50 protein-coding genes, 2 tRNA genes and 1 pseudogene are annotated in these 57,671 nt (G+C 69.1%); 41 read left to right on the top strand and 12 right to left on the bottom strand.

All coding sequences use genetic code 11. The features are described from left to right. Window positions 1-132: 132 nt before the first annotated feature. The 3 genes from serA to leuA all read left to right on the top strand — a co-directional run bounded on the left by serA (window position 133) and on the right by leuA (window position 4,840). Window positions 133-1,722 (top strand): phosphoglycerate dehydrogenase, encoded by a 1,590-nt coding sequence (serA, locus tag KBI5_RS02695; protein WP_085014218.1) that lies wholly within the window; start codon window positions 133-135, stop codon window positions 1,720-1,722. A gap of 517 nt (window positions 1,723-2,239) precedes the next feature. Beyond that, window positions 2,240-2,857 (top strand): septum formation family protein, encoded by a 618-nt coding sequence (locus KBI5_RS02690; protein ID WP_232235001.1) that lies wholly within the window; start codon window positions 2,240-2,242, stop codon window positions 2,855-2,857. 249 nt (window positions 2,858-3,106) lie between these two features. Then, window positions 3,107-4,840, top strand: coding sequence for a 2-isopropylmalate synthase (gene leuA, locus KBI5_RS02685; RefSeq protein ID WP_011438011.1), 1,734 nt, complete (start codon window positions 3,107-3,109; stop codon window positions 4,838-4,840). Here leuA and KBI5_RS02680 read toward each other — a convergent pair. Next, window positions 4,837-5,031 carry a DUF1059 domain-containing protein gene (locus tag KBI5_RS02680; protein WP_035731278.1) on the bottom strand — a complete coding sequence of 65 codons (195 nt, stop codon included), beginning with the start codon at window positions 5,029-5,031 and terminating at the stop codon, window positions 4,837-4,839. The genes leuA and KBI5_RS02680 overlap by 4 nt on opposite strands. 98 nt (window positions 5,032-5,129) lie before the next feature. Continuing rightward, window positions 5,130-6,491: an EAL domain-containing protein gene (locus KBI5_RS02675; protein ID WP_085014217.1), complete on the bottom strand. Its 1,362-nt coding sequence runs from the start codon at window positions 6,489-6,491 to the stop codon at window positions 5,130-5,132. Between the two features lie 621 nt (window positions 6,492-7,112). On the opposite strand from KBI5_RS02675, the gene KBI5_RS02670 reads away from it, so the two are divergent. From KBI5_RS02670 to cimA, 5 genes are all read left to right on the top strand, one after another. Further along, window positions 7,113-8,141, top strand: coding sequence for a 3-isopropylmalate dehydrogenase (locus tag KBI5_RS02670; RefSeq protein ID WP_085014227.1), 1,029 nt, complete (start codon window positions 7,113-7,115; stop codon window positions 8,139-8,141). 242 nt (window positions 8,142-8,383) lie between these two features. Continuing rightward, entirely contained in the window at window positions 8,384-9,310 is a 927-nt protein-coding gene (gene ilvE, locus KBI5_RS02665) for a branched-chain-amino-acid transaminase (RefSeq protein WP_011438007.1), read from the top strand. A 191-nt stretch (window positions 9,311-9,501) separates the two neighbouring features. Beyond that, a complete protein-coding gene (locus KBI5_RS02660; RefSeq protein ID WP_023840243.1) occupies window positions 9,502-9,888 on the top strand; it encodes a CBS domain-containing protein in 387 nt (128 codons plus the stop codon). Window positions 9,889-9,998: 110 nt separating this feature from the next. Beyond that, a complete protein-coding gene (locus KBI5_RS02655; RefSeq protein WP_085014216.1) occupies window positions 9,999-10,676 on the top strand; it encodes a Crp/Fnr family transcriptional regulator in 678 nt (225 codons plus the stop codon). Window positions 10,677-10,911: 235 nt separating this feature from the next. After that, a complete protein-coding gene (gene cimA / locus KBI5_RS02650) occupies window positions 10,912-12,516 on the top strand; it encodes a citramalate synthase (protein ID WP_023840242.1) in 1,605 nt (534 codons plus the stop codon). Window positions 12,517-12,618: 102 nt separating this feature from the next. On the opposite strand, the gene KBI5_RS02645 is transcribed toward cimA, so the two are convergent. Then, a complete protein-coding gene (locus tag KBI5_RS02645) occupies window positions 12,619-12,882 on the bottom strand; it encodes a hypothetical protein (protein ID WP_011438003.1) in 264 nt (87 codons plus the stop codon). A gap of 326 nt (window positions 12,883-13,208) precedes the next feature. Here KBI5_RS02645 and KBI5_RS02640 point away from each other — a divergent pair, with 326 nt between their 5' ends. The 3 genes from KBI5_RS02640 (at window position 13,209) to KBI5_RS02630 (ending at window position 14,408) form a co-directional block, all read left to right on the top strand. After that, a complete protein-coding gene (locus tag KBI5_RS02640; RefSeq protein WP_035941105.1) occupies window positions 13,209-13,988 on the top strand; it encodes a fumarylacetoacetate hydrolase family protein in 780 nt (259 codons plus the stop codon). 168 nt (window positions 13,989-14,156) lie between these two features. Then, window positions 14,157-14,228, top strand: a tRNA-Gln gene (locus tag KBI5_RS02635). Window positions 14,229-14,335: 107 nt separating this feature from the next. After that, window positions 14,336-14,408: transfer RNA gene (locus tag KBI5_RS02630), tRNA-Glu, on the top strand. A 119-nt stretch (window positions 14,409-14,527) separates the two neighbouring features. On the opposite strand, the gene KBI5_RS02625 is transcribed toward KBI5_RS02630, so the two are convergent. Beyond that, window positions 14,528-14,803, bottom strand: a complete 276-nt coding sequence (locus KBI5_RS02625; protein ID WP_198537462.1) for a hypothetical protein — start codon at window positions 14,801-14,803, stop codon at window positions 14,528-14,530. A gap of 201 nt (window positions 14,804-15,004) precedes the next feature. Between KBI5_RS02625 and KBI5_RS02620 the strand changes: the two genes are divergently transcribed. Beyond that, window positions 15,005-16,579, top strand: a complete 1,575-nt coding sequence (locus KBI5_RS02620; protein ID WP_043590672.1) for an ATP-binding protein — start codon at window positions 15,005-15,007, stop codon at window positions 16,577-16,579. A 143-nt stretch (window positions 16,580-16,722) separates the two neighbouring features. On the opposite strand, the gene KBI5_RS02615 is transcribed toward KBI5_RS02620, so the two are convergent. Continuing rightward, complete coding sequence (locus tag KBI5_RS02615; protein WP_085014215.1) at window positions 16,723-18,870, bottom strand: serine/threonine-protein kinase; 2,148 nt, start codon at window positions 18,868-18,870, stop codon at window positions 16,723-16,725. Window positions 18,871-19,359: 489 nt separating this feature from the next. After that, entirely contained in the window at window positions 19,360-20,067 is a 708-nt protein-coding gene (locus KBI5_RS02610) for an IclR family transcriptional regulator C-terminal domain-containing protein (protein WP_011437998.1), read from the bottom strand. A 91-nt stretch (window positions 20,068-20,158) separates the two neighbouring features. Between KBI5_RS02610 and leuC the strand changes: the two genes are divergently transcribed. The 3 genes from leuC (at window position 20,159) to KBI5_RS02595 (ending at window position 23,029) form a co-directional block, all read left to right on the top strand. Then, window positions 20,159-21,556: a 3-isopropylmalate dehydratase large subunit gene (gene leuC / locus KBI5_RS02605; RefSeq protein WP_085014214.1), complete on the top strand. Its 1,398-nt coding sequence runs from the start codon at window positions 20,159-20,161 to the stop codon at window positions 21,554-21,556. 83 nt (window positions 21,557-21,639) lie between these two features. After that, window positions 21,640-22,227: a 3-isopropylmalate dehydratase small subunit gene (gene leuD / locus KBI5_RS02600; RefSeq protein ID WP_011437996.1), complete on the top strand. Its 588-nt coding sequence runs from the start codon at window positions 21,640-21,642 to the stop codon at window positions 22,225-22,227. A gap of 517 nt (window positions 22,228-22,744) precedes the next feature. Beyond that, a complete protein-coding gene (locus tag KBI5_RS02595; protein ID WP_011437995.1) occupies window positions 22,745-23,029 on the top strand; it encodes an HU family DNA-binding protein in 285 nt (94 codons plus the stop codon). A 21-nt stretch (window positions 23,030-23,050) separates the two neighbouring features. Here the strand turns inward: KBI5_RS02595 and KBI5_RS02590 are convergent, their stop codons facing one another. Then, window positions 23,051-25,252, bottom strand: a complete 2,202-nt coding sequence (locus KBI5_RS02590) for an RNA degradosome polyphosphate kinase (protein WP_035731292.1) — start codon at window positions 25,250-25,252, stop codon at window positions 23,051-23,053. 314 nt (window positions 25,253-25,566) lie between these two features. Between KBI5_RS02590 and KBI5_RS02585 the strand changes: the two genes are divergently transcribed. Further along, the gene (locus KBI5_RS02585; RefSeq protein ID WP_085014213.1) at window positions 25,567-28,026 is read left to right on the top strand and encodes an EAL domain-containing protein; all 2,460 of its coding nucleotides are present in this window, start codon (window positions 25,567-25,569) and stop codon (window positions 28,024-28,026) included. Window positions 28,027-28,061: 35 nt separating this feature from the next. On the opposite strand, the pseudogene cofC reads toward KBI5_RS02585, so the two are convergent. Next, a pseudogene (gene cofC / locus KBI5_RS02580) lies at window positions 28,062-28,745 on the bottom strand (2-phospho-L-lactate guanylyltransferase); the annotation flags it as partial. A gap of 329 nt (window positions 28,746-29,074) precedes the next feature. Between cofC and KBI5_RS02570 the strand changes: the two are divergent. Continuing rightward, window positions 29,075-30,085 (top strand): NAD(P)H-dependent glycerol-3-phosphate dehydrogenase, encoded by a 1,011-nt coding sequence (locus KBI5_RS02570; protein WP_011437990.1) that lies wholly within the window; start codon window positions 29,075-29,077, stop codon window positions 30,083-30,085. A 42-nt stretch (window positions 30,086-30,127) separates the two neighbouring features. Here KBI5_RS02570 and murA read toward each other — a convergent pair whose 3' ends face one another. Both murA and thiD read right to left on the bottom strand, forming a co-directional pair. Continuing rightward, window positions 30,128-31,549, bottom strand: a complete 1,422-nt coding sequence (murA, locus tag KBI5_RS02565) for a UDP-N-acetylglucosamine 1-carboxyvinyltransferase (protein WP_085014211.1) — start codon at window positions 31,547-31,549, stop codon at window positions 30,128-30,130. A 109-nt stretch (window positions 31,550-31,658) separates the two neighbouring features. After that, the gene (gene thiD / locus KBI5_RS02560; protein WP_011437988.1) at window positions 31,659-32,492 is read right to left on the bottom strand and encodes a bifunctional hydroxymethylpyrimidine kinase/phosphomethylpyrimidine kinase; all 834 of its coding nucleotides are present in this window, start codon (window positions 32,490-32,492) and stop codon (window positions 31,659-31,661) included. Window positions 32,493-32,739: 247 nt separating this feature from the next. Here thiD and KBI5_RS02555 point away from each other — a divergent pair, with 247 nt between their 5' ends. Together KBI5_RS02555 and KBI5_RS02550 are read left to right on the top strand one after the other, a co-directional pair. Then, window positions 32,740-32,973 (top strand): Lrp/AsnC ligand binding domain-containing protein, encoded by a 234-nt coding sequence (locus KBI5_RS02555; RefSeq protein WP_011437987.1) that lies wholly within the window; start codon window positions 32,740-32,742, stop codon window positions 32,971-32,973. Window positions 32,974-33,039: 66 nt separating this feature from the next. Then, window positions 33,040-33,654: a DUF3515 family protein gene (locus tag KBI5_RS02550; RefSeq protein ID WP_241882617.1), complete on the top strand. Its 615-nt coding sequence runs from the start codon at window positions 33,040-33,042 to the stop codon at window positions 33,652-33,654. 77 nt (window positions 33,655-33,731) lie between these two features. On the opposite strand, the gene KBI5_RS02545 is transcribed toward KBI5_RS02550, so the two are convergent. Both KBI5_RS02545 and rpmB read right to left on the bottom strand, forming a co-directional pair. Then, the gene (locus KBI5_RS02545; protein ID WP_023840234.1) at window positions 33,732-34,883 is read right to left on the bottom strand and encodes a D-alanine--D-alanine ligase family protein; all 1,152 of its coding nucleotides are present in this window, start codon (window positions 34,881-34,883) and stop codon (window positions 33,732-33,734) included. Between the two features lie 138 nt (window positions 34,884-35,021). After that, window positions 35,022-35,210 (bottom strand): 50S ribosomal protein L28, encoded by a 189-nt coding sequence (rpmB, locus tag KBI5_RS02540; protein ID WP_011437984.1) that lies wholly within the window; start codon window positions 35,208-35,210, stop codon window positions 35,022-35,024. Between the two features lie 252 nt (window positions 35,211-35,462). Here rpmB and recG point away from each other — a divergent pair, with 252 nt between their 5' ends. From recG to KBI5_RS02425, 22 genes are all read left to right on the top strand, one after another. Next, a complete protein-coding gene (recG, locus tag KBI5_RS02535; protein ID WP_085014210.1) occupies window positions 35,463-37,658 on the top strand; it encodes an ATP-dependent DNA helicase RecG in 2,196 nt (731 codons plus the stop codon). Between the two features lie 12 nt (window positions 37,659-37,670). Continuing rightward, complete coding sequence (rsmD, locus tag KBI5_RS02530; protein WP_085014209.1) at window positions 37,671-38,228, top strand: 16S rRNA (guanine(966)-N(2))-methyltransferase RsmD; 558 nt, start codon at window positions 37,671-37,673, stop codon at window positions 38,226-38,228. Next, complete coding sequence (gene coaD, locus KBI5_RS02525; RefSeq protein WP_011437981.1) at window positions 38,225-38,713, top strand: pantetheine-phosphate adenylyltransferase; 489 nt, start codon at window positions 38,225-38,227, stop codon at window positions 38,711-38,713. Before rsmD ends, coaD begins: the two co-directional genes overlap by 4 nt. Window positions 38,714-39,142: 429 nt before the next feature. Beyond that, the gene (locus tag KBI5_RS02520) at window positions 39,143-39,754 is read left to right on the top strand and encodes a DUF177 domain-containing protein (protein WP_011437980.1); all 612 of its coding nucleotides are present in this window, start codon (window positions 39,143-39,145) and stop codon (window positions 39,752-39,754) included. Continuing rightward, a complete protein-coding gene (gene rpmF / locus KBI5_RS02515; RefSeq protein WP_011437979.1) occupies window positions 39,754-39,924 on the top strand; it encodes a 50S ribosomal protein L32 in 171 nt (56 codons plus the stop codon). The genes KBI5_RS02520 and rpmF overlap by 1 nt, the downstream gene beginning before the upstream one ends. Window positions 39,925-39,930: 6 nt before the next feature. Beyond that, window positions 39,931-40,992, top strand: coding sequence for a phosphate--acyl-ACP acyltransferase (locus tag KBI5_RS02510; RefSeq protein ID WP_023840231.1), 1,062 nt, complete (start codon window positions 39,931-39,933; stop codon window positions 40,990-40,992). Then, window positions 40,989-41,801 carry a ribonuclease III gene (gene rnc / locus KBI5_RS02505; RefSeq protein WP_011437977.1) on the top strand — a complete coding sequence of 271 codons (813 nt, stop codon included), beginning with the start codon at window positions 40,989-40,991 and terminating at the stop codon, window positions 41,799-41,801. Before KBI5_RS02510 ends, rnc begins: the two co-directional genes overlap by 4 nt. 186 nt (window positions 41,802-41,987) lie before the next feature. Then, on the top strand, window positions 41,988-42,959 hold the full coding sequence (gene mutM / locus KBI5_RS02500) for a bifunctional DNA-formamidopyrimidine glycosylase/DNA-(apurinic or apyrimidinic site) lyase (protein ID WP_011437976.1): 972 nt from the start codon (window positions 41,988-41,990) through the stop codon (window positions 42,957-42,959). Between the two features lie 206 nt (window positions 42,960-43,165). Then, on the top strand, window positions 43,166-43,936 hold the full coding sequence (locus tag KBI5_RS02495) for a DUF2786 domain-containing protein (RefSeq protein ID WP_011437975.1): 771 nt from the start codon (window positions 43,166-43,168) through the stop codon (window positions 43,934-43,936). A gap of 407 nt (window positions 43,937-44,343) precedes the next feature. Next, complete coding sequence (locus KBI5_RS02485; protein ID WP_076805472.1) at window positions 44,344-44,655, top strand: acylphosphatase; 312 nt, start codon at window positions 44,344-44,346, stop codon at window positions 44,653-44,655. A gap of 213 nt (window positions 44,656-44,868) precedes the next feature. Next, window positions 44,869-45,066, top strand: coding sequence for a hypothetical protein (locus KBI5_RS28585; RefSeq protein ID WP_085014208.1), 198 nt, complete (start codon window positions 44,869-44,871; stop codon window positions 45,064-45,066). 347 nt (window positions 45,067-45,413) lie between these two features. Then, the gene (locus KBI5_RS02475; protein WP_085014207.1) at window positions 45,414-49,100 is read left to right on the top strand and encodes an AAA family ATPase; all 3,687 of its coding nucleotides are present in this window, start codon (window positions 45,414-45,416) and stop codon (window positions 49,098-49,100) included. A gap of 63 nt (window positions 49,101-49,163) precedes the next feature. After that, window positions 49,164-50,408 carry a signal recognition particle-docking protein FtsY gene (gene ftsY / locus KBI5_RS02470; RefSeq protein WP_043590661.1) on the top strand — a complete coding sequence of 415 codons (1,245 nt, stop codon included), beginning with the start codon at window positions 49,164-49,166 and terminating at the stop codon, window positions 50,406-50,408. A gap of 389 nt (window positions 50,409-50,797) precedes the next feature. Further along, on the top strand, window positions 50,798-52,351 hold the full coding sequence (gene ffh, locus KBI5_RS02465) for a signal recognition particle protein (RefSeq protein ID WP_085014206.1): 1,554 nt from the start codon (window positions 50,798-50,800) through the stop codon (window positions 52,349-52,351). Between the two features lie 248 nt (window positions 52,352-52,599). Then, complete coding sequence (gene rpsP, locus KBI5_RS02460; RefSeq protein ID WP_085014205.1) at window positions 52,600-53,046, top strand: 30S ribosomal protein S16; 447 nt, start codon at window positions 52,600-52,602, stop codon at window positions 53,044-53,046. After that, window positions 53,047-53,280 carry an RNA-binding protein gene (locus KBI5_RS02455; RefSeq protein ID WP_011437969.1) on the top strand — a complete coding sequence of 78 codons (234 nt, stop codon included), beginning with the start codon at window positions 53,047-53,049 and terminating at the stop codon, window positions 53,278-53,280. Window positions 53,281-53,327: 47 nt separating this feature from the next. Further along, entirely contained in the window at window positions 53,328-53,867 is a 540-nt protein-coding gene (rimM, locus tag KBI5_RS02450; RefSeq protein WP_011437968.1) for a ribosome maturation factor RimM, read from the top strand. A gap of 122 nt (window positions 53,868-53,989) precedes the next feature. Further along, entirely contained in the window at window positions 53,990-54,802 is an 813-nt protein-coding gene (gene trmD / locus KBI5_RS02445; RefSeq protein WP_085014204.1) for a tRNA (guanosine(37)-N1)-methyltransferase TrmD, read from the top strand. 220 nt (window positions 54,803-55,022) lie between these two features. Next, entirely contained in the window at window positions 55,023-55,379 is a 357-nt protein-coding gene (gene rplS / locus KBI5_RS02440) for a 50S ribosomal protein L19 (RefSeq protein ID WP_011437966.1), read from the top strand. A 184-nt stretch (window positions 55,380-55,563) separates the two neighbouring features. After that, the gene (gene lepB / locus KBI5_RS02435; RefSeq protein ID WP_085014203.1) at window positions 55,564-56,622 is read left to right on the top strand and encodes a signal peptidase I; all 1,059 of its coding nucleotides are present in this window, start codon (window positions 55,564-55,566) and stop codon (window positions 56,620-56,622) included. Further along, the gene (locus tag KBI5_RS02430) at window positions 56,619-57,341 is read left to right on the top strand and encodes a ribonuclease HII (RefSeq protein WP_011437964.1); all 723 of its coding nucleotides are present in this window, start codon (window positions 56,619-56,621) and stop codon (window positions 57,339-57,341) included. The genes lepB and KBI5_RS02430 overlap by 4 nt, the downstream gene beginning before the upstream one ends. Further along, entirely contained in the window at window positions 57,338-57,634 is a 297-nt protein-coding gene (locus KBI5_RS02425) for a DUF2469 domain-containing protein (protein WP_011437963.1), read from the top strand. Before KBI5_RS02430 ends, KBI5_RS02425 begins: the two co-directional genes overlap by 4 nt. Window positions 57,635-57,671 lie beyond the last annotated feature (37 nt).

The raw sequence follows: 57,671 nt of genomic DNA, 5'->3' as shown, positions 1-57,671 counted from the left end.
GGTAGGCTGGGCCCGCCGCCTCGTGCGGTGTCCGCAGTATCCACGTTCATCATCGCCAGGCCGAAGGCCACGTGATCACGCCTCGTTCCGCGTCGCCTCCCGGTCTGACCCGAGGTCGCTAGGAGAGGTCCAGTGCCTGTCGTACTCGTTGCCGAGGAGCTCTCACCGGCCGGGCTGGAGGTGCTGTCCGGGGACTTCGAGGTTCGTCACGTTGACGGTGCCGACCGGTCCGCGTTGCTGCCCGCCATCGCCGACGTCGATGCCGTGATCGTCCGGTCGGCCACCAAGATCGACGCCGAGGTGCTCGCCACCGCGGGAAAGCTCAAGGTCGTCGCCCGGGCCGGCATCGGGCTGGACAACGTCGACGTCGCCGCCGCCACCCAGCGCGGTGTCATGGTGGTCAACGCGCCGCAGTCGAACATCGTCAGTGCGGCCGAGCATGCGATCGCGCTGCTGCTCGCCGTCGCCCGGCGGGTTCCCGCGRCCAGCGAGGCACTGCGCGGCGGCGAGTGGAAGCGCTCGAAGTACGTCGGTGTCGAACTCGTGGAGAAGACGGCCGGCGTCGTCGGCCTCGGGCGGATCGGCGTGCTCGTGGCGCAGCGGCTCGCCGGCTTCGGGATGAAGGTCATCGCCTACGACCCGTACGTGTCGGTGGCCCGTGCCGCGCAGCACGGCGTGACCCTCGTCGACCTCGACGAGCTGCTTCGGCAGAGTGACGTGATCACGATCCATCTGCCCAAGACGCCGGAGACGCTCGGTCTGATCGGCACCGACGAGCTGGCCCGGACCAGGCCCGGTGTCATCATCGTCAACGCGGCGCGCGGCGGCCTCGTTGACGAGGCGGCGCTCGCCGAGGCGGTCCGCTCCGGTCAGGTCGGCGGTGCGGGCATCGACGTCTTCGCCAAGGAGCCCACGACGGCCTCCCCGCTGTTCGGGCTCGACAACGTCGTCGTCACCCCCCACCTTGGCGCGTCCACCCAGGAGGCGCAGGACAAGGCCGGGCTCGCCGTCGCCCGCTCGGTGCGGCTGGCGCTGCAGGGCGAGTTCGTGCCCGACGCGGTCAACGTGCAGGCCGGTGGCGTCGTGGCCGAGGACCTCCGGCCGGGTCTTCCGCTCGCGGAGAAACTCGGGCAGCTCTTCTCCGGCCTCGCGGGCAGCCTGGCCGCCGCGATCACTGTCGAGGTGCGTGGCGAGATCGCCGTGCACGACGTCTCGGTGTTGCAGCTCGCGGTGCTCAAGGGTGTGTTCACCGACGTGACCGAGGAGCAGGTCACCTACGTCAACGCGCCGCTGCTGGCCAAGGAGCGCGGGGTCGACGTGGCCTTGGAGACCGCCGAGGACAGCCCCGACTATCACAACCTCGTGACTGTGCGAGGAGTCCTCGCCGACGGCACGCCCGTGTCGGTGAGCGGCACGCTTGTCGGCTCGCGGCAGGTCGAGAAGATCACCGCGATCGACGGGTTCGAGGTCGACATCCGGCCCGAGGCGCATCTGGCGTTCTTCCGCTACGAGGACCGGCCGGGGATCGTCGGCGCGGTCGGTGCCCTGCTCGGCGAGGCGCACATCAACATCGCCAGTGCGCAGGTCAGCCGCCTGCAGGCCGGCGGCGAGGCGTTGATGTCGCTGTCGCTCGACGACGCGGTCGCCCCCGACATCCTGGCCGAGATCGCGAAGATCATCGGCGCTTCCTACGCCAGGGCCGTAAGCATCAGCAGCGACTGACCCCTTCCCCACACGGTGGCTTCGCCACCGTGTGGGGTCTCCGCAAAGGCACCTTCGGCGATTTTGCGGGGGGAGTCGTGGGGGCCTTCGGTGGTCCGGGGTGTTCCTCGGGTTGCCGTGGATTACCTGGGCTGGATGGGGTTTACCAGGGGTAGCTGCGGGCGATCTCAACGGTAGGCGATCGATTGGGTACGGGTAGCGGTGGCGTGGGGACGTGATCCAGGTGATCTTTCCGTGGAACGCGCGCCGTAGTCGTGGTGCCGGGTTTACCGTGGCTAGCATGGCGTCGCGGCATCAGGACCCGTTCGAGGGGCTTCGCCTGGATGAGCGATTCGTCCGCGGAGCCCGGTTTCTCGAACCGTCCGCGGCCGAGCGCAGCCGGCAGCACGGCCGGCCGGCTTCCAGTCGCTGTCAGGTCGTCCCAGCTTCCCGGGGTCTGCCCGGCTTTTTCCATCGGCTGGTGGCGCCGCCCAGACCACCGGGCCGCCCCCGCCAGATCGCGCGAATGGTCACGTTCATGGCCATCATCGTCGGGATGATCACCATCACCGTCGTCGCCCTGCGGCAGACGGCGAACCGGACCAGCCCGACCGCCGCACGGCTGGTGCCGACCACGTCGTCGGGGTCCTCCGCGGCCACCAAGCAGACCGCCGTACCGGCTGCCACCGGCACGCTGACCGGTCCCCCCGCCGGCTTTGGGATCAGGCCGGACCTGCTCGCGGCCCTGCGGCCGGGTGACTGCCTGAACTGGACCCCGTATCCGGCGGGCTCGCCCGCCTCGGTCGATCCGGTGGTGCCCGTCCGGGTGAGCTGCCGGGAGCCCCATATCGACGAGGTCACCCGGATGGTCGACCTGGCGGTGCTCTTCCATCGCTGGCCTGGCGCGTCGGTGGTCGCCGAGGTGACGGACGAGCGCTGTGCCGGAGCACTGCGCGAGTTCCCCGGAACCGTCGACAGCACTCCGCACCGCACCGTTGGCACGATCTACCCGTCCGAACCCAGCTGGCAGCTCGGTGCGCACGCGGCCGTGTGCACCGTGCGCACCGACGACCTGCGGCCCCGCAGCGGTCAGTTCCGTGTCCCCGGCGCCGTCGCGGCACCGGAGTTTCCTCGCGGTCGGCCGAACATCCGGTAATGTTGGTGCGCGATGCGTGCGCTGCTTCTCCTTAGCCGCCGCGGCGGGGCCTGATACCTGAGCTGGCTTCCCCGTCGCGGTGTTTTCGTGTGTCAGCGTCGGGATCCTCGCCATCCGGCGGTCCAGCGTCCAGGTGCGACCTGACGCTCCTCTGCTGATTCTCCGCGGATCCTCCGGCATCCAGTCACCCACGTCGCGAACCGTGTGATCACGGTCGCGGGGGACTCCTTCGAGGAAGCAGGAGCAGGAATGACCACGCAGCAGCCGTCCGGCATGCCGGTCGAGAAGTACCGTCCGTTCGTCCCCGTCTCACTTCCCGACCGGGCCTGGCCCGAGCGGACGATCACTCGCGCCCCGCAATGGTGCAGTGTCGATCTGCGCGACGGTAACCAGGCACTGATCGACCCGATGACCCCCGCCCGCAAGATGCAGATGTTCGAGCTGCTGGTGGCGATGGGGTACAAGGAGATCGAGGTCGGGTTCCCGGCGGCCAGCCAGACCGACTTCGACTTCATCCGGCAGCTGATCGAATCAGATCGCATCCCGGACGACGTCGTCATCCAGGTCCTGACGCAGGCGCGGGAGGACCTGATCGAGCGCACGGCCGCGTCGCTGGTCGGCGCGGACCGGGCGCTGATCCACCTGTACAACTCGACATCCACGTTGCAGCGGCGGGTGGTGTTCGGTCTTGATCGGGCGGGGGTGACCGAGATCGCGGTGCAGGGCGCTCGGTGGTGTGCCCAGTACGCCGAGAAACTACTGGACGGCACCGATGTGCGCTGGCAGTACAGCCCGGAGTCGTTCACCGGCACCGAACTCGACTACGCGGTGGAGGTGTGCGAGGCAGTCATGGACGTGTGGGCGCCGACCCCGCAGCGTCCGGTCGTGCTGAACCTGCCGGCGACGGTCGAGATGTCGACCCCGAACGTCTACGCCGACCAGATCGAATGGGTCGGGCGGAACCTGACCCGCCGGGATGCCGTCGTGCTGTCCCTGCACCCGCACAACGACCGGGGCTGCGCGGTCGCCGCGGCGGAACTGGGTGTGCTGGCCGGCGCCGACCGGGTCGAGGGCTGCCTGTTCGGCAATGGGGAACGGACCGGAAACGTCTGCCTGGTCACGCTGGGGATGAACCTGTTCTCGCAGGGGATCGACCCGATGATCGATTTCTCGGACATCGACGGGATCCGACGCGCGGTGGAGTACTGCAACCAACTGCCCGTCCATCCCCGTCATCCCTACGGYGGCGACCTCGTCTACACCGCCTTCTCCGGCTCCCATCAGGACGCCATCAAGAAGGGTTTCGAGGCCATGGAGCGCACCGGCCAGACCCGCTGGGAGGTGCCCTACCTGCCGATCGACCCGAAGGACGTCGGCCGCTCCTACGAGGCGGTGATCCGGGTGAACAGTCAGTCCGGCAAGGGAGGGGTGGCATACCTGCTGAAGTCCGAGCACTCCCTGGACCTGCCGCGCCGGCTGCAGATCGAGTTCTCCGGTGTCGTACAGCGCCACACCGACTCCGCGGGCGGCGAGGTGACGGCCGAGGAACTCTGGACGATTTTCCGCAGCGAGTACTTCCTGGACGGCGCGGAGGGGTCCGGCCCGCTCGAACTGCTGGGCTCCCGGACGACGGCGGCGTCGGGCGATCGGGACGAGGTCTCCGTCTCGGTCCGTTTCCAGGGGGCCGACACGGTGATCACGGGAACCGGCAACGGCCCCATTGACGCATTCGTCACGGCRCTCGCCAGCCGCGATCTGACCGTGCGGATTCTGGACTACAACGAGCACGCCCTGGGCTCGGGAGCGGATGCGCGAGCGGCCGCGTACCTCGAGGTGGCCGTCGACGACCGGATCTTCTGGGGAGTCGGGATCGACGCCAACATCGTGACGGCGTCCCTGCGGGCCGTGGTGAGTGCCGTGAACCGGGCTGCCCGGGACCGTTCGGTGCCCGCGCGGGCTGGTCGTGGTGGTGGCGCTGGTTAGTCGTGGTGGTCCGCCGGTTCCACGTCGTGGATATTCTGGCGGACCTCGTCCAGCATCGACTCCGGGATATCCGTCATACCATGATCAACTCTCGCGTGGGTGTCGACGGAACGGAGAAGATCGTCTTCGGTGGGGGCGATCATGCGCGTCTCGCAGTCGTGCATGATCGCACCACAGTAGAATTGCTTCATGCTCGGGTGCCGGACGATGATCTCTGCCGACGCGGAATGGCTCCTGGCCGCTGGGCTCGGCGACATGAGCGCCTGCGCGGTCCAATAGCGGTTTCGCCTCATGTGGACATTTCCGCGAGCCGTAGCATCAGACGCTCCATCCGTACCAGGCCGAGTGGGCGCCCCATCTCGGTCACGATTATCACGGGATCGAATCGGCTGGCCCGGGCCCGCGTCATGGCGCGACGCGCGACCTCGGTCACCGGCTCCTCGGGCCGCGCGAAGAGCGTCGTGGGAACACGGCGCGGTTCCGTGCCGCCGCCCGGGCCGCCGGACAGATGCAGGGYGACCGGTCGGCATCGGTTGGAGACGATGACGGTCGCTCGAGGCGTCCGGTCACCGTCCGGTCCGGCCGGATCATCGCCGGCCGCGAGACCGTCCCGGTTCCGGGCGGCGCTCATGGGACAGGACGGACAGTCCGCGGACATGGCGCACCGACCGGAGTCACCTATGCTGATCGTGACCTGTTCCATCAGGCTCTCGATGCTCGCGGCGTGGTTGCTGCGTTCCGAGAACTGGCGGATACGCCTAGCCACGGTTGGGTCGAGCTGCTGCCAGGCCCGGGAGGGACGCCCGAGCAGGAATCCCTGGCCGAGCGGAACCCCCAGCGCGACCAGCATTCCGAGCTCGTCGAACCGCTCGACCCCCTCCGCGATGACCCAGGCGTTGAGCCGGCTGGCGAAGGTGCCGACCAGCTCGGTGAGGGCGATCTTGACCTGGTCGTCGTCCACGTTGACTACGAGCGAGCGGTCCAGCTTGACGAAGTCGGGGYGGATCCGCGCCAGCTGCCGCAACCCGGCATAGCCCGAGCCGACGTCGTCCATCGCCACGAACGCACCGAGGTTGCGCAGTGCGCCCGCGGTGGTCGTCAGGCCGGTGGTGGCGTCGAGGTCGACTGCCTCGTTGAGTTCTAGGACCAGGCGCCGCAGGTCCGCGCGCTGCCAGATTGCCGTGACTTCTGGTGCGGTGAGCAGATGGGGCAGGACGTTGACCGCGAGGAAGCAGCGGTCGGGAAGCCGGTCACGCGCCTCCAGCGCGGCGGCGAGGACACGGGCCTCCAACTGGGCCGCGAGCCCGAGCCGGTCCGCCTCGGCGAAGACGAGGTCGGGCGGGTGGGCCGGGTGGCTGTGGAAGCGGGCGAGCGCCTCATACCCCGCGATGACCCCCCGTTGCAGATCCACGATCGGCTGGAAGAACAGCATGGGTTCGTCGGGGTCGGCGAGAATTCGGCGCAGGTCGGGCCGGTCGTCGCCACGCGTCCCACCGCCGTCGCCGTTCTTCAACCGGCCGAGGGGACCCGCCCCATCGGCCGCGGGCAGCGTCCTGCCCTCGGCCACGCCACCGGACGAAACAGCCGCGTCGCCGACATCGGGGCGGTCGCTGGACGGAGGTCCCGCGGGAGTCCGCTGCCGAGTAATCATGCGCCGTGCACCCCCTCGCATCGAAGCACGTCGCACCTGTCCTGTAAGTGAGTTTCTTACCATCCGGCCGCGATGCCGGGTGCGAGTACCGTCCGGAGTTGTGAATTCTGCGCTCTTTTGTGTGACCGGCGGGTAGCGGTCAGATTGCCGTTCATCGTCCTTCCCGTGTCCCCGACGCAAGATCGGCGATTTCTGGGCGCCGGAGGCGTCGTTCWTCGTTGATCCGTTGCCAAAACGGTCATTGCTCGCCAGGATTTTCGGGTGCCGACGCGAGGCGTGCGAGTAGTCCGAGTCGGCCGATGGAAATCAATCCAGCGACAACGAGGGTGAACTTTATTTGGCGAGGTGGTGCACTACGATTACTCAAGGTGATCGAATGCGGAGGTGTGAGGCGCCGTTCCGGCGCTGAGGTTGGACTGAGGTAATGGAATGGCTACTGTTAGCAGCCATTCGGGGGTGGTTCGCGGCCGTTCGGGAGCACGATGACGGCCGTCGGGGCGGCGGCCCGTCGTGAGCRGCCCCGTGCGGCCCCGACCGGCCCCGTGCCGGATCGGCGCCGGTCGGGTGGGCCAGGCCGGGTGGGACCGCTGCGGGGCCGCGGTCGGCCGCTACAGTCGGCCTATGAGGCTTGCGGTGATTGGCGGTGACGGGATCGGCCCCGAGGTGGTGGCGGAGGGGTTGCGGGTGCTGCGCGCGGTACATCCCAAGGTCGACACGACCGAATACGACCTGGGTGCCCGGCGCTGGCACGAGACCGGGGAGACGCTGCCCGACTCGGTGCTGGAGGAACTGCGCGGTCACGACGCGATCCTGCTCGGGGCGGTCGGTGATCCCGGCGTGCCCAGCGGTGTCCTCGAGCGTGGCCTGCTGCTGCGGCTGCGGTTCGAGTTCGACCATCACGTCAATCTCCGGCCGGTGCGGCTCTATCCGGGAGTCCGCTCGCCGCTGGCCGGAGATCCGGCCATCGACATGATCGTGGTGCGGGAGGGCACGGAGGGGCCGTACGCGGGCGCGGGGGGTGTGCTCCGGAAGGGGACGCCCCATGAGGTGGCGACCGAGGAGAGCCTCAACACCCGGTACGGCGTCGAGCGCGTCGTGCGCGACGCGTTCCGGCGGGCCGATCGACGCGAGCGTCGCCACCTGACTCTCGTGCACAAGAACAACGTGCTGACCAAGGCCGGCGACCTGTGGTCGCGCACCGTGGCCGAGGTGGCGCCCGAGTTCCCCGACGTGCGCGTCGACTACCAGCACGTGGACGCGGCCTCGATGTTCTTCGTGACCGATCCGGGTCGGTTCGACGTCGTCGTGACGGACAACATGTTCGGTGACATCCTCACCGACATCGGCGCGGCCATCACCGGCGGGATCGGCCTGGCCGCCAGTGGCAACCTCGATCCCTCCGGTGTCCACCCGAGCATGTTCGAGCCCGTGCACGGCAGCGCCCCGGATATCGCCGGCAGGCAACTCGCCGACCCGACGGCCACCGTCGCCTCGGTGGCGATGCTACTCGATCATCTCGGCCACGCCGAGGAGGCGGCGAAGGTCGAGGCCGCCGTCGCCTCCTCCCTGGCGGATCGTGCCGCCGCGGGAGCGGCCCAGCCGTCGACCCGGGAACGTGGCGAGGACCTTGCCGCGCGGGCTGCGGRCTGAGTTCTCGTCACGCCGGTCTTCTCGTCACCCCGCCACGCCGGTCTTCTCGTCACCCCGCCACGCCGCCGGTGGAGGCCGGATGGTTGATCGCCGCGGGGCCCTTCCGGTCCAGGTGCGTCGTGGTTATTCTCTACGGGAGCCGTAGATCCGGTAAGACGGCAGCCGACAGGGCCCCACCACGGCGAAGATCGGCGGATTCGTCATCTCCTGTTCGCTTCGTCGCACTTTGGCCTGGAGTCGCCGTGCCTATCACCCCAACCTCGAAGATCTGGATGAGTGGAGAGTTCGTCGACTGGGACGACGCCCGCATCCACGTGCTCAACCCGACCCTGCACTACGGGTGGGGTGTGTTCGAAGGCATCCGCTGCTACGAGACGGCCCAGGGGCCCGCCGTGTTCCGGCTGACGGACCACATCGCCCGTCTCTACCGCAGTGCCAAGATTTATGTGATGGAGCCGTCCTTCACGCCGGAGCAGGTCGTCGCGGCGACGAAGGAGACCATCGCGGTGAACGACATCGCCTCCTGCTACATCCGGCCGCTGATCCACCTCGGTTACGGTGAGATGGGGCTCAATCCGTTGCCCTCTCCTGTCGAGGTCATGATCGCGGTGTGGCCGTGGGGTGCCTACCTTGGCGAGGAGGCGGAGGAGAACGGCGTCCGCGCGATGATCTCCTCCTGGAAGCGGAACGACCCGAACATCACGCCGCCGGCGGCCAAGGCGTCCGGGCAGTACCTCAACTCGTCCCTGGCGAAGGTCGCGGCGGTCAAGGCCGGTTACGACGAGGCAATTCTGACCAGCCCCAACGGCCACATCGCCGACGGCACCGGGGAAAACGTCTTCATCGTCTCCGGACGCAAGGTCATCACTCCGCTCCTCACGGACGGTCCGCTCGGTGGCATCACCCGCGCCTCGATCATGAGGATCGCCGCCGACCAGGGGTACGAGGTGATCGAGCAGCACATCGTGCGCACCGACCTCTATCTGGCTGACGAGGCGTTCTTCACCGGCACGGCGGCCGAGATCGTGCCGATCGTCGAGGTGGACGACCGGCAGGTCGGGAGCGGGAAGCCGGGCCCCGTCACCCGGGAGCTGCTGGAGATCTTCCACCGCGCGACCCGAGGGGAACTGGACCGATACCAGGAGTGGAACGAGTTCGTCCAGCAATAACGCCGTGGCCGGCGTCGTCGCGGGCGTTCCACGTTGCCCCGCGTCCCGGCCAGGGCCGTGAGCCCGGCCCCGCGTGGCCGGGCTCACATAATGCCCATGCCGAAGCATCGTGTGCTCTGGTCAACACGGCAGGCAGGGCCTACCGTCGCGAGTAGCAGTTTTCACGAATGCACAAGCGTCGGGAGGGCGTCGTGCGGGTTTCGGAGGGTATGAGTTCCCTTGTTCTCATGATCGGCCCGGGGCACACGCTTCGCCAGGCGGCGAGGCTGATGGCGGCGCGCAAGGTCGGTGCCGCGGTCGTCCACGATGCGGACAGCGAGGGCTACGGGATCCTGACCGAACGGGACGTTCTGCGGTCGATCGCCGCGGCTCAGGATCCGGATGTCGAGATCGCGGGTGACCATCTCACCCGCGATGTCGTCTTCGCGGATCCGGAGTGGTCCTTGGACGAGGCGGCTGCCGCGATGCTGCGAGGTGGTTTTCGGCACCTTATCGTTACCTCGGGTGGTGGCGTAGCCGGAATCCTCTCCATGCGCGACGTGGTACGTTGCTGGAGTAGTCATCATGTTACGGTATGATGTCGACTGTGTCGTACGCCGGGAATGCTTGCGGTCTGCCGCCGCATCCGATCCCGTCGTCCGGGGTAGTTGGGGAACATGAGGCAGGCGGACGGCGCTACGGTCACCGCATGCACGACAACGAGGCGGTCGCCCTGCTCCGAGCGACCACGCTGCTGAAGGAACTGCAGGAGGAGGACCTGTTGCGGCTCGCCACACGAGCCGTCACGCGACGTTTCCGGCGTGGACAGGTTGTCTTCACGGAAGGCGAACCCGCTGACACCCTTCTGGTGGTCGCCTCCGGACGGTTGAAGGTGCTCACGAAGGCCGATGACGGCCGTGATCACGTTTTGAACATTGTCGGGCCACGGGAAACCCTGGGAGAACTCAACATCGTCGAAGGGGGGACCCGGTCCGCCGGCGTCGAGGCGCTCGAACCGAGTACCGCGCTGGTTCTCGACCGCACCGCGGTGTGGGAACTCGTGCGGGAACGACCGRCCGTCGCCGAGCAGCTCATCCGAGCACTGGTGGCGCACGTGCGACGCCTCACCGGAGCGAATGCCGACCTCGTCTTCCTCGATCTGCCGCGACGYGTGGCCAAGTTGCTCCTGCTGYGGATGCGGGAGGCAGGGCGTCCAGTGATCGAACTCGGCCTCACACAGACCGAGATCGCCTCGCTGCTCGGCGGTTCCCGCCAGTCGGTGAACCAGGCGTTGCGCGAGTTCGAGCGGAGGACCTGGATCCTCTCGGAAGGTCAGACCATCACGATCCTGCAGGTCGACCGGCTACGTCGGTTCGCGGGGGACTGAGATCCTCCGCTATGGCGCACGCCACACCCGTCACATGTCGGGCCTGTTACATCGTAGGCTTGTCACCCGGCGGCGAACCCGTCTCCGTCGCGCGCTTCGGTCGCTGACCCCTGGGACCGGGCGCGTGGCGGCCCCAGGTTCCCGAACTCTGCTCGGTTCGGCGTGCCGGAGGTTGTCCGGACCGCTCGGCTTGGCCGGGGCGGAACGACCCAAGATCCTTGCGGAGGGGCGCCCCGTGCGGCCATACGATCCCGATTCCCTGCACGTCTATGACACGACATTGCGGGACGGTACCCAGCAGGAGGGGCTGTCGCTCTCGGTCGGCGACAAACTCGCGGTGGCCCGTCACCTGGACGATCTCGGCGTCGGTTTCATCGAGGGCGGCTGGCCGGGATCGAACCCGAAGGACGCGGAGTTCTTCACCCGGGCGCGCGGCGAACTGAACCTGACGACCGCCGTGCTGACCGCCTTCGGGGCCACCCGGCGGGCGGGCCGCGCCGCCGCGGACGACCCCCAGGTGGCGGCGCTTCGGGACGCGGGGACCTCGGTGGTCTGCCTGGTCGCCAAGTCGGATCTGCGCCATGTCGAACGTGCCCTGCGCACCACCCCGGCCGAGAACCTCGCGATGATCCGGGACACCGTCGCGCATCTGCGCGCGGAGGGAAAGCGGGTGTTCGTTGACGCCGAGCACTTCTTCGACGGCCATCGGGTGTATCCCGACTACGCTCTTGAGGTCGTCTCCGTTGCGGCCGAGGCCGGTGCCGAGGTCGTCGTGCTGTGCGACACGAACGGCGGCATGCTCCCGACGCGGATCGGCGCGGTCGTCGCCGATGTCCTCGCCGCAACCGGCGCCCGGCTCGGTATCCACTGCCACGACGACGCCGACTGCGCGGTCGCGAACACCCTGGTGGCGGTGGAGGCCGGCGTCACCCACGTGCAGGGCACCGCAAACGGCTACGGCGAGCGGTGCGGGAACGCCAACCTGCTGAGCGTCATCGCGGGCCTGGAGACCAAGTTGGACCGGGCCGTGCTGCCGCCCGGGCGGCTGCGTGAGCTCGTCCGGGTCTCTCACGCGATCGACGAGGTCACCAACTCCGTGCCCGACCCGCACCGGCCGTACGTCGGGGCCAGCGCCTTCGCGCACAAGGCCGGCCTGCACGCCAGTGCCGTCAAGGTCGATCCGGACCTGTACCAGCACATCGACCCGGCGGTCGTGGGCAGTGACATGAGGATGCTGGTCTCGGAACTCGCCGGTCGGGCGACCATCGAACTGAAGGGCCGTGAGCTCGGCCTCGACCTGTCGAACCAGCGTGAGGCGCTCGGACGGGTGGTGGACCTGGTCAAGGAGCGGGAGGCAGCCGGATACGTCTACGAGGCCGCGGAGGCCTCCTTCGAACTCCTGCTGCGCGACGAGGTGACCGGCCGGCAGCGGTTCTACACCCTCGAATCCTGGCGCGTCATCGTCGAGCAGCGTCCGGGCGGCGAGGTGGCCAGCGAGGCGACGGTGAAGCTCACCTCGCACGGCGAACGCCACGTCGCGACGGCGGAGGGGAACGGACCGGTCAACGCTCTCGACACGGCACTGCGCAACGCGCTGGAGAAGGCGTATCCGGGGTTGGCCGATCTGGACCTGGTGGACTACAAGGTTCGGATCCTCGACGGCAAGCAGGGGACCGGCGCGGTGACCCGGGTCCTGCTGGGAACCAGCGACGGCCGCGAGCGCTGGGACACGATCGGCGTGGACGAGAACATCATCGCAGCCTCCTGGGCGGCCCTGGAGGACGCTGTCGACTACGGACTGCGGCGGCAGGGGGAGAGCCCGGACCCGGTCGCGCCCTGACGCCGGGCCCCACCCCCGGGCGGGCCGCGCCCGGGGGTGGGGCCCGGCGTATCGCCCGCGGAGCAGCCCGCCGCCGCGGGCCGGTCCGCCGGCTACGTGCGGTCAGTCCTGCGGGATCTCCTCCCACCACTGGCACCACCAGTCGCCGCCGACCAGAACGCGCAGCTTCGGGTGCCAGCAGTAGGCGATGTCCTTGTCGGTGTCCAGGTAGTACAGGCAGTTGTCGCACCGCTCGTCGCCGTTGGGTTTACCCCGCAGGATCGCGTCTTCGGCCAGGTGGCCCAGTTTGACGCTCAGCTCCTCGTCGATCGGCTTCGGCTCGGGTGCGCCGACGTCGTAGACGGGGGTGGTGTCGGTCTCGCTCACCGTCTTCCTTTCCTTTCYTCTGCCGGTCCTCTGCCGGGTAGCTTGCCGGGTAGCTCCGCGGTGATGTCGGCCGTCCGCGTCGGCTCTGGTCAGTACAGGACAGCGGGACCGGGTGGCCGCCATCCGCTGGTGGACCAGGCGGTGGACCAGGCGGTGGACCAGGCGCGGATTCTGGCCTGATTCTCGGTCACTCGTCACCGTTCTGGCGAACCTGATCAGGCCCCGGCCGTGGTCATGTCGGTCATACAAGTCATACCCGCGGCGTGGCGGGGCCGCCCACCGGCCGGTCGTGTCAGCGCCTTCCGCGGGCTCGGTACGGTTTGGGGGTGCGTATCGCGAGGTTTACCGATGGTTCGGAGCCTGGGTTCGGGGTCGTGGAGGGGTCGATCGAGGCGGGTACGGCCGTGATCCGCGGCATCACCCCGCATCCGTTCGGTCCGTTCTCCTTCACCGGCGTCCGCCGGGGGCTCGGCGACGTGCGGCTGCTCGCTCCCGTGCTGCCGAGCAAGGTGCTCTGCGTGGGCAAGAACTATGCCGACCATGTCCAGGAGATGGGCGGTGACACCCCGCCGCAGCGTCCGATCCTCTTCCTCAAGCCCTCCACCAGTGTCGCCGGCCCGGGCGATCCGATCATCCTTCCGTCGGACAGCGAGCGGGTCGACTTCGAGGGCGAGCTGGCGATCGTCATCGGCCGGCTGTGCCGTGACGTCCCGGTGGAACGGGCCTTCGAGGTGGTGCTCGGCTACACCTGCGCCAATGACGTGACCGCTCGCGATCAGCAGAAGGCRGACGGCCAGTGGACCCGGGCCAAGGGCCATGACGCCTTCTGCCCCCTCGGTCCCTGGATCGAGACGGATCTCGACCCGGCGGATCTGCCCATCCGCACCACCCTGGACGGCGAACTGCGCCAGAGCTCCCGAACCGGCCTGCTGCTGCGCGACGTCCCCTCGTTGATCGCCTACCTGTCGTCGGCCATGACGCTGCTACCCGGCGACGTGCTGCTGACCGGAACGCCCGCGGGCGTGGGGCCGATGTCACCGGGGCAGACGGTGGCGGTGACAGTCGAGGGCATCGGGACGCTCACTAACCCGGTGACGGCTCGCTAGCGCCCGCGGTGCGATCCTCCGCCGGGTGGCCGTGGATCGGGTGGCTGYCGGTCGTTCCCGATGCCCCAGCCACGGGACGTGACGGGGATGACCGGCGTACATCGGCACCCCGGCGCGCTGATGTGCCCTCTGCATGAGGTACAGTAGGCAGCGCCCGGACAGGGCCCATGGGGTATGGGGTAATTGGCAGCCCAACGGATTCTGGCTCCGTTAGTCTAGGTTCGAGTCCTGGTACCCCAGCTGCACCAGATCTACCGCTCGGTTGAAACTGGCCGCTATGCTGTATAGTGTGACACGGCTGTATGGTGTGATACGCGCGTAAGCGCGTAAGTAAGAACCAGAGTCTTGGCCCCGTCGTCTAGCGGCCCAGGACGCCGCCCTCTCAAGGCGGTAGCGCCGGTTCGAATCCGGTCGGGGCTACACAGTGATTTTATCTTTGATTCTTCGCAGAGGGTGAGAGATGCGCCCTCGCACCAAGACCATCGATGGCCCCCGGATTCCTCTCCGGGGGCCATCGTCATGTCGGGCGCGATCCGGGCCTACCGCACAACCTCGAACCGCAGCATGGCCGCGGGGTGGCGGGCCATCGTGCACGCGCGGCAGCCGCAGGACGCCGGGCCTCCGCGGCCGTGGACCACTTCGATCTCGGTGTCCGGGGTCGAGGCCACCAGGCGCAGCTGGGGGCGCGCGRCTCGGGCCATGACGGCGGTCAGCGCGGGATCGTCGGTGGCACCCGGCTGCGGCGGGCCGATCCGACCCGCGGTCGACGGGGCGATCGCGGAAGCGGTCGAGGCTGTCAGGGCCACTGAGGGCACGGTGTCCTCCTCCATGGGGGGCCGTCTCGGGGCCACCCCGCGGACCACAGCCTGGCGGGGAGAGCGAGGTCCGCGCCATGCTCCGTTGAGCCCGGTACCAGGTGGTGCAGATGGCCTAGTCAAACCTGGGCACTGTCGCCATGCGACACCACCCTTGACAACCATGGTGCTCCAGCACCGGATCGGTACAAACTTGCGCGGATGTCCACCGTCAGTCCATCGACACCCGAACGCGCACGGCGTCGGCATGGTAGTGCGCATGTGGGGCGCGCCGCCCGCCATGCTGGTCGGCTGCGTCCGCCGGGATCGGCACCGGAGCAGGTGGACGTCCTGCCGGGAGTTGCCCGGCGCATCACCTCGCTGCTTCCCCAGGGCCGCGGTCTGCCCATCGAGGACTGGACAGCCCGTCACACGTTGATGTGCCTGGTGCTGGCGATGCACCCGCCGGTCATCGTCTGTTACGCGATCTGGCGCGACCTGAGCCTCGTGCACGGCTTTCTGGCGGCCAGTCTGCCGGCGCTGCTGTTCGCCTCCGCGGTGGTGCCCGGCCGCCGTCGGGTCCGTGCCCTGGCCGCCAGCCTCGGGCTGTTGTGCTGTTCGGTCGTCCTCGTCCATCTCTCGGGCGGCCTCACCCCGATGTACTTTCACTTCTTCGTGGTCGTCGCATTGATCGCGCTCTACGAGGAGTGGACCGTCTACCTGCTGGCGATCGCCTTCGTGTTCGTCGCCAATCTGGCGATCGGCAACATCATCTCGGCCGACGGGGAGTTGCTGGACAACGCCTGGCTGGTGGCCGGCCTGCACGCCGGCTTCATCTTCGCCCTTGCCTGCGCACAGATGGTCTTCTGGCACTACAACGAGCAGTCCCGCCGCCGGGTGGAGCACTACCGGCAGCAGCTCTACGAGGGTCAGCAGAGCCTGATGGCCCGGTTGGAGGAGACCGACAGGATCCGCAGCGACCTGGTTGCGACGGTGTCGCACGAGTTCCGCACGCCACTGACCGGTATCCGCGGAAACCTGCTGACCATCAAGCGCCGTCGCGACCGGCTCTCGGACACCCAGCTCGACGATCTGCTCGATGCGGCGGTGAACTACTCCGATCGCCTCTCCCGCCTGCTGGAGAACATGCTCACGGCCGCCACGGCCACCGGCACGGACGAGACCACCATCGCCGATCTGCCGGAGGTCGTCCGGCACGTGCTCGCCACGCTCTCGTACGCCGGGTCGCCAAGCAGCGTGACGGTGGATCTTCCGCCAGAGCTGCCGGTGCGGATGGCCCGGCAGGCCCTCATCCAGGTGGTCGCGAACCTCGTCGACAACGCGCTGGTGCACTCCTGGCCGGGAGCGCCGGTACGGCTCATCGCCGGCCGGGTGGGCGACGAGGTCGTCCTGCGCGTCCGCAATCCCGGGCCCGATCTCGACCCCGACACCATCCGCCAGCTCTTCGAACCGTTCACCCAGCGGGACAGCACGGCGACCCGCCCCACGGACGGGGCCGGCATGGGGCTCTATGTCGTGCGACGCCTCGTCGAGGTACACGGGGGACGGCTGCGGATGTCCTCGGAGAACGGCGAGATCATCGTCGAGGTGGACCTGTGGGCGGCGACCAGCCTGGCGGCGCTCGCGCCGGAGCCTGAGGCGGAACTGCCGGTTCCGATGCCCCTGCCGCGCAGTATCCGGGTTGACGAGGAGCCGGGTAAGCCACGGCTTACCGGCGGGCCACTCGCTGGTTCCCGGGACGACATCCGCTCGTTGCCCATGGACCGTTTCGGCTGAGCGGGGCGGGAAGACCGTTCCCCGCGCCGGGCTGATCCCCGCGCCGGGCTGATCCCCGCGCCGGGCTGATCCCCGTGCCGGGCTGATCCCCGTGCCGGGAAGGCGCCGGGACCTGCCCCGCCGGCGGCCCGATGGTCAGGCGTTCAGGTCCTGGCCGTCGATGTCGATGTCGATGTGGGGGTCGGGGCCGGGGCGGACGCTGGGGGCTTGGTGYAGGCCAGGGTCAACGTCACCGTCGTGGAATGGCGTGGACGCTGTCCGGTGGGGGAGTACGCCGACACCTTGCTGGTCTCGCTGTTGCTGCATGACCCGTTGACCGCGGTGGAGGTGAAACCGGCGAGGGTGAGCTGCCACTTGGCGTCCGACTCGGTCATTCCGATGACGCCGGGTACCTGCGCGCAATCCTCAACCTGCAGGTTAATCGTGGCTGTTTTGGCAATCTTCCCCGACTTCGGGGACTGGTGCGCGACGGTGTCGACCGCACCGGCGCCGTAGCACCCGAAGGCCTTACTGAGGTTCGTGAAGCCCGCCGATTTCAGGGTGTTCTCCGCCGTGGTGAACGAGCTGCCCTCGGTGTTGGGAACGGTCGCCGTGCCGTCGTCGGTGGGTGACGGGGACGGGCTGCTCCGCGCCGTCGGGCTGTTCGTCGGCGTGGCCCCCGTGGGGCTGGCCGCAGGCGCCGTGCCGGCGCCGGGAGAGGGAGATCCCTTCGCGCTGGGCCGCGGGGTCGCCCCGCCCCCGGAGAGGCTCGTCGGGTTGACCCCAACGGCCACGCCCGGAGCGGCTCCGCTGGTTCCGAAGCCGGAACCGCCCGAGGCCGCCGCAGCGGACACCCCGCCGGGACCGTCCGCGCTCAGTTCCGCGCCGGTGCCCCCGCTGGAGGCGAGCGCCCAGCCGCCGGCACCGGCGACGAGGGCGACGACAAGGCCCGCACCCGCCGCGATCCGGCTACGCCGCCGCCGGTCGGCAGCCGCCCGCGAGGCGGCCGCGGCCCCACCGATCGGGGGGCCGGGTTGGTGGTTCGCCGGGATCGCCGACATGACTGTGTTCGTGTCCGCGGCCGGGGCGTCGGAGCGGGCCGGGACCCGCAGCGCCGGCTGCATGCCGGTCGGGGCGTCACCGTCCCACCCTCCCCGGCCGCCGGTGGCCGGGGCCATCCGGGTGCGCTCGACGCCGCCCTCCCGTCCACCGGCCTGCGTGCCACCGGCCTGCGTGGTGGTGGTCAGCGGACTGCCCGCGATCTGCGTGTGCTCCAGGTCGGACCAGGCGGCTGCGCCGACCGCGCCGCCCGCCCCGACCACGCATCCCGCGCCCCCCGCCGCGGCCACGGCGGCGGAGCGCACCACGCGCTGCGTTCCCGTGGCGGGGGAATGATCCGCGCTTCGGGCCGCGGACGCGCCGGCGAGTGCGGAGAGCTGGATTCGGTTGTCATGCTCGGCATGGCTGCCTGGCCTGGACGCGTAGCCGCCCCCCCAACGGCTGGCCTCGAGCGCCTCGACCAGGTCCTCGGCCGCGTCGGCGGCGCTCACGGGCCGCCCCCTCGGGGACTTGGCGAGCATTCCGGCCAGCACACCCCACACCGGCGCCGGCACACCCTGGATGGGCTGGGGCTGTTTTTCGCGGTGCGCCYGCAGGAGCTCGGCCGGGTTGGGGGAGTCGAACGGCGGCGAACCCGCGAGAAGCTCGTACAGCACGACTCCCGCCGAGTACACGTCCGCTGCCGGGGTGGGTGGCGCGCCCGTGCTCAGCTCGGGAGCCATGTAGAGCGGGGTCCCGATCGGCCCGGTGACGCTGGTCCGGGACGAACCATTGATCATCTGGGCGATCCCGAAGTCGGTCAGGCGCACGATCGGATGAGCCGGATCGGAAGTGTCGATGAGTATGTTCTCGGGTTTGACGTCCCGGTGGACGACGCCGGCGGCGTGCACGCTGTCGAGCGCCCACAGGGTGCCGACGACGAGCCGGACCGCCTCCTCCACCGGTCGAGGCCCGAACTCGCGCAGATGGGTCCGCAGGTCGGGACCGTCAACCAGATCCATGACTATGGCGAGCACGTCGGGTTCGTTCACCAGATCGCGTACGGCGACGAGATCCGGGCTGTCGAGGTCGATCAGAAGGTCCCATTCACGCAGGAAGCGCTCCACGATCTCGGGATCGTCGGCGAGCTCGGGGCGCARCACCTTGATGGCCACGGGAGCACCGTCCGAGACGGCGGCGCCCCGCCAGACCTGGCCGGTCGTACCCTGCCCGAGTATCTCGTGCAGCACGTACCGCGAACCCAGTTTGCGCACCGCGCGTTGTCCCCTTCTTTGGCGCCGCCCGGGGCGGCCGAACCTACGACGGCGCCGCTGCGGGCGGCGGCGGCCCGTGGGCGGAGCCCGCAGCGTCATCCGGACGAGCGCACCAGTGCGCGGGCGAGCTGTATCGCTTGCACTAGATGCCAATACCCGCATGGGTCATCCGGCCTACTGTTCCGATCATCCGAGACGGACGACTCGAACAGGCTACGACGTAGGGCGGCGAAGCCGCGCGGCGGGGGATACCCCTGCGCGGTGGAGCCGCCGCCCGCCACCGGCAGATGTAGCCCGGGCAGTCGCGGGCGTGGGGTCCGAATGGGGGATTCAAAATGGCGAATGGCAAGAACGGCCGACGAAAAGGTCCGGTCGCGTGTTTTGTGGCCGGGGAAAAGTTGCGGTGGTCCACCGGTTGGTGGCCGACGTCCGGTGGCCGGCGGTTGGTGGCGGGTGGATGCAGGCGAGTGGATATAGACGAGTGGTGTGTCAGCCGACGGCCGGTGTCGAGAGCCGGGCCGCCGCGGCGAGGACCGCCGCGCGGTGCCGGCGCCCCGGCGACCGGGTGAGCCGCTCCACCGGTCCCGACAGGGACACTGCCGCGATCACCGTTCCCGTGCCATCGTGCACCGGGGCGGACACGGACGCCAACCCCCTCTCGCGTTCCCCGATGCTCTCCGCCCAGCCACGATCGCGCACCCGGCGGAGGACAGCTTCGTCGAACAGGGCTCCGGCGAGCAGTTCCGGCTCGGGATGCGCCGCGAAGGCGAGGAGGACCTGAGCACCGGACCCCGCGGTCATCGGGAGTGCGGCGCCGACGGGCACGGTGTCGCGCAGGCCGCTGGCGCGTTCGGAGGCGGCGACGCAGTGGCGCAGGGCCCCGCGCCGCACATAGAGCTGGGCACTTTCTCCGGTCACCTCACGAAGCTCGGCGAGAACCCGGCCGGCCCGATCCAGCAGGTCCCACGGCAAGGGGGTCGGGGTCCCCGCGGCGAGCCGCGGCCCGGAGACGAAGCGGCCGTCGGCGGTCCGGCCGAGCAGGCGGTGGACCTCGAGAGCCTGTGCCAGCCGATGCGCCGTCGCGCGGGTGAGCCCGGTTCGGGCCACCAGATCAGCCAGTGACGCCGGTCCCGCCTCGACGGCGGTCAGCACGAGGGCTGCTTTGTCCAGGACTCCGACTCCGCTAAGCTGTTTCACACATTGATACTGTCATCCCACATCATGAGACAACAAGCTGTGGGAGAGGGAAACTCATCACCACGCCAGAAGAGGGGAGAATGGGTTGCCCATGGGGCGCACACTTGCGGAAAAGGTCTGGGACGCCCACGTGGTGCGGCGCRCCGACGGTGAACCGGATCTGCTGTACATCGATCTGCACCTGGTTCACGAGGTCACCTCGCCGCAGGCGTTCGAGGCCCTGCGGCTGGCCGGGCGGCCCGTGCGGCGTCCGGAGCTGACCCTCGCTACCGAGGATCACAACGTCCCCACCACCGACACGCTGGCGCCGATCGCCGATCCGATCTCGGCGGCCCAGGTGGAGGCGCTGCGGAAGAACTGCGCCGAGTTCGGCGTGCGGCTGTACCCGATGAACGACCCGGGCCAGGGCATCGTGCACGTCGTCGGCCCCCAGCTCGGGCTGTCCCAGCCCGGCATGACGATCGTCTGCGGTGACAGCCACACCTCCACCCATGGCGCGTTCGGGGCGCTGGCCTTCGGGATCGGCACCAGCCAGGTCGAGCACGTCCTCGCGACCCAGACGCTGCCGCAGCGCAGGCCGAAGACGATGGCGATCACCGTGGCGGGCGACCTGCCCGTCGGGGTCAGCGCGAAGGATCTCATCCTGGCGATCATTGCGCGGATCGGTACCGGCGGTGGTGCCGGCCACGTCATCGAGTACCGCGGTGCGGCGATCCGGGCCCTGTCGATGGAGGGCCGGATGACGGTCTGCAACATGTCCATCGAGGCCGGCGCGCGCGCCGGGATGATTGCGCCCGACGACGTCACGTTCGAGTATCTCGCCGGGCGGCCGCGTGTCGCCACCGGTGCTGCCTGGGAGGAAGCGGTGGCCTACTGGCGCACCCTCGCCTCCGACTCCGACGCGGTCTTCGACCGGGAGGTCGTGATCGATGCCGCGAGCCTCACGCCCTACGTCACCTGGGGAACCAACCCGGGCCAGGCCGCACCGCTCGGATCGCTGGTTCCCGCGCCCGCCGACTACCCGGACGCGGCCGCGCGGGCCTCGGTCGAACGAGCGCTGACCTACATGGGCCTCACCCCCGGCACCCCGTTGTCCGACGTCACCGTCGACACGGTGTTCATCGGATCGTGCACCAACGGGCGCCTGAGTGACCTGCGCGCCGCCGCCGACGTGCTGCGCGGCCGGCGGGTGAGCGAGGGGGTCCGGGTCCTGATCGTTCCCGGCTCCATGGCGGTGAAGGCGCAGGCCGAGGCGGAGGGGCTCGACGAGGTCTTCCGAGCGGCGGGAGCGCAGTGGCGCAGCGCCGGCTGTTCGATGTGCCTCGGCATGAACCCCGACACGCTTCGGCCCGGCGAGCGCAGTGCCTCGACGTCGAACCGCAACTTCGAGGGCCGGCAGGGGCCGGGTGGGCGCACCCATCTCGTCTCGCCCGCGGTCGCCGCGGCCACCGCCGTGACCGGTCGGCTGACCGCTCCGGCGGATCTGTAGCGCGCCCGGCGTGGATCGTCGGTCCACGCACGACGGCGACCGTCGTTCATCCACGACTTCTTTGAGAGGGGAGCGTTTCCGCGATGGAGGCGTTCACGATTCACACCGGGCGCGCGGTGCCGCTGCGCCGCAGCGACGTCGACACCGATCAGATCATTCCAAGTGAGTGGCTCAAGCGGATCGAGCGGACGGGATTTGGCGCCGGCCTGTTCGCGCAGTGGCGCGCCGACGACGGCTTCGTGCTGAACGAACCAGCGTACGCCGCGGCGTCGATCCTGCTGGCCGGCTCGGACTTCGGCACCGGTTCCTCGCGGGAGCACGCCGTCTGGGCGCTGCAGGACTACGGGTTCCGTGCCGTGCTCTCGCCCCGGTTCGCGGACATCTTCCGCGGCAACGCCCTCGGCAACGGCCTGTTGCCGGTGCAGCTGTCGGCTGAGACGGTCGAGGCACTCACGTCCGCGGTCGAGGCCGATCCCACGATCGAGATCACTGTCGATCTCGTCGCGCGCGAGGTCCGGGGCGCGGGGCTGGTGGCCACCTTCGACCTCGACGACTTCACCCGCTGGCGGTTGATGGAGGGGCTCGACGACGTCGGGCTGACCCTTCGCCACGAAGATATGATCACCTCTTTCGAGGCCGGTCGGCCCGCCTGGTCGCCGACCACCGCCTAACGCCCGGGGCTGTCACCCGGCCACCGGCGTCCGGGTGCGCCGGTTCCCGAGCACCGCACCATCCGCGGGGACGGAGTCGGATCCGCTCTCGGTCGGGGGTTCACGGTGGTGCGTGTCGGATCTCACATTCAGGAAGGTGGGATGGGTGGCGGGTGCGCCGGGGGGGCGTTCCCCATCTCTGTGGGGATGAAGCGACTGTCGCGGCCGGCTTCCGGGTAGCTACCCATCGGAGTGGCATCAGCGATGTCGGGGGCATCCGGCTACCAAAGGGTGACATTGCGCCCAAACCAGAAGGCAATTCTCGCTACTGAACGTAATTAATCTGYCGAACGGGCTATGTCGCCCGGACCCTACGCATCCCGTCGCCCACCGGAGCGAACCCGTTGACGTGCGGGTTTGTGTGACGCGACACGCTCACGGGAATTGCCCTCGACAGTGGAGATGCCTACGGTGCAGCGCAGTGTGATGCCCGATCTGCTCCCCACCCCGCGCCCGCGGGGGGCGTCCGGAGGTTGTTGTGAACAAGTCCCAGTTGGTTGACCGCATCGCCCAGCAGATCGAGGGCGGGCGGTCGAACGCCACCAAGGCCGTCGACGCGGTGTTYGACGCCATTCAGGAGGCCGTCGCGAGCGGAGAGAAGGTGACCATCACCGGCTTCGGCGTGTTCGAGCGGGTGGAACGGGCCGCCCGCACAGGTCGTAACCCGGCGACGGGTGAGCCCGTGCACGTCGCTGCCTCGGTCGTGCCGAAGTTCCGGCCCGGCTCCGAGTTCAAGTCGAGCGTCTCGGCGAGCAACGACTGACCATCGGTGCGGGCGCCGGGCTTACCGGTGCCCGCGCCGCATGGCGTCGGCCATCAGGTCGTGCTGGTAGTCCGACAGGCGAACGTCGTCCGGCCCGGTCGTGCGTCGTTCCCAGCGGCCGTCGGACTGCAGCACCCAGGCGGACACCTCGTCGGAGAACGCATGGTCGAGCATCTGCCGCAGGGTGTCTCGCCGGTCCGGGTGCGGGACGCGCACGAGTGCCTCGATACGGCGGTCGAGATTGCGGTGCATCATGTCCGCGCTGCCGATCCAGAACTCGCCAGACGAGGTGAACTCGAGGACCCGGCTGTGCTCCAGGAACCGCCCCAGGATCGAGCGCACGTGGACCGTCTCCGACAGGCCCGGCACTCCGGGACGTAGGGCGCAGATCCCGCGGACCAGGCAGTGCACGGGTACCCCGGCGATGGAGGCGTGATACAGCGCGTCGATCACCTGTTCGTCGACAAGGCTGTTGACCTTGATGCGGATCCCGGACTCCCCGCCCCCCCGGGCAGCCTGGGCCTCGGCTTCGATCCGCTGCAGGATGCCGTCCCGCATGTGCTGCGGGGCGACCAACAGCGAGCGGTACTCCGTCTGTCGGCTGTAGCCGGTGAGGACGTTGAACAGGTCGGTGAGATCCGCGCCCACGCCCGGGTCGGCGGTCAGCAGCCCGAGGTCCTCGTAGAGCCGAGCGGTCTTGGGGTTGTAGTTGCCGGTACCCACATGGCAGTAGCGGCGCAGGCCGCCGCGTTCCTGGCGTACCACGAGGCAGGTCTTGCAGTGGGTCTTCAGGCCGATGAGACCGTAGACCACGTGGCAGCCGGCCCGTTCCAGCTCGCGGGCCCAGCGGATGTTGGCGCTCTCGTCGAACCGGGCCTTGATCTCGACGAGGACGACGACCTGCTTTCCCGCCTCGGCCGCGCCGATGAGGGCATCCACGATGGGGGAGTCCCCGGACGTGCGATAGAGCGTCTGCTTGATGGCGAGAACATGCGGATCGGCCGCCGCCTGCTCGATGAACCGCTGAACGGACGTGGTGAACGAGTCGTACGGGTGGTGGACGAGGATGTCGCCCTCCCGGAGCACGCTGAAGAAGTCCGGTGTCTCGCCGTCATCGGTCGTCAGCCGCCGATGTGTGATCGGGACCCGCGGCGTATCTTTCAGCTCCGGGCGGTCGAGGTCGTAGAGAGCCCACAGGGTCGACAGGTCGAGCAGGCCGGCGACCCGATGTACCTCGCGCTCGGTGATCTCCAGCTCCCGCATCAGCAGGGTGAGCAGATCATCATCGATGTCGGCGTCCACTTCCAGGCGGACGGCGGGACCGAACCGGCGCCGGGCGAGCTCGCGCTCCAGAGCCTGGAGCAGATCCTCCGCCTCGTCCTCCTCGACTTCGAGGTCGGCGTTGCGGGTGACCCGGAACAGATGGGAGTCGATCACTTCCATGCCCGGGAACAGCTGGGAGAGATGGGCAGCGATCACTTCCTCCAGCGGGACGAAGCATGCGCTCGCCTGGGGGGCCAGACCCCCCGGGACACCGGCCGTGTCGGTAGGCTCCACCGCTACGGGGACCAGCCGAGGAACGTTCTGGGGCACCTTCACCCGGGCGAAGCGGTCGACCTCCCCGCCCGGGTCACGGACCTGGACGGCCAGATTGAGCGACAGCCCGCTGATGTAGGGGAAGGGGTGCGCCGGATCGACGGCGAGGGGAGTGAGCACCGGGAAGATCTGTTCGTGGAAGTAGTGGTGCAGCTGATCACGCTGGGTCTCGGTCAGCTGGGGCCAGAACCGGATGCTGATCCCGGCATGGGCCAGCGACGGCCCCACCTCGTCGGTGAAGCATCGCGAATGCCGCCGGGTGACCTCGGCCGTCATCGTGCTGATGAGATCGAGTTGTTCCCGGGCGGTCAGCCCGTCGGCGGAGCGGACGGCCAGTCCCGTCGCCTCGCGTCGCATCAGCCCCGCGACCCGGACCATGTAGAACTCGTCCAGGTTGCTGGCGAAGATCGCTAGGAACTTCGCGCGCTCCAGCAGGGGCGTGGACACGTCCTCGGCGAGCGCGAGGACCCGGGCGTTGAAGTCGAGCCAGGACGCCTCCCGGTTGATGAAGCGGCCGGCGGGCAGGTCGGACGGCGCCGGCTGACGCGGCGCCTCCAGGGGCTCGAGCAGGCCACTGCGGGCCTTGCGCTGAGGCTGTTCAGGACGGGTCGCCATCAGCTCGCTCATGCCTGTAGATGGTGCCAGTCCCCGATGGACTCGGCAGCATCGATGTGGCATCTCTGGCAGCGGGGGCCGGGCGGGACCCGCATCGCCGGTCTGACCCCGATCCGGACACTGGCAGAGACCGCGCGGCACGCGAAGTATTCGCCTACTCTTTGTGATATAGCGATCACGCGCTACGGTGCCGAGAAGCGCCGTCGCGCTCGTTTGTACCTTATCGTGATGTAGCGGGCCGTTTCCGTGGTCCGGTCGGATCCCTCTGCCCCAGGCGGCCGACTGCCCCAGGCGGCCAGCACAGGGGGAGGAGGGCGGGACGAGGGATGCTCGTCGACGCCGCCGCGATCGCCGCGGGCCTGACCGCGACACTGAGTTGTGCCCGGGCCGGTCGCCGTCTCGGTCGAGTACGGGGCCGCTGGTTGGTGTGGCTGTCCTTCGCGCTGGCGACCTGGACGGTTGGACAGGCCGGATGGATGCTGCACCGCTGGGACGGGGCATCGGTCGGAGGGCGGACGGCGACGGATGCCGGGTATCTCACCGACGCCGGCCAACTCGCCATGCCGGTCCTCGCACTCGCCGCCTTCGCGGCTGTTCCCGCGGGTCGGGCGCGTCGATCACGACCGCGCGCGGGCGTGCTGGCGCCGGCAGGGATGGCCGGCCTCGCCGGGGGCACCCACCGCTGGCCGCCGAGTTCCTCGCGGCTCACCCGCGTCGCCGGGGCGGGCGGCGAGGGGGTGGCCGCCGCCTACCCGCGCGCCAGTCCGGCCACCGCGTTCGACGAGGTCATACTCGGCAACTCCCTGTTCCTGCTCGCCTGGTCCGGGGTGCTCGCCGGGATCGACGAAGTGGACTCCTCCCGCCCGCCGCAGCCGGTGGAGCATCTCCTCGCGGTTGCGCATCCGATCGTCGTGCTGCTATTGATCATCGCATTCCTGCACGTGGCAGGCTTCCGGCAACCGGTGGACCTGCCCGCCGTCGCGATCGCCGGAACCGGACTGGTGTGCCTCGCGGTCGCCGGCGTATGGATCGTTCAGCTCGACGGCAGGGATCCCACGATGACGGGTTCCTGCTCGGTCGCCGGTGCCCTGTTGATCGTCCTTGCGGCATCGCGTGCCGGCCGGGGGGACGGCCGGGAGAACGGCTGGGAGGACGGCCGCCGGTCTCGCCGGTGGCCCGTTCACGGCGAACTGCTCGGATGGCTGTGGCCGGCGGTCCCCTATGTCGCCGCGGCCGTGGTCGCGGCGCTTCTGCTGGGGCGGGCCCACGGCGGAGTCATTCTCGATCCGGTCGAGATTATCGGGGGTGYGACGCTCGTCCTCACCGTCCTCGTCCGGCAGCTGACGACCCTGCGGGTGAGTCAGCGGTTGGCGAGCCGGGTCGGCGAGGCCGAGCACGAGGTGCGGCACTGGACATCCCATGACCCGTTGACCGAGCTGGCCAACCGCACCCTGTTCCACCAGCGGCTCACCGACGCCCTCGCCGCGAGCCGCCACGACGGCCGTGACGTGGCCGTCCTGTACTGCGACCTCGACGACTTCCGGGTCGTCAACGACAGCCTCGGGCACGCCGCAGGTGATCATCTGCTGCGCGCGGTCGGGCAACGGCTACGACACTGCGTAGGCACGTCGGACACCGTGGCGAGGCTCGGCTCCGACGAGTTCGCCGTGCTGTTGGACGGTGGGCGGGAACTGCCCGAGACCGTCGCCGAACGGGTCCTGGCCGCGCTGCGCCAGCCGGCGCAGGCCGCCGGTCACCTCTGGCCGGTCCGCGGGAGTGTGGGGCTGGTCGTCGCGTGCCGGACCCAGGAGACCACCGAGGCGCTGCTCCGGCGGGCCGACACGGCCGTCCACACGGCAAAACGAACGGGAAAGAACCGTCTGGTGGTCTACCGGCCCGGACTGTGCCCGCCCAGCGCCGGCACGCACCTCGCCGACGCCTTGGCCACCGCCCTGCGCAGGGGAGGACGGTCGGCCGGCTTCGACGTGCACTACCAGCCCATCGTGCGGCTGCGCGATCGCAGTCCGGTCGCCCTGGAGGCCCTCGCCCGATGGACGGAGCCGGGGCGTGGACCGGTGCCACCGGGCACCTTTGTCGCGGCCGCGGAGGACGGCGGCATCGTCGGCGCCCTCGACGACATGGTCCTCACCCAGGCCTGCGCGGAGGTCGCCGTGGCGTACCCGGCCTCGGCACTGCGGCTGCACGTGAACGTCTCAGCCAGCAGGATCGCCGACACCACGCTGCTCGACAGCGTCGCCCAGGCGCTGGCGGCCAGTCGGTTCGACCCGGGCAGGCTGGTGGTCGAGATCACCGAAACGAGCCGGATTGACGATCTGCGCGGCGCACGCGAGGTGTTGAACGAGGTTCGTGCGCTGGGGGTGGCGGTCGCGCTCGACGATGTCGGTGCCGGCCACAGCACATTGGCCGCCCTCCATCAACTGCCGGTGGACGTCGTGAAGCTCGATCGGACGCTGCTCGAACCACCGCCCAGGGACGGACACCGGGTGGCGACGATGCGTCGATCGATGATCAGTCTCGCGCACGCCCTCGGTGCCGTCGTCGTGGCCGAGGGCATCGAGCGGGAAGGACAGATCGCCGAGCTCGAGGAGCTGGGTTGCGAGCTGGGTCAGGGATACTTCTTCGCCCGACCTGGTCCGCTCGCGTCGCTCACGATCCGGCGCTGGGTTCCGCCTACGATCCCCGGTGGTACGGACAGCCCTGACTCCGCCGAGGTGCCCGATTCGCCGCCGGATCCGCCGGRGTCCTCCGCCACGAGCGGGGAGTGATACCCGGCGGTCAGCGCCGCCCTGGTGGCCCGGCCTACCCCCAGGTCCCGGGCCTGCGCCAGATCCGCCAGCGTGTCGACGTCACGTCGCAGTCCCGGTACCGAGCCACCGAGGGTTCCCGTCAGATCCACCGCTCCGGAGCGACGGTGCGTGGCGTGACTGTGTGGTCCGAATGCGGGCTGCAGGGTGGCGCCGGCCGACGCGGTCAGCAGAACGGTTCCCGTTCCGGTCGCGTCGGCGAGAACCGCTCGACGGTGCTGGCTCGCCTCGGACAGCGCCTGATGCAGCTCGGGGGGGCGCAGCGCGGGAAGGTCGGCGGAGAGGGCAGCCACCGCACGGGTGGGCCAGCGGGCCGAGGCCAGCGCGGCGCCGTGCACCAGAGCGGGATTGAGACCTCGGTCGGGTTCGTCCGGAATCACGACGAGCCGAGCACTCCTCGCAGCCGGGGAAAGATTCGGTTGATCTGCGCCAATATAGTGGGAATTGAGGAGAGTCGACAGGGCGTGGTCGGCCGTCCGATCGTTCGTTACGATCATCACGGCGCCGACCAGATCGGTCTCGGACTCAAGTACCGCCATCACCGTGTCCAAGGCCATCGCAAGGGCCAGCCGGCTCCGGTCGGGGCGGTCCAGCCGGGTCTTCGCCCGGGTGAGGTTCTTCAGCGGCAGCACGACCGTCCAGGACACTCCGTTTCGTGGGAGCCACACGAAGGCGACCATAGGCCATGCCGACCCCGCGGTGCGCCGGGTCCTGCGTGCGCGGGCTGAACGCCGGAGCCGTGGCGCGTCCCCGGCATGCGGCGCATCCTGCGTGGTACCCGCCAGATCGGCGTCTACGGTCAGAGTGAGGACGCGGCGGACGCGGCGCGATGCGAGGTGTCCAGCCGGCCGGGCGTCGATACCARGCACGCGATCCATCCGGAGGGCACAATTATTGTCGATTCCCGCCACAAGGTAGAAAACGCCTCGATCGGTGGCGCCTTCCTCGTACCCATCGTCGGGGTCGCGATCACTCCCCCCGCTCGGCCGGACGTTTCCTGGGGAACCAGGTGAGACGGGCCGCGGTGCTTACGGCCGGGTCCTGGGGAAGTGTGTTCGCGAAGGTCCTCGCGGATGCCGGAGCACGGGTCAACCTGGTCGCCCGTGACCCTGAGATCGTCCGGGCGGTCAACACCCGCCAGGTCAATCCGCGCTATCTGCCGGCGATCCAGCTGCCGGACCGGGTGCGCGCGATGTCCGACGCGGGGGAGGCGCTGGCCGGCGCGGAGTTCGTGGTGCTGGCCGTACCGTCTCAGGCGCTGCGCTCCGTCCTCGCCGGATGGGCGCCCCTGATTGGGCCCGACGCCGTCTACGTCAGCCTGATGAAGGGGGTGGAGGTGGGCAGCCAGTTGCGGATGAGCGAGGTCATCACGCAGGTCACAGGCGTGTCGCCGGACCGGATCGCGGTGGTGAGCGGTCCGAATCTGGCGCCCGAGATCGCCGCCGAGCAGCCGGCGGCGACTGTGGTCGCCAGTACCTCGACGAGCACGGCGGAGGCCGTCCAGGCGGCGTGCTGGACGCCCTATTTCCGCCCCTACACCAACACCGACGTGATCGGCTGCGAGCTGGGCGGAGCGATCAAGAACGTCATCGCACTGGCTGCCGGCATGCTGGAGGGAATGGGCTTCGGCACCAACAGCCTCGCCTCGTTGATGACGCGCGGCCTGGCCGAGACCCTCCGACTCGGGGTCGCGCTGGGTGCCGATCCGATGACATTCGCGGGACTGGCGGGACTGGGGGATCTCGTGGCGACCTGCGGCTCCCCGCTCTCGCGCAACCGCACCTTCGGCGAGAAACTCGGGCGTGGCCTCACGCTCGCGCAGGTGGAGGCCGAACAGCAGCAGGTCGCCGAGGGGGTGCGCTCCTGCCGCCCCCTGCTCGCCATGGCCGATGACCTGGGCGTCGCCATGCCGATCACCCGCCAGGTCGAACGGGTCCTCTATGAGGGTCTTCCCCCGATGGAGGCCGTCAAGGATCTGATGAGTCGGGAGCCGGGCCCGGAGTACCGGCTCCGTCCCTGACCTGCGTGTCCCTGACCTGCATGCGCCTGGCCTGCACGCGCCTCACCTGCATGCGCCTGGCCCGGCAGCACCGTCGTTCCGGTCAGGTCGGGGCGTGGTCGGTGCCGGGGGCGAACCCACGGCCTGCGTGTCAATGAACGCTCCGATCGAGCGCAGCTTACCCACCGGGTCCTCGTAACCGCGTTCGAGGAAACGGGTCCCGCGGATGATGCTGGTGCCGTCGGCCACCAGCGCGGCCAGCACGTAGGCAAAGCCGGCGCGCAGGTCGGGGATCGCCAGATCACCGCCGGTGAGGGAGGTCGGCCCGCTCACGACCGCCGAATGCTCGAAGTCCCGGGACGCGAACCGGCAGGCCTTCCCACCGAGGCACAGGGTCGACAGGGCGATGTCGGCGCCCATCTCGGCCAGTTGTCTGGTGTATCCGAAYCGGTCCTCGTAGATCGTCTCGTGGATCACGGAGGCACCCTTGGCCTGGGTGAGCAGGACGACCAGGGGCTGCTGCCAGTCGGTCATGAACCCGGGGTGTACGTCGGTCTGCACATGTGACGCGGTCAACGGCTGGGCCCGGAAGAAGGTCATGCCCCGCGGGGTGACCTCGAACTCGCCACCGAGCCGGCGGAGGTGGTTGAGGAAGGTCGCCAGATGTTCCTGGCGGGCACCGACCACCTCCACCCTGCCGTTGGTGGCCACCGCGGCCGAGGCGAAGGACGCGGCTTCGATGCGGTCGTGGATCGGGGCATGGGTGGCTCCCCGCAGTGCGTCGACCCCCTGCACCACGATCGTGCGGTCGACTTCCACGTCGACGAGGGCGCCCATCTGCTGCAGGAACATGATGAGGTCGATGACCTCCGGTTCCACCGCCGCATTCGAGATGACGGTCGTACCCTGCGCCCGGACCGCGGCCAGGAGCAGGTTCTCGGTCGCGCCGACACTCGGGAACGGCAGCGCGACATGGGTGYCGTGCAGACCCAGCGTCTTGACCTGGACGGAACGCAGCTGCTCGACGATCTCCGCACCCATGGCACGCAGGCCGGCGAGGTGGAAGTCGACGGGACGCTTGCCGATCCGGCAACCGCCGGGCAGCGGGATCACGGCTTCGCCGACGCGGTGCAGGAGCGGGCCCATCATCAGGATCGGTATCCGGTTGACCCCGGAGTAGGCCTCGGACAGCGACGCGTCGATGATCTTTTCGGTGGCGAGTCGCACAGTGTGCTCGTCCAGCCACTCCACCTGGGTGCCGAGTTCGGCGAGYATGCCCAGGACCACGTCGACCTCGGCGATCCGAGGCACCCGGGTCAGGGTGCACGGCTCTGGCGTGAGGAGGGTGGCGACGAGCAGCTTGGTGACCGAGTTCTTGGCCCCGGACGCTTCGACCGAGCCGGTGAGCGGAGCGCCGCCGACGATGCGATACCACCGTCGGTCCGTGCTGGTGGATGGTACCACTCCCGAGCTGTGCGCCCCCACGGGCTACCTCCACGGTGATGATGCGGATGCGTGACGTGCGTCAGGTCACGTGCGGCGGGGCGATTGAACCAGACGCCGCCGGCGCGGCCCGAGCCCGGCTCTCAGGCTGCTACCTACGGTGACGATAGCCGTGGTCTACCGGGCCGATCCCCGCGCCGAGCGGAAAGCCGCTGGCCAGGGCGCCACTGACGTAGGCCTTGGCGGCCTGTGCGGCCTCGACGTGACCACGCCCCTGCGCCAGGTGCGCGGCGATCGCGGAGGCCAGCGTGCATCCGGTGCCATGGGTGTGCCGCCGGTCCAGGCGGGGGCTTCGGAGGACGACCTCGGTGGTCCCGTCGGTGAGCAGGTCGACCGCGTCGCCGGGAAGATGCCCGCCCTTCACCAGCACCCAGCGCGGGCCCAGGGCGAGCATCGCCTCGGCGGCTCTGGGCAGGTCGGCGACGTCCAGCACCTCCACCCCGGTCAGCAGACGTACCTCGTCGAGGTTCGGTGTGGCGATGGTGGCGCGGGGCATGAGCTCCGTACGGACCACCTCGACCGCCTCCGGGGACAGCAGGGGGTCGCCGTGCTTGGAGACGCTGACCGGATCGACCACGACGGGTACGTCGAGCCGCGAGAGTTCGGCGGCGACCAGYGAGACCAGAGCCGCGGAGGAGAGCATCCCCGTCTTCACCGCGTCGACCCCGATGTCCGCCACGACCGCTCTGATCTGGGCTCGGACCGCTTCCGGAGGGAGATCCCACACACCATGGACGCCCAGGGAATTCTGTGCCGTCACCGCGACGATCGCACTCATGCCGTGGACGCCGAGGGCGAGCATCGTCTTGAGATCTGCCTGAATGCCCGCGCCRCCGCCAGAATCCGATCCGGCGATCGTCAGTACGCGGGGCGGGGCGGAGCTCGGTTCCGGCGGCGGCTCGCTCCGGATGCTCCGAGCGTTCACGTGTCTCCTATTCTTCGCTCTGGGTAGCTGCGTCGTGGTTGCCATCACAACCGGGTACCGAGCCGGCCAGCTGACCCCCACGATTGGGGTTCCGGATGAGGCCGGGCGACCCCTCGGTCGGTCCCTGTCGGCCGATCTGAGCAAATTCCTCGACCTCGGAGGCTCTCATCCGGGCCGTTTGCCTGTTACCTTCTGTCGGCCCGTAGTTCTGCTCGACGGGCTGTCGACGTCCGACGAGGGAGCGTCTGTGGTCCACGCGTACATCCTTATCCAGACCGAGGTCGGCAAGTCCTCCTCGGTTGCCAAGGAGATCGAGCAGATCCCCGGGGTCACCCAGGCCGAGGACGTCACCGGCCCCTATGACGTCATCGTCCGGGCGGAGGCGGCCACCGTCGATGACCTCGGGAAGATGGTCATGGCGAGAGTGCAGTCGGTCGACGGCATCACCCGCACGCTGACCTGCCCGGTCGTTCACTTCTGAGCTTCTCCGCCGCTGAAGCTCCTCCGTCCCGACGTGGGTCAGGTCGGCTCCGGGACGGGGGACCCGGTGGGCGCTCCCGGCTCCCGGCTCGCGCCCACCGCCGGGGCCGGGCCACCGGTGACGTCGGTGGCGCGCCAGAATCGGGACATGGCCACCGGTGGTGAGCAAGCCGAGCGGGGCCRACGCCCGGCACGGGGCGGGCGCCGGCCGGGGCGGTCATGTCGGTATCCGGTGTTCGTCGCCTCGTGGGTCCTGCTCGCGCTGGTCGGATGCGGCGGTCCCGGATCGATTCGGCTGACCAACGTGCCGATTCCCGCGGAGTCGGTCCGTTCGTCGTGCGTGGACCTGGTCCACGATCTTCCCCCGTCGCTCGGGGACGACCTCGACCGCCGGACACTGGACCCCCCACAGGCCACGGCGGCGGCCTACGGCGCGGCGCCGGTGGTGCTCACCTGCGGCGCGCCCGGTCTTCCGGCAAGCTACCGTCCCGATGCGATGCTGTCCGTCGTGGACGATGTGGGGTGGTTCGCCGAGAACCTGGGCGGCACGACGGTGCGCTATTCCACCCCCACGCGRCAGCCCCAGGTGGTTCTCACCCTGCCCGCCGACGTGCAGGCGTTCGAGGTACTCGTCTCGGTCGCCCCCGCCGTGCGGGCRCACAGCAGGTCGACGACATCCTGAGACGAGCTCCCGGCCATTCCCGCCCGGCGGAACGCCTCCACGCCGTCACGGGCCCGGGTGGCGCAGGTGCCGGGCGGTCAGCGCAGCCCCGCTCCGTCGCGCAGGGCCAGCCTGACGAGCCGGTCCACCAACTGCGGATAGGTGACCCCGCTCGCCTCCCACATCCGCGGGAACATCGAGGTAGGGGTGAAACCGGGCATCGTGTTGACCTCGTTGATGATCACATGGTCGTCGGCCGTGACAAACATGTCAACCCGCGCGAGCCCGGCGCAGTCCAGGGCCTCGAACGCCGCGATCGCCACTCCCCGGACCTCCTCCCGTACCGCGTGGGACAGGTTGGCCGGGACGTCGAAGTGGGTGGCGTCGGACATGTACTTGGCCTCGAAGTCGTAGAAGCCGGCCGAAGACGTGACGGTGATCTCGGCGGGCACACTCGCCTCGGCACCGGGGCCGTCTAGAATTCCGAGGACCCCGCACTCGATCTCGCGGCCGACGATCGCCGACTCCACCAGGACCTTGGGGTCGCTGGCGCGGGCTGCCTTGATCGCGGTGTCCAGGTCCGCCCAGGCCTCGACCCGGCTGATCCCGATACTCGACCCGCCGCGCGCGGGCTTCACGAAGACGGGCAGCCCCAGCCGTTCCTGGTCGGCCCCGGTGAGTGTGTCACCGGCTCGCAGGACGGCGTAGGAGCCGACGGGAAGGCCGGCGGCCCGCAGCAGTGCCTTCATGTGTTGCTTGTCCATGGCGGCCGCGCTGGCGAACACCCCGGAGCCGACGTAGGGCAGGCCGGCCATCTCCAGGAGACCCTGGACCGTCCCATCCTCCCCAAAGGGGCCGTGGAGCAGCGGGAAGACCACATCGATGTCCCCGGGAATGTCGCTGCTCCCGAGAGCGTCGCTGCTCCCGAGGGTGTTCCTGACAGAGTCGAGGCCGCCGCGGGGGCGGCACGGCAACAGACCGGGCGTCGTCGGATCCGCGGCCAGGACGACGCTCTCACCGTGGGCCGCGACGACGGCGGGCAGTCGGTCTCCCGTCACCGCGAGGGCGGTCGGGTCGTCYGGCAGCACGACCCAGCGGCCATGTGTGTCGATGCCGACGGGGACGACGTCGTAGACGTCACGATCCAGGGCTCGCAGTACACCGCTGGCCGATATACAGGAGATCGCGTGCTCGGTGCTGCGGCCACCGAACAGGAGGGCGAGCCGAATCCGACGYCTGGAGCCTGCCATGCCGGGACACTAACGGATCGGCGTCGGTGACCGGCAGCGTACCCGACGTGGATGTGGCCGCGCTCCGCCTCGACCTCCACGGGAGGCCTGTGTCCGGTGACGCCCCGTCCGGCCGGAGTAACGTCCGGCCCGGAGGGCTCAGGCGCGAGAGACCTTGCCCGCCTTGATGCAGGAAGCGCAGACGTTCAGCCGCTTGGGGGTCCCGCCCACGACCGTGCGCACGGTCTGGATGTTGGGGTTCCACCGACGGCGCGTGCGTCGGTGGGAGTGGGAGACCGACATACCGAAGCCCGGCCCCTTGCCGCAGACGTCACACACCGAAGACACGAGAAACACTCCGTCGAAGTAGTAGCCGAAGTCGAAGTAGTACTGGTCCCGGTAGGCGTGCCCGGGACGTCAGGGGAGTCAGAACCAGAATCGTACGCAACCCGCGACCCTGACGGCGCCGCCGGGGGACGCGCGCAGTGGCGGCCCGCTTGAGGTTACCCCACCTTCTGTGGTCCAGTTCTGTGGTCCAGATGATGCGGCGGGAGCCGGTGGGTCTCGGTACTGTCGGTGCTCCGGTGCACTATCGGTAATGTGGTCGACCTCGACACGCCCCTGAAGGCCCTCGTCGGCGCGCGTGCCGCCGCCCTCCTGGCCGATGGTCTGGAGTTGAGGCTGGTCGGTGATCTGCTGGGGCACCTGCCCCGCCGGTACCATGAGAGAGGCGAGYTGACGGACCTCGCGGACCTCGTCGTCGGTGAGACGGTTACGGTCCAGGCCCGGGTCGAGAAGACGGAACGCCGCCCGATGCGCGGCACCCGGAAGTCGATGGTGCGCGTGACGGTGACGGACGGCCGGCATTCACTGTCGCTGACCTTCTTCAATCAGAGCTGGCGGGAGCGTGACCTACGTCCCGGGACGACCGCGCTGTTCGCCGGCAAGGTCGACGAGTTCCGCGGGCAGCGTCAGCTGACCAACCCGGAGGTCCAGCTCCTCGAACCCGAGGAGAGCGGGGAAGCCGTCAGCGGTGCGCCGTTCGCGAACGCGCTGGTTCCGATCTACCCCGCCTCCGCCAAGGTGCCGAGCTGGACGCTGGCGAGGTGCGTCCGGCTGGCGTTGGACTCTCTCGATCCCGTCGAGGATCCGTTGCCGGACGATCTCCGCAGCCGGTACCGCCTGCCCGCTCTGGCCGAGGCCTTCCGGCTGGTTCACCAGCCCGCGAACCGTGGTGAGATCGCCTCCGGTCGTCGGCGCCTCACCTGGGATGAGGCTCTGGTGTTGCAGGTGGCGTTGGCCCAGCGGCGTCGTGAGGTGGAGGCGCTGGCGACAACACCCCGGTCGCAGCGTCCGGATGGTCTGCTGGCGGCGTTCGATGCCGATCTGCCCTTCCCCCTCACGACGGGCCAGCGCGAGGTGGGGAAGACGATCGCAGCCGAGATCGGTCGGCCCGTTCCGATGCATCGACTGCTACAGGGAGAGGTGGGTTCGGGCAAGACACTGGTCGCCCTGCGGGCGATGCTCACTGTGGTCGACACGGGCGGCCAGGCGGTACTCCTGGCGCCCACCGAAACTSTTGCCGCTCAGCACAGCCGAAGCCTCCGGGAGATGCTCGGCGATCTGGCCCGGGCAGGGGAACTAGGAGCCGATCATCGGGCCACGCGGGTGACGCTGGTCACCGGATCGATGGGAGGGCGTGCGCGGCGGGAGGCTCTGGCGGAGATCGCGGACGGTTCCACCGGTCTGGTGGTCGGTACTCATGCCCTGCTGCACGATGAGGTGATTTTTAACGATCTTGGTCTGATCGTCGTCGACGAACAGCATCGTTTCGGCGTCGAACAGCGGGACGCACTGCGAGCGCGTGGACGACGTCCTCCCCACCTTCTTGTGATGACCGCGACACCGATTCCCCGGACGGTCGCGATGACCGTGTTCGGTGATCTCGAAGTCTCCGAGCTCACCGAACTGYCAGCGGGACGCTCTCCCATCGGGACGTTCGTGGTGCCGGCGAGCCAGAGATCCTGGACGGATCGAATGTGGGGACGAATCCGCGACGAGGTGGCCGCCGGGCATCAGGCCTATGTCGTGTGTCCCCGGATCGGTGCGGGCGGGGAGGACGGGGGCGGGGAGGATGATCCCGCCGAATCCTCGGCTGCCGGTCCGGATTCGCGAGCGTCCCGACCAGCTGCGACAGTGTGTGAGGTGCTGCCCCTGTTGGTGGATGGCGAGCTTGCGGACCTCAGGGTTGAACCGCTGCACGGTCGTCTCGCACCCGGGCAACGGGAGGCCACCATGAACCGATTCGCGGCCGGCGAGGTCGACGTGCTGGTCGCCACCACCGTCATCGAGGTGGGAGTGAACGTACCGAACGCGACAGTGATGGTCGTCCTGGACGCGGACAGGTTCGGCGTGTCCCAGCTGCACCAGCTGCGCGGGAGGGTCGGCCGGGGCACCGCGCCCGGCTGGTGTCTTCTGCATACAGCGGCCGAGCCGGGATCCCCCGCCTGGGAGCGGCTCAGCGCGGTCGCCGCCACCAGCGACGGGGCGAAGCTGGCCCGTCTCGACCTCGCGCAGCGTCGAGAGGGCGATGTGCTCGGGGCCGCCCAGTCCGGCGGACGACGATCCCTGAAGCTCCTGGAACTTCTTCGTGATGAGGACCTGATCCGCGACGCACGCGAGGAGGCCGGTCGCCTGGTTGACGACGACCCCGGGTTGGACCGGCATCCCGCACTGCGCCGGCTGCTCGACGCGGTTCTCGACGACACCAGTGTCGCCTTCCTCGAGAAGGGATGACCGGGTGGCCCGATGACGCGCATCATCAGTGGAACCGCGGGTGGTCGGCGGCTCGTGGTTCCACCCGGAACGACCACCCGTCCGACCTCGGAACGTGCCCGTGAGGGGTTGTTCAACACCTTGTCGACCTGTCTGGATCTGCGGGGTGCTCGGATTGCCGATCTTTATGCCGGGTCTGGTGCGGTCGGTCTGGAAGCGCTGTCTCGGGGTGCCACTCATGCTCTTCTCGTCGACCGCGATCCGGTCGTGATACGCACTCTGCGGCGGAACGTGACAGCGCTGGGACTGTCGGGCGCGAAGATCGCGCAAGCCGCGGTAGAGCGTGTGGTGCAGAACACCTCGGATAATCCCTACGACGTGGTTTTCCTCGATCCGCCGTACGCGATGCGCGATTCGGAACTCGGCGAAGTGCTGTCAAAGCTGCTGGCGGCCGCCTGGTTGACTGCGGACGGTGTCTGCGTTGTCGAAAGATCGCACCRCTCGGGCCCGGTCGCCTGGCCTGACGGGTTGTGTGCGCTGCGCGACCGGAGGTACGGGGAGGGTGCTCTCTGGTACGGTATTCGATCATGAGGAGGGCAGCCTGTCCCGGTTCATTTGATCCGATCACCAACGGTCATCTCGACATCATCGTCCGAGCGAGCAGACTCTTCGACGAGGTCGTGGTCGCCGTATCGATCAACAAGAACAAGGTCACCTTGTTCACCGTCGACGAGCGGATGGAGCTCATCAGAGAGGCCCTGCGTGATCATCCGATGGCGCCGTCCAACGTCCTGGTGGATGCGTCCCACGGGCTGATCGTCGATTTTTGTCGGAGTAGGGGTATCCAGTCGATCGTCAAAGGACTGCGTGCGGTCAGCGACTTCGACTATGAGCTTCAGATGGCGCAGATGAACAATTCGCTTGCGGGCGTGGAGACTCTTTTCATGAGTACGAACCCGCAATATGCCTTTCTGTCCTCCAGTCTGGTGAAGGAGGTCGCGCGTTACGGAGGTGACGTGTCGGGGCTGGTACCGGATGTGGTACTCAAACAGCTCCGTGAGCGCCTCGCTCAGTAACCCCCGCCGGGTGGGTAGCCGCCGACCGACTTCCGCCGGGCTCTCCCGCCGTTCCGGACTGTCCGGGCTCCGGGGCCGGTCGCGGGGGGCGAGCGGCACCCGAGCGGCTTCCTAGGCGGAGGTCCGCCGCCCGCCGGGCTCGGGTGTCCGGAGAYCCCGGCAGCCTGATCGGATCGTCCGCGGCACCGATCGGATAGGCTAGGAGCCCGTAGTAGCTGACCGGCGTTGGTAGCTGACCGGCTCGGTAGTTGACCGGCTGGAGTCTGTTCGTCGATCCTCTGGGAGGGTCCGGGCCGCTGGGAGGGTCCAGGGTGCCGCTGACGTCGGGCTGCCTCAGTCGTCAGCGACGCCGGGTAGCTACACCACCACGAAGGCCCTGTTTCGGCTGGCCTTCCTGACATTGACGTAGATGTGAATTCGACTGCCGCCATGACTGGATCCCACTTTCGCCGTCGGACCCCGAGGGGTCCCCTTGTACTGGACACCCGTGAGCTCGGTCGTCGGCCCGGGTCGATGCGGCTTGTCCGGGCGCAGGCGGAACTTCCCGCCGATCTCGGAACCGAGATGATGTGGGTGCCGGCCGGCGCAAGCGTCACCCTGGACCTGCGTCTCGAATCGGTGATCGAGGGTGTCCTGGTCAGCGGGAGCGTCGTGGCGCCGCTTCGGGGTGAATGTGCGCGCTGCCTGGACGACGTGTCCGAGGTCAGCATGGTCGAGTTTCGCGAGCTGTTCTACTACCCTGACCGAGCCGTGGACCTGGGTGACGACGAAGATGCTCGGGTACTGATCGATGATCATGCGGACATCGAGCCCGTGGTGCGGGATGCCCTGGTACTCAACCTTCCGCTGTCACCCATCTGCCGTCCGGACTGTGCGGGACTCTGCGTGGACTGCGGGGTGCGTCTCGACGATGTCGAGCCTGGACATTCCCATGCGCGATCCGACCCGAGATGGGCGGCGCTGTCCGCGCTGGCCGGCAGCGGAGCGACGGGAACCGAGAAGGGTCGCACCGACCCTCATGAGAGCAAGGAGAAGGAATAGTGGCCGTCCCGAAGCGGCGCACCTCGCGCAGCAACACCCGGTCCCGGCGTTCGCAGTGGAAGGCCAAGGTGCCGACCCTCGCAAAGTGCTCGCGGGGGCACGTGATCCGGCCGCACACCGTCTGTGGCACGTGCGGCCGGTACAACGACCGTCAGGTGCTTGACGTCTGACCCGGTGTGACACGTATCGCCGTTGACCTGGTGGGGGAGGGGTTGCCTTCCGGGCCTCTCCTCGAGGCATTGCCCAGTGCGCTCGGCGCCGATCCGCATCTGGTGCTCACTCTGGTGACATCCGGTGATACCGTCCGGGATGACCTTGCTCGGCTGGGAATTGTGCCAGGCGAGCGCGTCCTGCTCGCCACGGCCGCTCGCAGCGTTTCGGCGGGCCCGGAGGCATTGCGTGAAGTGCGAGCACGTCGGGACTCCGGCGTCCGGGTGGCGGCGCGCCTGGTCCGTGACGGACATGCCGATGCGATGGTCTCGACAGCCCCGGCCGAAGCCGTGGTCGCCTCGGCTCAGTTCACCTACGGTCTGCTCCCCGGGGCGACACGGGCCACTCTCGCCTCGATTGTCGGCGGGGCGAACGCCCCCGTCGTGCTGTGCGACGCGGGGGCGACGGTTGATGTGACGGCGGACGAACTCGCCCAGTTCGCGGTCGCGGGCAGTGCATACGCCGCGGTTCGCTTCGCCGTCAACGCTCCCCGAGTCGGGCTTCTGACGGCGCGTCCAGCGCTTCCCGACACCTTGCGACGAGCCGCCGACGAGCTGCTCCGATCGCTCGATCTGCACTATGTCGGCCCGCTGACGGCTGATCGGCTCCTCGCGCCTTCGTGGACGGGCGAGCCGGGCGACGGCCAGAAGATCGATCATCGCCGTGGAGTTGACGTGGCGGTCACCGACGGATTCACCGGAGATGTCCTGATGTCCGTCATCCGCGGGATGCGATGGTGGGAATCTCATCGGGGTACGGGGCACCTGTCCAGGGCCGGTCTGGATCCGGGATGGGGAACGTTGGAAGATCCTGATGTGCGGGGGGGAACGATCGTGCTGGGGGTCGATGGTGTCGCGGTCCACGCGGAGCGGGCACCGGATGAAGCCGGCGACAGCCAGGCAGTCGGGCTGCTCGCGGCGCTGAGGGCGGCGTCGGTCGCGGTCCATGCGGACCTGGCCTCTCGGACCAGAGCGGCGATGGCGATCTTGGTGGCGCGTCGCCGGGCCCTGGCCGGGCTGGTCGGATGACCCGCCAGCTGCCACCCCCGCCGCCGCGGGACGGCCTGATCGAGGTACTCGAGGTCGCCATCGACCCCGAGCTGCTCGACCGCGCCCTCACACACCGCTCCTATGCCTATGAGAAGGGCGGCCTGCCCACCAATGAACGCCTGGAGTTCCTGGGCGATGCGGTGCTCGGTCTGGTGGTGACGGCGGCACTGTTCATCCGCCACCCGGATCTTCCCGAGGGGCARCTCGCCAAGCAGCGGGCCTCGGTTGTGAACATGCGGGCTCTCGCGGACGTGGCACGGGGGATCGGACCCACCGGGCTCGGTCCGTACCTGCTGCTGGGCCGGGGCGAGGAGACCACCGGGGGGCGCGACAAGGCGAGCATTCTCGCCGACACCCTCGAGGCCATCATCGGGGCGGTCTATCTGTCCTCAGGCCTCGACGTGGCCTCCGGTTTCGTGCACCGTCTCTTCGATCCCTTGCTGGACGAGGCCGCCGGCCGAGGCGCAGGGCTTGACTGGAAGACCTCACTGCAGGAACAGACGGCGGTGCTGGCTCTCGGGCCGCCCGAATACATCGTCGAGGAGGCCGGTCCGGACCACGCGAAGCGATTCACCGCCTACGCGAGGATCGCGGGAGAGCCACTGGGCGAGGGCGAAGGGGGAAGCAAGAAGGAGGCCGAGCAGCGGGCGGCCGCCGCGGCTTTCGCGGTTCTCGAGGAACGGTCAGCCTTGGGGCGGGAGGACGGTTCGGGCGCGGACGTCGCCGGCGGAAATCACGAGAAGTCCGCCGTCGGCAGCCTTGATCACGATCAGGTCTCGGGTCTGTGAGAGTGGCTGATCATCAGCTGCCCCGATTCGCTTCCTGGGCGCTGGCGACAGGCTCGGTGGTGGCAACAGCTTCAGTGGTGGCAACAGCTTCAGTGGTGGCAACAGCTTCAGGGGTGGCAACAGCTTCATCGAGCCACGTCGAGGGTCCGGTGTCATCCCACTGACCCGACCCGACGACCGGAGATCATGCCAGAACTCCCCGAAGTAGAGGTTGTTCGCCGCGGTCTGGAACGTGGTGTCGTCGGTCGCGTCATCGCATCGGTTGACGTCCACCATCCTCGTGCGGTGCGCCGTCATCTGGCCGGTGCCGCCGACTTCTCGGCGCTGCTCGTCGGCCGCCGGATAACGGCGGCACGACGCCGCGGCAAGTATCTGTGGCTGGTACTTCAGCCGCCGGTAGACCATGCGGCGTGCGCTCCGGTGGTTCCAGAAGAACCACCGGAGGAGGAATCAGCTGCCGTGCTGGCCGAGATGTCTCCGCCCGCCCTGCCCCCAGGTCATCCGGCCCAGGGGGATGCACTGATCGCCCATCTCGGGATGAGCGGACAGTTGCTCGTCGTTCCACCCGCCACCCCCGACCAGAAGCATCTGCGGATCCGGTTCGTCTTCACGGACGGAGGACGCGAACTGCGATTTGTGGATCAACGCACCTTCGGTGGCCTGGCGGTCGCAACGGGGGAAGCGGATCTGCCTGCTCCCGTCGCGCACATCGCCAGGGATCCTCTGGATCCCGCCTTCGACGAGCGGCTCGTCACGGAGAGGATGCGTCGACGCCGTACCGGCGTGAAGCGGGCCCTGCTCGATCAGACACTTGTCAGCGGGGTCGGGAACATCTACGCGGATGAGGCCCTGTGGGCCGCGAAGCTGCACTACGCGCGGCCGACCGAGACCCTCACCCGGGCGGAGGTCGGCAGGCTGCTGGGTTGCGTGCGGACGGTGATGATCGCGGCTCTTGAGGTGGGCGGTACGTCCTTCGACCGCCTGTACGTGTCGGCGGACGGAGTCAGCGGGCTGTTCGAACGGTCGCTACAGGTGTATGGCCGCGCGGGTCGGCCGTGCACACGATGCGGAGACGCGGTGCGCCGGGACGCTTTCATGAACCGGTCGAGCTTCACTTGCCCCACCTGCCAGCCGCACCCAAGACGGGCCAGGTGGTAAGGTTCGATCACACGTTCGAATCCCGCGGCTCTCGGGTGGGGTGCCGGGCGTGGCGTCCGCGATAGTCGGGTGGGGAGCCAGACCTGCCGCGGCGTTCACAGTTATCGCCTCGTCCAGGACCGAGACCGGGCTGCCGGGATCGGTGAGGCATCATCCGGCACGTCGGTTGGCTGGCCTGCCCCCGACGCGACATGGACGGAGACGCGATGAATCCGGATGCCCTGCTCGGTCGTATACGGAAGCTGTTGGCGATGGCGGAGGCGGAGGGGCTGAGCGAGGCCGCCCGCGAAACCTATAACAGCAAGGCGGCCGAGTTGATCGCCCAGTACGGGATCGACCGCGCGCTGGTCGAGGAGGCGTCGCCGCACCGCGTCGAGGCGGCTGACCTGGTGGTGGCCGTYGATCCGCCCTATGCCCGGGACAAGATCTCGTTGCTCGCGGGCATTGCCGCACCGCTTGGTTGCCGGCTCGTGTACCGGACCGAGCAGCGTGCAGTGGGGACGGGGCACTCCGCTCATCTGTTCGGGATGGATGCGGATATCCACCGCGTGCAGATGTTGTTCACCTCGTTGCTGGTCCAGCAGGCACAGGGATTGGCCCTCGCCCGTCCACCACGCCAGGAGGACCCGCGGGCGTTTCGTCGGTCGTGGATGGCAGGCTTCGCGGTGGCGGTGGCGGAGAGACTGACCAGGACGGAGCGGATGGCCCGGGAGCGGGCGCAGACCCAGCAGACGCAGACCCGGGAGAACGGATCGGACCGGCCCTCGACGACGCCGTCGGTGGCCGTCGTCCTGGCGAATCGAAGCCAGCGGGTGGACGCGCACCTGGCAAGAGCCTATCCCAGGTTGCGAGCGCCAAGGACACGCCAGCTCTCTGGGAGCGGCGGTCGTGCGGGCTACCAGGCCGGCGAGCGGGCTGATCTTGGCCTGGGTAGCCGGGTGTCCAGCCGCGTCTCACCGGCGATCGGCATGAGGTAAATCGTATGGGTAGTAGTTACGCGTGGTACTGACTACTGCTTGCCGCCCGGCAGATTGGGCACCGCTGTCTGGGTAGGCCCTGCGGTACGCGGCGGGGCATAGCCAGGACCAATAATCTTGTCTGCGCTGTCGACCGGCTCCGGGGTGACCTGGCGGTCACCATCGGTGCTCGCGCGTGGGACGGGTAGTGTGCCGCCGTCCTGAGAGAAGTTCTGGCCGCAACCGCTGAGAAGGAGTGCCGAGCCGAGAGCTCCACACGCGAGTAGCACGGCAGYGGACCGGCGGCGGAAACGTGGCCGGTCCGGCCGTTCCAGCCGATGATCACCCTGCCGCCGTGTCTCTTTCGGCCGGCCTGCCATGTCTGGGAAGTATGTGGTATCCACAATGGCCAGTACCCTACCGTGCTGATGAGCGATGTATCCGCGGAGCAGAGGGAGTCCGGACACGCCGTGGTCCGATTCACTGCCCGGGTCGCCGGCCTTGTCCAGGGCGTCGGCTTTCGTGACTACGTGCGTACCCGGGGCCGGCGCCTGGGCCTGGTCGGATCCGCCACCAACCTCCCGGACGGGGCGGTCGAGGTGGTCGCGGAGGGGCCGGAGCCGGCCTGTCGTGACCTTCTGCACTTGTTGATGACGGGTCACACCCMTGGGCGGACGGACAGGGTGGAGGCTGTGTGGCAGGTGGCGCAGAGTGATCTGACCGACTTTCGACGAAAGTGACTGGTTGCAGACGCTGCGTTGTCGGAACTGTCGTGGGTATGACCGTCCGCTTTTTGCATGTTCACCGGACCGGCTCGGGAGCATGTGGCATGCTCTTGACTTTCGGTCACTCGACATGGGAGCCTGGAGTCATTGTTTGGGGCGCACTCTGATCTGTTCGGATCTTGTGCTGTCTGACACCCACTAGGTCACTCATCGTGGAGGACCATCACTATGGCGAAGGCCCTTTTTGGCCACGTCGGTTCCGGCGGCGACTTGCGTCTCTCTTGCGAGGTGCGTCGGCTTCGTGCCCGAGTAGCGGAGCTCGAGGCAGAACTGGCTCGAGTACRTGAGGTTAACGAGGCGTTGGTGGGTGGTGTCGACGTGCCGGAGGATGTCCGGGCGCTCGACGCCGAACCGGCGTTCAGCTGAGCTGGCGGGGCGTTCCTCGGGGAGGCGCCCCCTCGTAGTGGGTATGCCCGGTTACGTGGGCAAGACTCCGTTTCTACGGGCGTCATGATCGCTGAGATCGTCGAATCGGTCGTTTTCCCGGCTGGCTCGTCCCTGCCCAGTGATGTTGCCCGTGTGTCTCGGATCACTTTGGCGGCTCTATGTCCAGGAAGAGCCGGGCAACCTCACTCCCCGCCTTCTTCGTACTTTTTTCGGAGCGTAGCCTGCTGGGTGCTTCGGGTGGCCGACTAGGATGGCTCTGTCGAACGTCGGCTGAGTCCGGCCATCCCGGGTCGAGCCGGTGAACCCTTCCAGCGCTCCGGAGACTGGTGCATCTCAAGAACCTGACCCTGCGGGGCTTCAAGTCCTTTGCGAGCTCGACCTCCCTGCATCTCGAGCCGGGAATAACCTGCGTGGTCGGGCCCAACGGGTCGGGCAAGAGTAACGTCGTTGACGCCATCGCCTGGGTACTGGGGGAGCAGGGTGCCAAGGCCCTGYGTGGCGGCACTATGTCCGATGTCATCTTCGCGGGCACGCCCGCTCGCCCGGCCTTGGGGCGCGCCGAAGTACTCCTGACGATCGACAACTCGGACGGCGCGCTCCCCATCGAGTACACCGAGGTGACCATCGGGCGACTGATGTTCCGCAGCGGCGAGAGCGAATACACGATCAACGGTACCGGTTGTCGCCTGCTGGATATCCAGGAACTGATGAGCGACTCGGGTATCGGCCGAGAGTTGCACGTGATCGTCGGCCAGGGCCAGCTCGACGCGGTCCTGCACGCGCGCCCGGAGGATCGCCGTGCGTTCATCGAGGAGGCCGCCGGCGTCCTCAAACACCGTAAACGCAAGGAGAAGGCACTCCGCAAGCTCGAGGCGATGTCGGCGAACCTCACCCGCCTCACCGATCTGTCCGCCGAACTGCGTCGGCAGTTAGGGCCGCTCGGTCGGCAGGCGGAGATCGCCCGTAAGGCCGGTGTGATTCAGGCTTCGCTACGGGACGCCCGCCTGCGCCTTCTCGCCGACGATCTCCATCGTGCCCAGGTCGCGATCACCTCCGACCTCGCGGACGAGGAGGCATTGCGGGCGCGGCTGACGACCACCGAGGCCGCTCACGCCGCGGCCGCCCGCCGTGAGGAGCAGCTGCAGGCCGACCTGACGACGATCATTCCGCGCGCCACCGGCGCCCAGGAGACCTGGTACGCCCTGGCATCCCTGCGGGAACGGCTGCGGGGCACCCGTTCCCTCGCCGTCGAACGGGGTCGCCTGTTGCGTGCCGCGACCGACGACGTACGTGGGCGCCGCGACCCCGAGGAACTGGAACAGGAGGCCACGGCGGTCCGGGAGCAGGAAATCGCCCTCACCGAGCGGCTGGAGCGTGATCGGGATCTGCTCGCCGAGGTGGTCACCAGGCGTGCCGATCTCGAGGCCGCGCTCGCTCAGGAGGAGAAGGAACTGATCGCCGCGGCACGCGCGGCGTCTTTTCGCCGTGAGGAGATCGCGCGCCTTGCCGGCCAGGTGGAGGCCGCCAGGTCCCGTGCCACCAGTGCCGAGAACGAGATAGCACGGACGACCGAGGCACTCGACGCCGCGCGGGAGCGGGAGACCGAGACCTCGGCGTCACGTTCGGCCCTCGAGATCGAACTCTCTCGGATGGAGAGCGCACGGGAGGATCTCGCCGAGCAGCACAGCGCGGCCGTGGCAGTGCATGCCGCTGCCGCCGAGCGGCTCGAGGTCCTGCGCGGTGAGGAGCGTAGCGCCGAACGTGACCGCGCATCCTGGGCCGCGCGATGCGACGCGCTGCACCTCTCCCTCTCGCCGGCCGACGGAGCCGCGGCACTGTTGAGGGCTGCTACCGGCGCGCAGACCGGGCAGACCGCCTCGAACACGGCGGAGGACTCGGCTCCGGCACTGGATCCGACCCTCGAGGTGATCGGCCGGCTGGCCGGCGTCCTGAGCGTGACCGCCGGCGCGGAGGCGGCCATCGCCGCGGCGCTGGGCCCGGCGGCGGACGCCCTGCTCGTCGGCACGTCGGGGGATGCCATGGCGGCCTTTGCGTGGCTGCGGGAAACGGATGCCGGCCGAGCAGCGCTGGTGGCCGCCGTCACCGTCGCGGATGAGCCTGACGCCTGCGCCGGCCCTGACGCCTGCGCCGGCCCTGACGCCTGCGCCGGCCCTGACGGCAGCGCGGCGATCGTCCCGGGGGCGGCCAGCGCCGACGGTCCGCTCCCGGCCGGTGCCGTTGCCGCGCTGGACCTGGTGGAGATCGGTGACGATCGGTTCCGTACCGCCGTGTCGTCCCTGCTCGCCCGGACTGTCGTGGTCGAGGATCTGGCGGCGGCCGAGCGGGCCACGGCGTTGCGCCCCGACCTGCGGGTGGTCACCCGCGCCGGCGACGTCATCGGTGCCCCCCTCTCTATCGGTGGCAGCGCGAACCCGCCGTCCGCGATCGAACTGCAGGCCGCGGCGGACGAGGCCGAGGCCGGCGTGGCGGAGGCGACCCGTCGCGTCGAGTCCGCCCACGAGGCGTTCGAGCCCGCGCGTGCCGAGGTGACCCGGGCCCGTACCGCCATCGACGCGGCACTGGCGGCGCTGCACGGGACCGATGCCCGGCACCGGGCGCTGTCCGAGCAGATGGCGCGGCTCGATCGTTCGGGAGGGGCCGCGGCATCCGAGATCGCCCGGTTGGAGGGCGCCCGATCACGGGCCGAAACAGCCCGTGATCGGGCATACGGAGCGTTGACCGAGCTCGAGGCGTCGCTCGCCGCGACATCGGAGCAGCCGGAGGCGGGGGAGCGGGCTCCGGATGAACGAGACCGGCTCGTCGCGGCTACCTCCGCCGTGCGCGCCGCCGAGGTCGAGGCCCGGTTGGCCGTCCGTACCAGCGAGGAGCGGGTGCGAGGCCTGCAGGGACGCGCCGACGGACTGATCCGCGCGGCGGCGAACGAGCGGGCGGCACGGGCCGCGGCGGCCCGTCGGCACGAGGTCCGCGAGCGGCAGGCGGCCGTCGCGACGGCGATGGGGGATGCGGCTCAGGTCGCTCTCGACCGACTGGACCATTCGCTGGCTCGCGCCGCGGCGGGGCGGGAGGAGGCCGACGCACTGCGCAAGGCCGCCGAGACGGAGCTGGTCGGGGTGCGTGACCAGGGGCGCGCTCTGGCCACCGAACTCGCGGCGCTGCGCGACGCCGCCCATCGCGACGAGCTGGCCCGAGCGGAGAAGCGGCTGCGGGTGGAGACCCTGGAAGCCAAGGCTCTGGAGGAGCACGGTATCGACGCCGATGACCTGGTGGCCGAGTTCGGCCCGGACACGCTGGTCCCGCCGGATGAGCCCGACGGCACCGCGGCGCCGTTCGATCGAGCCGAGCAGAGCGCCCGGGCCGCCACCGCGGAGAAGCAGCTGGCCCGGCTGGGGCGGGTGAATCCCCTGGCCCTCGAGGAGTTCGCCGCGCTTCAGGAGCGGGCCGCGTTCCTGTCCGCGCAGCTCGAAGACATCAAGAGCACCCGCCGGGATCTTCTGCTGGTCGTCGAGGAGGTTGATCTGCGGGTGCGTGAGGTCTTCGCCGTCGCGTTCGCGGACACCGCCCGTGAGTTCGAGATCGTCTTCTCGACGCTGTTCCCGGGCGGTGAGGGCCGGCTGGTGCTCACCGATCCTGATGACATGCTCACCACGGGCATCGAGGTCGAGGCGAGGCCGCCGGGAAAAAAGGTGAAGCGTCTGTCGCTGTTGTCCGGCGGGGAGCGTTCACTGACCGCACTCGCTCTCCTGCTCGCGATATTCCGGGCCCGCCCTTCGCCCTTCTACGTGCTCGACGAGGTCGAGGCAGCTCTGGACGACCGCAATCTCGGCCGACTGCTCGAGGCCGTCGAGGGTCTGCGTGAGAAGTCGCAGCTGATCATCATCACCCACCAGAAGCGGACGATGGAGATCGCTGACGCCCTGTACGGCGTGGCCATGCGGGGCGACGGGGTGACGACAGTGATCAGTCAGCGGCTGCGGGAGCGGGCGGCGCTCTGACGCCGCCGCCCTCCCGCCGGGCGAGCGCCACGGCCTTGTGGCGTCATCTGTCAGGATCGGTACGTGGAGCTCCTCATCCTGATCGTCGTCATCACCGTCGTCGTACTGGCCACCGTGGGCCTGGTGGCCGGCACGGCCCTGCGTCGACGCCCCCGCCGATCCATCGAGGAAGGCCCGCGCCCGGGCGCCGACTACCGTCCCGGGGTCGGTGACGACGCCGAGGTACCCCGCGATTCGGCGACCAGGACGGTCGACGACATCGGTCTTCCCGATGTGCTGCCGCCATCCCCGACGGAGAGCGATGGCGTCGGCGCCCCGCCCGCCGAGATACCGGCCGCGCCGGGGATCCCGGTCCAGGAGCGGATCCCACCGGAGGCACCGCCGCCGGCAGCCGGCCGCCTCGTCCGGCTGCGCCTGCGGCTGGCTCGTTCGCAGAACGCGCTCGGTCGCGGACTGCTCTCCCTGCTGTCCGGCGACAATCTCGACGAGGACGCGTGGGAAGACGTGGAGGCGACCCTGCTCCTCGCCGACGTCGGGGTCACGGCGACCACCGAGCTGGTCGCCGCGCTGCGGGAACGCACGAAGGTGCTCGGTGCCCGCACGCCCGCGGATGTGCGGGAGATGCTGCGCGACGAGCTGCTCGCCCAGATCGGTACGACGACCGACCGATCGCTGCGCACGACGGCCCCGGATCGTCCCGCCGTCGTGCTCGTCGTCGGTGTCAACGGCACGGGCAAGACCACGACCTGTGGAAAAATCGCGCGGCTGCTGGTCGCGGACGGGCGTACGGTCGTGCTGGGCGCGGCGGACACGTTCCGTGCCGCGGCCGCGGATCAGCTTCAGACCTGGGGTGAACGGGTCGGCGCGATCACGGTCCGCGGGGCCGAGGGGGGTGACCCGGCGTCGGTGGCGTTCGATGCGGTCCGACAGGGCACGCAGAGCGGCGTGGACACCGTGTTGATCGACACCGCCGGCCGGCTGCACACCAAGGCAGGTCTGATGGACGAGCTGGCGAAGATTAAAAGAGTGGTGGGCAAGCACGGTCCGGTCGACGAGGTGCTGCTCGTGCTTGACGCCACGACCGGTCAGAACGCGCTTGTCCAGGCGCAGGTGTTCACGCAGGCGGTTGATCTCACCGGAGTCGTGCTGACCAAGCTGGACGGTACGGCCAAGGGCGGGATCGTCATCGCCGTGCAGCGCGAGCTCGGTATGCCGGTGAAACTGATCGGCTTGGGAGAGGGTCCAGACGATCTTGCTCCCTTCGAGCCGGAGGCGTTCGTCGACGCGCTGTTGGGCGAAGCCGGCTGATCGATCGAGTGGCCGCCGGATCGACGAAGACCACAACGTGCTCAGCGTCAAGACCTTCCGGTCGTTCGGCATGTGACCTAAGCTTCATCACTGAGCGGAGCTGTGGGGCTCCGCGGTCAGCCGCGACATGTTCCTCGGTGTTCTCCTGGCTGGGGGGTGAGCGTCCGGCGAGGCGTCTCGCCCTCCTCAGCGCAGAGGGCGGACCCGRCAGGTGAATGACCAGGCCGGCGTCCGTGCGGGCATGCCTCRCCGGGCCGCGCACGTCGCGTCCGCGTCGATCGGCCGATGCGTGACGCCGTCGGTTGATCGGACACGGGGGTGTGCTGCCTTCGTCGTCGGGTGCGTACGCTGGTCCCTGCGGTCCGTCTGCGATCTCGGAGTGTGTGCGCGTGTTCGACACCCTTTCCAGCCGCCTCGACAAGGTCTTCGCGTCGCTGCGTGGCAGAGGGCGCCTTACCGATGCCGACATCGACGCCACCGCGCGGGAGATCCGGGTGGCTCTGCTCGAGGCGGACGTCGCGCTCCCGGTCGTCCGTGGCTTCGTGGCCGCGGTGAAGGAGCGTGCCCGCGGCGCCGAGGTCAGTGCGTCGTTGAACCCTGCCCAGCAGGTAATCAAGATTGTCAATGAGGAGCTCGTCGCGATCCTCGGCGGCGGCACGACGACGCTGCGGTACGCCAAGACCCCGCCGACGGTGATCCTGCTCGCCGGCCTGCAGGGAACGGGTAAGACCACCCTGGCCGGCAAGCTCGGGCGCTGGCTCAAGGCTCAGGGTCACACCCCGCTGCTGGTCGCGGCCGACCTGCAGCGTCCGAACGCGGTCAACCAACTGCAGGTGGTCGGGGCGCGGGCCGGGGTGGAGGTCTTCGCGCCCGAGCCCGGCAACGGGGTCGGGGATCCGGTGCGCGTCGCGCGCGACGCGCTCGCGCACGCGCACCGGCAGGTCTTCGATGTGGTCGTCGTCGACACGGCCGGGCGGCTCGGCGTCGACGAGGAGATGATGCGGCAGGCGGCCGACATCCGCGACGCCGTCTCACCGGATGAGATTCTCTTCGTCCTGGACGCGATGATCGGTCAGGACGCGGTCGCGACCGCGAGCGCCTTCGCCGATGGCGTGGGATTCAGCGGCGTGGTCCTGACCAAGCTCGATGGCGACGCGCGCGGTGGTGCGGCCCTTTCGGTCGCCCAGGTGACCRGTCGGCCGATCATGTTCGCCTCCACCGGTGAGGCCCTGGACGACTTCGACGTCTTCCACCCGGAACGCATGGCGTCGCGGATCCTCGGCATGGGTGACGTCCTCACCCTCATCGAGCAGGCCGAGAAGGCGTTCGAGGCCGAGCAGGCCGAGGCCATGGCGGCGAAGATGGTCGCCTCCGAGTTCACTCTCGAGGATTTCCTCGAGCAGATGCTCGCGGTCCGCAAGATGGGCCCGATCGGCAACCTGCTCGGCATGCTGCCGGGGATGGGCCAGATGAAGGATCAACTGGCGCAGGTCGACGATCGGGACGTCGATCGGGTGGTTGCGATCATTCGGTCCATGACGCCGACGGAACGGCGTGATCCCAGGATCCTGCAGGCGTCCCGCAAGGCTCGGGTCGCGCGTGGATCCGGGGTCACGGTCACCGAGGTCAACCAGTTGCTGGACCGGTTCGCCGAGGCCCGCAAGATGATGCGACAGATGGCTGGCGGCATGGGGATGCCGGGGGGGATGGGTCGAGCGAAGGCCGCCTCGGCTCGCAAGGCCGCGAAGAAGGGCAAGGGAGCCAGTCGCAAGGGTAATCCGGCGGCACGGGCGGCCCAGGCCAAGGCGCAGAAGTCCACTGCGCAGGAGCGGGCGGCGAAGGGCCCCGCGCTTCCGGACGGCATGCCGGATCTCTCGGCGCTGATGCGGCAGCAGGACGGCTTCGGTGGGATGCCGCCGCGCGGCCCCCGCGGGGGCCGTTGACCCGCGCGATGCGGCCGTGGGGCGGGTGCACGGGCTCCCCGCTCGTGTGCGGCGGTCACGATCTGGCAGACTGTAAGCTCAATACAGGCCCTGCCTGCCAGCGTCGGTGTGGYTGCCCTCATTCCTCGCGGTGTCGCGCGGGAGATGTGTGAGTGGCTGTCCGGCGCGGGTGCTTCCCACCACCGGGGCTCCATGCGCAGCCATGGAAAACCAGTGGTCATCGACATGTCTGGAGCCGTTCGACCACCGTGGCAACCAAGATTAAACTGCAGCGTCTCGGCAAGATGCGCGAGCCGCACTACCGCATCGTCGTGGCCGATGCCCGTACCAAGCGGGATGGTCGGGTCATCGAGTCCATCGGGCAGTACCACCCCAAGTCTGACCCGAGCATCATCAAGGTCGACGCCGAGCGGGTGGGGCACTGGCTCTCGGTCGGTGCACAGCCCACCGAGCCCGTCCTCGCGATCCTCAAGGTCACCGGGGACTGGCAGAAGTTCAAGAACCTGCCGGCGCCCCCGCCGATGAAGGTCGCCGAGCCAAAGGCGGACAAGCGGGAGATCTTCCAGGCGRCCGCGCGGGCCGCCGCGGGCGCCGAGGACCGGCCGGCGACCACGCCGAAGAAGGYCAAGAAGTCCGGGTCGGCAGAGGAAGCGGAAGCCGCCCCGGCCACGGACGCACCGGCCGCGGGGCAGTAGGTGCTGGAGGCGGCCCTCGAACATCTCGTGCGAGGCATCGTCGATCACCCCGACGACGTCCGGGTGGACCTGAACAACGGTCGGCGTGGACGCACCCTGGAGGTGCGGGTGCACCCCGAAGATCTCGGGAAGGTCATCGGTCGGCGAGGTCGTACCGCTCGTGCGCTGCGCACGGTGATGGGTGGTGTCGGAGGCCGGGGCCTTCGGATCGACGTCGTCGATGTGGATCGTTAGGATCTGTCGGCGTTGTCGCGAGCTTCGTCCTGATTGCCCGAGAAGTCGTGGCTGAGGAGATCGTCGTCGGGCGGATCGGCCGTCCGCATGGCATCCGCGGTGAGGTCACGATCGAGATTCGTACCGACGTGCCCCACCGCAGGTTTGTCGTAGGGGCGGTCCTCGGTCGCGAAGGGGGGGGGACTGCGCTCACCGTCTCCGGCGCTCATTGGCACTCGGGCCGCCTGTTGCTTCACTTTCGCGGGGTGGACGATCGTGGCGCCGCGGAGGCGCTGCGCGGCGTGCTCCTGACCATCGACGCGGATCAGGCGGGATCGCCGCTCGACGACGCCGACGGTGACGGCGAAGCCGTGGAGATGTGGTGGGATCGGGACCTGGTCGGCCTGCGGGCGGTGACCACGGCGGGCATGTTGTTGGGGCACGTCACCGACATCATTCACTCCCCTGCGGGAGACCTGCTCGCGATCGGCGGCCCGGACGGTGGCGAGCATCTCGTCCCCTTCGTCCGTGACATCGTGCCGACCGTCGACCCCCCCGCCGGCCGGATCGTCGTGGATCCGCCGCCCGGCCTGCTCGATCTCGATTAACCCGGGTCCTGGGCGGGAAGTCGGCTGCGCGCCCTCGGCCCGGTCTTCGGCTGGCGGGTAGATCGGGTTTCTGGGCAGGCAGCCGATATCTCTGAAAGAGCCGATATCTCTGAAAGCAGCCGATGCGCGCCGACATCGTCACCATCTTCCCGGCCTATCTCGAGCCCCTGCGTCTGTCGCTCGTGGGCCGGGCTCAGGAGCACGGAACCCTGCAGATCCATACACATGATCTGCGGATGTGGACCACGGATGTTCATCGCACCGTGGATGACGCCCCCTACGGGGGAGGCCCGGGGATGGTCATGCGGCCCGAGCCCTGGGACGCGGCGTTGTCGCAGATCACCGCACGAGTGGCCGATAGCCGGCCCCGGGTCGTCGTGCCGACCCCGGCGGGGACTCCGTTCACTCAGCGCCACGCCGAAGAACTGGCGCGCGAGCCCTGGCTGGTGTTCTGCTGCGGGCGCTACGAGGGCATCGACGCCAGAGTGATCGAGACCTGGGCCGATGACGAGATCTCCATTGGAGACTATGTGCTGGCCGGGGGCGAGGCCGCGACCCTGGTGATTCTCGAAGCGGTTACGCGGCTGCTGCCCGGAGTACTCGGTAACAGCGCCTCAGTCGCCGATGACTCTTTCTCCGACGGCTTGCTGGAGGGCCCGGTCTACACCCGTCCGCCGGTATGGCGGGGGACCGAGGTGCCGCCCGTTCTCCGCTCAGGCGATCATGAGGCGATCGCCCGCTGGCGTCGTTCCCAGGCGCTTCGTCGTACCCTGTTGCGGCGCCCGGACCTCCTGGAACACCGCGAGTTCGYCGAAGCGGACCGAGTCGTACTCGCTGCCGCCGCGGCCGAGGCGGCCGGGCGGATGCTGCCGGCCCCCACCGAGGGGACGGGCCTGATCCATCATCGTGACGTCGAGGGGCCGGGCGAGGGGTAGGGCGGTCCGCTCTCTCTCCCGGGTGTGGCACAGTAGGATGCAGTGTCCGTCGGTTCGTGACCGGTTCGGGCGGCCTCGGGTCGCATGTCTTTCCCGCGGGACACCTCGCGGTGATTGCGTCCACCCATGCCGGCCGGGTCGGCCTCGACCACGGATTGTCCACCTCGGTGCGTTCCGGGGCCGCGGACCATCCATCTCAACTCTTCAGGAAGCGACTGCCATGCACACCCTGGACAGCCTCGACGCCGAGTCGCTGAGGACCGACGTGCCCGAGTTCTGGCCGGGCGACACCCTCAAGGTCCACGTGCGGGTCGTCGAAGGAAACCGTCAGCGCATCCAGGTCTTCCAGGGTGCCGTCATCCGCCGCCAGGGTGGCGGGGTGCGGGAGACCTTCACCGTCCGTAAGGTCAGCTTCGGCGTAGGCGTGGAGCGGACCTTTCCCCTCCACAGCCCGATCGTCTCGAAGATCGAGATCGTGAGCCGTGGTGACGTCCGACGGGCCAAGCTGTACTACCTGCGTCAGCTGCGCGGTAAGGCCGCCAAGATCAAGGAGAAGCGTGAGCCGGTCGCGCGCTGAGGCCACCGCCACCCCGTGACGCGTCCGGATTCTCCATCCGCGACTTGCCGGTTGCCCGTGCAGGTGGCGCCGCCGTTGATGGACGAAGATAGGCGGCACGGTCCGCAACGCTGTCGCAAGGTGCGGCTGGTGGCACGTCGACCGGTCCGATGAGGTTTGACGGTCGATTCTGCGAGGTGGCGGCGTGAATGYATCCGATCCCAGTGGGCCTCGGGTACCGGGAAGAACCGATGGCGGTCAGCCGGACGGTGCGTGGCCGAGCCCTGCGGCCGAGCCTGACGGCCCGAAGGACCAGGCACAGCCCGACGGTCCGGAAGCCACCGGTCGTCGGGTTTCCCGGCCCGAGGCGGCGCGGACCCGTGGCCGTGGCTCGTTCCTCCGCGAGCTCCCGGTCCTTGTGCTGATCGCCTTTCTGCTCGCCCTGCTCATCAAGGCTTTTCTGGTCCAGGCGTTCTGGATCCCCTCGGAGTCGATGGAGCGGACGCTGCTGGTTGACGACCGGGTTCTCGTCAACAAGGTCGTCTACCACTTCCGCGACGTGCACCGGGGTGAGATCGTCGTCTTCAATGGCAAGGGAACCGGATTCGATCATGCCGAGTCCGTCGTCCCGCCGCCGAGCAACGCGTTCAGCAGGTTCGTTCGTGGCGCGCAGAACCTGTTGGGTCTCGGGGCCCCGAGYGAGACCGACTTCATCAAACGCGTCATAGCGGTCGGCGGCGACACGGTCGCGTGTTGCGATACCGCGGGCAGAGTCTCGGTCAACGGCCATCCGCTCGACGAGCCGTACGTCTACCAGAACGACTATCAGCGGTTCGGTCCGCTGACCGTCCCGGCTGGCTACCTGTGGGTGATGGGTGACCATCGCGGGGCCTCCTCGGATGCCCGGCAGAACGGACCGATCCCGAAGCATGCGGTGGTGGGACGGGCCTTCGTCCGTGTCTGGCCACTTGGCCGGTTCGGATTCCTGGGCGTTCCGAACGATTTCGCCGGGATTCCCGCCGCGTCGGTGCTGCCTCCGGCTCCTCGTGCGTCGGCCGGGTCGACCACATCCGCCGCGCTGTCTTCTACCGGCGACGCCGTGGTGCCGCTGCCGGGCTACCCGGCCACGGATGACGTATCCCTGTTCGCCCTTGCCGTGCTGATCCCTCCGGCGTGGACCGCCACCCGTCGGCCTCGCCGGATGCCACGAGGATCCACGCGCACGCGCGCACCAGGGACGGCTCGCCGCCGCGGTCCGTCATGAGACACTACGGTGTCGCTCTTCGCCGGGATGCCGGGCTGTTCGGTTACGAGCGCGCCCTGAACAGGCATGGTCTCGGCCCGGTCGCAGGGGTCGATGAGGCGGGTCGTGGGGCATGCGCCGGACCCCTGGTCATCGCCGCGGTGATTCTGGCTCCGGAGGCTCGTCAGCGGCTGGCGCGGTTGGCTGACTCCAAGCTCCTGACCGAGCAGATCCGTGAGAGCGTTTTCGAGGACGTGATGGCCGCCGCCGCGGCGTGGTCGACCGTCGTCATCTCCGCGGCCGAGATCGATCGGGTCGGCTTGCACGTGGCCAACATCACCGGAATGCGACGCGCGGTGGCGCGCCTGTCTGCGCGCCCGGGTTACGTGCTCACGGATGGATTCGCRGTCGCCGGTTTCGGAGTGGAGTCGTTGGCGGTGGTGAAGGGAGACCGGGTGGTCGCGTGCGTGGCGGCAGCTTCGGTCGTGGCGAAGGTGACGAGGGACCGGATCATGCGTGCGTTGCACACGCGCTATGCCGAGTACGATTTCGCGCAGCACAAGGGATACGTCACCGCGGCCCACGCGGCGGCGCTGGCGCGCTGCGGACCGTGTGACGAGCATCGGATGTCGTACGTCAACGTGGCTGCGCATGCGGCGACGACGAGGGAAGCACGATCGTTGCGGCTGGAGGACAGGGTGCTTGTGACCAGCCGGCATGGCGTCACGGAGACTGTATGAGCGCGGAAGACCTCGAGAAGTATGAGACCGAGATGGAGCTGCAGCTCTATCGCGAGTACCGCGACGTGGTGGGGCTGTTCTCGTATGTGATCGAAACCGAGCGCCGCTTCTACCTCGCGAACGACTACCAGATCGAGGTCAGGAACAGCACGGACGGCGAGGTCTTCTTCGAGTTGATCTTGCGGGACGCCTGGGTGTGGGACATGTTCCGGCCTGCGCGTTTTGTTAAGAATGTCCGAGTAGTCACCTTTAAAGATATCAACGTCGAGGAGTTGACCAAGGCCGAGCTCTGACGCCGACTCTCGGCGTCACGCTTTCCCGGCCCGGCTG

Source organism: Frankia sp. KB5 (genome assembly GCF_002099325.1).
GTDB classification, from domain to species: domain Bacteria; phylum Actinomycetota; class Actinomycetes; order Frankiales; family Frankiaceae; genus Frankia; species Frankia casuarinae.
Note: the sequence above shows the minus strand (reverse complement) of the source record. Positions and strands in the feature narration are given on the sequence as shown.

Bases quoted from the DNA above. Each gene is read 5' to 3' on its own strand.
- KBI5_RS02680 (WP_035731278.1), bottom strand. From the start codon at position 5,031: ATGAAGCAATTCTACTGTGGTGCGATCATGCACGACTGCGAGACGCGC.
- coaD (WP_011437981.1), top strand. From the start codon at position 38,225: ATGAGGAGGGCAGCCTGTCCCGGTTCATTTGATCCGATCACCAACGGT.
- rplS (WP_011437966.1), top strand. From the start codon at position 55,023: ATGCACACCCTGGACAGCCTCGACGCCGAGTCGCTGAGGACCGACGTG.
- KBI5_RS02520 (WP_011437980.1), top strand. From the start codon at position 39,143: ATGACTGGATCCCACTTTCGCCGTCGGACCCCGAGGGGTCCCCTTGTA.
- KBI5_RS02590 (WP_035731292.1), bottom strand. From the start codon at position 25,252: ATGAGCGAGCTGATGGCGACCCGTCCTGAACAGCCTCAGCGCAAGGCC.
- mutM (WP_011437976.1), top strand. From the start codon at position 41,988: ATGCCAGAACTCCCCGAAGTAGAGGTTGTTCGCCGCGGTCTGGAACGT.
- KBI5_RS02620 (WP_043590672.1), top strand. From the start codon at position 15,005: ATGTCCACCGTCAGTCCATCGACACCCGAACGCGCACGGCGTCGGCAT.
- KBI5_RS02690 (WP_232235001.1), top strand. From the start codon at position 2,240: ATGGCCATCATCGTCGGGATGATCACCATCACCGTCGTCGCCCTGCGG.
- KBI5_RS02425 (WP_011437963.1), top strand. From the start codon at position 57,338: ATGAGCGCGGAAGACCTCGAGAAGTATGAGACCGAGATGGAGCTGCAG.
- leuD (WP_011437996.1), top strand. From the start codon at position 21,640: ATGGAGGCGTTCACGATTCACACCGGGCGCGCGGTGCCGCTGCGCCGC.